The organism is Pseudomonas sp. GM18 (genome assembly GCF_000282195.1).
Lineage (GTDB): Bacteria > Pseudomonadota > Gammaproteobacteria > Pseudomonadales > Pseudomonadaceae > Aquipseudomonas.
The window spans coordinates 57672-106048 of record NZ_AKJT01000070.1 but is presented as its reverse complement, the minus strand read 5'-3'; the positions used below and the strand labels follow the sequence as shown (position 1 = coordinate 106048).

Below are 48377 nucleotides of genomic sequence, written 5' to 3'. Positions count from 1 at the left end.
TGCCGGACGGCAGCAAACTCGATTACCACCACGCCAAGGGCGGCGCGCTGACGGCCATCGACCTCAACGGCGCGCGACTGACCTCGCATACGTTCCTCGCCGGTCGCGAACAACAGCGCCAGCAGGGTTTGCTGCTCAGTGAATATGCCTACGACGACCAGGGCCGTCTGAAGGCCCACGCGGTCAGCCAACAGCAAAAAAGTCTGTATCGCCGCGACTATGCCTACAGCCCCAACGGCAATCTCGACCACATCGCCGATACCCGCCACGGTCAGCGCAATTACCAGTACGACGCGCTGAACCGTCTGATCCGCGTCCGCCACACCCGCGACGACCTACCGGAAACCTTCGCCCACGACCCGGCCGGCAACCTGCAGATGCAGGACCGGCCCGGCCCGGCCACCGTCAAAGGCAATCGCCTATTGATGCAGGGCGACCGCCATTACGACTACGACGCCTTCGGCAACCTGATCCGCGAACGCCGTGGCACCGGGCAGAAACTGGTCACCGAGTATCGCTATGACTGCCAGCACCGATTGGTCCGTGTCACGTTGCCGGATGGAAGTTGCGCGAGTTATCGCTACGACGCCTTCGGCCGCCGCATCGCCAAAACCGTCGACGGCAAAACCACCGAATTCTTCTGGCAGGGCGATCAGGTCGTCGCCGAAAGCAGCAAAGAGCATTACCGCAGTTACGTCTACGAGCCGGGCAGCTTCCGCCCGTTGGCGATGCTCGACGGCAAAGGCCCACGCAGGGCCTGTCCGTTCTATTACCAACTCGACCACCTAGGGACGCCGCAGGAACTGACCGATTTTGGTGGCGAGATTGTTTGGTCGGCGAAATACAACGCCCACGGTAAAGTCACCCATCTGGCATTCGGTGGGGGAGAGCAGCTCGATCAGCCGCTGCGTTTCCAGGGGCAGTATTTCGACGTCGAGAGCGGTCTGCACTACAACCGGCATCGGTACTATGATCCGAAGGTAGGTCGGTATCTGACGCCGGACCCGATCAAGTTGGCGGGTGGGCTGAACCAGTACCAGTACACGCCGAATCCGACGGGGTGGGTTGATCCGTTGGGGTTGAGCGGGAATTGCCCGCCGCCGAATAAGCCTGGGTGTCAGGCGCCGGATGATACGACTGGCGTTAGGGTTGATGAGGGTGAGCCTGAGTTACCGAAGCCTAAGTTAAGTGCTGCTGAGGTTGCCAAGGAAAAAATAAAAAAACTAAACGACGATCAGGGGATGCATATGGTTGGAAAGCATGACCCAGAAGTCCCTGATGGAAAATTTAAGCAGCGTGCAATCGATGGCACGGATCCGATTACCGGCAAAACACCTTGGCATAAGAACGGGAATCCAAGCTCAAGATTCTATAATTGGGAGTTAATGTTGCAGGCATATGAGTTGGCCACCTCCAGGGCTGCTAATGGGCTTCCCCCTTACACGGGGAGAGATCGAAGTAACGCCAATATTGTAAGGATGAAATTTCCTGGAGCAGGAGAGGGGTATATCCCTAATCCAGCATCCAAGGAAAATCCAAAGCTAATAAAAATGAATCGAATAGAAATGAAGTTTGATCGAAAAACAGGTATCCCATTTACGCTGTATCCGATCCAATAGGAGGGCTGAGCAATGATTGATCCAGGAAGTGGCCAGCGGTATGTTCCTACTCCATCGTATTTTTTAGGGTGTTTCGATATATATGATAGAGAAGAAACGCTAGGTGAGGAGTTGGAAAAGTTTGACCCTAACAATCCAAAAGATAGGGAGGTGCTGATTCGCGAATATTGCTTAGATCCTCAATGGAAACCGCCGTACCGACAAAAGTTTTTGATGGTGCAGTGTTTAGAAGAAGCGTTGCGGGATGAAAGCTATGATTTTCAATCGTTGCTGAAGTACGATCCTGAGGCATATTCATCGTTTCCTGCTGGATGGGATGAGATGAAAAATGTTCGTGGATTTTTCGAAGATATATTTAAATTGGCGCTCATTGAGTGGAGAGATGACCTTCAAAAAGCGAGCCTCGAGGATCAGAGTACTTGGGTGACTGTTGGTTGAATGATCGTTCCCACGCTCTGCGTGGGAATGCAGCCCGTGACGCTCTGCGTCACATCGGTGTCTGGCTCGGCGGCGCTGGTGGGGCTGGAACGCGGAGCGTCCCTTGAGGCATTCCCACGCGGAGCATGGGAACGATCACCGCGCGGGAGCGTGGGAACGATCAGCGCGCAGGCTGGCCACTCGGCTGCGAACCCCTGACGTTCTGCGCCGTACAAGGTAAACTTCCCGGCCTTCGCAGGAGCAGCCATGAATTATCGTCACGCCTTCCATGCCGGCAATCACGCCGATGTGTTCAAACACCTGACTTTGACCCGCCTCATCGCCTTGATGTCGCGCAAGGAGCAGCCGTTTGCCTATCTCGACACCCACGCGGGCATTGGTCTGTATGACCTTCAGGGCGATCAGGCCAGTCGTACCGGTGAGTACCTGGAAGGCATCGCGCGGTTGTGGGATCAGCCGGATTTGCCGGCGCTGACTGCTGATTACATGAAGGTGTTGCACGAGATGAACCCGGATGGCCAGTTGCGCTATTACCCGGGGTCGCCGGAGTTGGCGCGACGCCTCACGCGACCGCAGGATCGGGTGTTGCTCAACGAGAAGCACCCCGAAGATGGCTTGCTGCTCAAGGACAACATGCAGGGTGACCGTCGGGTGAAGGTTCACCTGGGCGAAGGCTGGCATGTGCCGCGTGCGCTGCTGCCGGTGCCGGAGAAGCGGGCGGTGATGTTGATCGATCCGCCGTTCGAGCAGCTCGATGAGATGCAACGTTGTGCGGCGTCGTTGAAAGAGGCGATTGGCCGGATGCGCCAGACGGTGGCGGCGATCTGGTATCCGGTGAAGGATCAGCGGGCGTTGCGGCGGTTCTATCAGGATCTGGCCGGCACGGGCGCGCCTAAGTTGTTGCGGGTGGAGTTGTTGGTGCATCCGTTGGATACGCCGAACAGCCTGAATGGTTCGGGGTTGGCGATTGCCAATCCGCCGTGGGGGCTGGAAGAGGAATTGCGTGAGTTGCTGCCGTGGTTGTCCAAGAAGTTGGGGCAGACCCAGGGCGGGTGGCAGATGGATTGGTTGATCGCCGAGAGCTGATCAGTTGTATGTGTGGCGTCTAGTCGGACGCCTTCGCGGGCAAGCCTCGCTCCTACAGGTCGGTGCGACCGTAGGAGCGAGGCTTGCCCGCGATGCTTTTCAGGGCCCGAAATTTAGATCGGGCACGTCACGCCAGTACCGCCAATCCCGCAATACCCTTCAGGATTCTTGGCCAGGTACTGCTGGTGATAGGCCTCGGCGTAGTAGAACGTCGGGGCTTCGTCGATTTCGGTGGTGATGATGCCTTTGCCAGCCTTGGTCAGTTCCGCTTGGAACACTTTCGCGCTGTTCTTCGCCGCTTCCAGCTGTTCCGGTTTGGTGGCGTAGATCACCGAGCGATACTGAGTGCCGATGTCATTGCCCTGGCGCATGCCTTGCGTCGGATTGTGCAGTTCCCAGAACATTTTCAGCAGCTGTTCGTAGCTGACCTTTTCCGGCTCATAGACCACGAGCACCACTTCGGTGTGCCCGGTCAGGCCCGAGCAGACTTCTTCGTAGGTCGGGTTCGGCGTGAAGCCGCCGGCGTAACCGACCGATGTGCTGAACACGCCTTCACGCTGCCAGAATTTGCGTTCCGCGCCCCAGAAGCAACCCAGGCCGAAGATTGCGAATTCTACGTTGCCCGGAAACGGACCCAGCAGCGGGTTGCCGCTGACGAAGTGTTTCTCCGGAACCTTGATCGGGGTTTCGCGGCCAGGCAGAGCTTGTTCTTTAGTCGGGAGCACGTTTTTATTCACCAGAATTTCCGAGCGCAGAACCATGATCAGTCCTCTCAGTCAGGTTGAGATGTAAATACAGACTGCCAGTTTGCCCGAGTGTTACGTCGCTGTCAGGCGATTGGGCCGCGTGGGTAGCGTTTGAGCTTTTCGATCAGCTCGGAACCCGGGATCGGTCGGTCGAACAGGTAGCCCTGGCCGACGTCGCAGCGGTGGCGGCGCAGAAAGGCCAGCTGCTCGGCCGTCTCGATGCCTTCAGCCACGACCTTGAGTTTCAGGTTGTGGGCCATGGCGATCACGGCGGAGGTGATTTCCATGTCGTCCTGGTTGTCCGGGATTTCGTGGATGAAGCTTCGATCGATCTTGATGATGTCGATCGGGAATTTTTTCAGGTAGCTGAGCGACGAGTAACCGGTGCCGAAGTCGTCCATCGCCAGGGTCAGGCCCAGACGCTTGAGCTGATCGAGCTGCAAGTGGGTGTCTTCGGTGGCTTCCAGTAGCAGGCCTTCGGTCAGCTCCAGCTCCAGCAGGTTCGCCGGCAGCGCTTCTTCCTTGAGGATGTTGGCGATGGACGCCACCAGGTCTGGGTCGGAGAACTGCTTGGGCGACAGGTTGATCGCCACTTGCAGGTTGCCCAGGCCGGCGGCGGTCAGGTCTTTGCTCATGCGGCAGGCTTGGCGGGCGATCCATTTGCCGATCGGGATGATCAGCCCGGTTTCTTCGGCCACGCTGATGAATTGGTCCGGGCGGATCATGCCCTTCTCCGGATGGTTCCAGCGCAGCAGCGCTTCCATGCCCAGCAAGCGACCGCTGCGCAGGCACAGCTTGGGCTGGTAGAACACGTCCAGCTCGTTCTGGGTCAGGGCGCGGCGCAGGTTGTTTTCGACGAACAGTTTGTAGCTGGCCTCGGCGTTCAGCGCTTCGGTGAACACTTGCACCTGATGTTTGCCGTTGGCCTTGGCCTTGTGCAGCGCCAGGCCTGCGTTGCGCATCAGCGTCTGTGGGTCGCGGCCGTGCAGCGGCGCGCAGGCCAGGCCCACGGAGCCGGTGACGCTGATCAACTGGTTGTCGACGAACATCGGCTTATCAAGCGTTGCCAGCAATTGGTTGGCCACTTGCTGGCCAACCAAGAGGTCGGTGTTGTCGAGCAACACAGCGAATTCGTTACTGGCGAAGCGCGCCAGGCTGCCGCTCGGGCTCAGGCTGTTGCGCAGGCGCCGGGCCAGGCTGATCAGCAGTTTGTCGCCGGTCTGGTGACCGAGGCTGTCGTTGATCCGCTTGAAGTTGTCGATGTCCACCAGCAACAGGCAGATCGGCGTATCGCTGTCCCGGGCGAAGCGTTCATCAAGGTTGCGGATGAACGCCGGGCGGTTGCCGAGGTTGGTCAGGTTGTCGGTGTAGGCCAGGCGCTCGATACGCTGCTGGGCGAGCTTGGTCTGGGTGATGTCTTCGTAGATGCCGATGTAGTGCGTCAGCTCGCGGTTGTCGCCGTAGACCTTGGAGATCGACAACTGGCCCCAGTAGGGTTCGAGGTTTTTACGCCGGCTCTTGAACTCGCCCTGCCAGCTGTTGCTCTTGGCCAGCGCCGACGGAGCGTCGAACAGCAGCTCGCTGAGGTTTTCCAGGGCTGGCAGTTCCGACAGCCGCTGGCCGTGGACTTCCTCGGTGGTGTACTGGGTGATCGCGGTGAAGCTTGGGTTGACGTACTCCACCACGCCGTCGCAATTGACCAGCAGAAAGGCGTTGGCGCTTTGCTCCACTGCACGCTGGAACAGGTGCAGGGCGCTGGTGGCGGTGCGACGGTTGTGGTTGTTGATGACTTGGGCGAATTGATCCGCCAGTTCGCCGGCAAAGGCGATTTCGTCCGACTGCCAGGCGCGGGTCGCCCCGATCTGTTCCAGGCAGAGCACGCCGACCACCTGGCCATCGACGCGGATGCTGGCGTCGAGCATGGCGTTGACGTCTCGCGGGCGCAGGTGCTCGGCGATTTCCCGGGTGCGCGGGTCACGCATGGCGTTGTGGGCGTCGATGGCACGGCCAGTGTGCAAGGCGTCGAGGTAGTCGGGAAAACCACTGGCGTCGATCGGCTCCGGCAGTTGGCGGCCCCGGGTGGCACGGTGATAGGCCGAGATCGGCGTCAGTAGCGAGCCATCGAGGTTCCACAGGCTGGCGCAGTCGATTTCATAGATATCGCAGGCGCTGCGGGTGATCAGTTCGGCGGCTTCTTGCAGGGAATTGTTGGTGCTGTAGCGCTGGCGGGTCAGCAGCAGGATCAGGTCTTGTTGGGCGCGCACCCGGTCCAGGTGCTGCAGTTGTTCCTGCTGGGCACGCTGATTGAGTTCCAGGGCGATTTGCAGGCGTGAGTTCTGGGTTTCCAGATCCAGCGCCGGCAGCAACGGTTCGCCGTCGAACAGCCCGTCCACCACCATCAGGTAGCCGCGCAGCAGGTGTCGATTGTGTTGTTTGTAAGCTTCGCCCAGTTCCAGCAGGCTCAGGACGCCTGCGGCGGTGTGCAAGGTGTAGCGGATCAGGTAATGCGGGCTTTCGGTGAGTTGCTGCTGGATCGTGTCGTGCAGTTGATAGCGCGCTTCGGGCTCCATCAGGCTGGCGTAGGGCGAGCCGACCAGAGCACAAAGCTCCACCGCCGGCAGGCCGAACTGTCGTTCGCAATTGGGATCGAGAAACAGCAGCGCCCAGCTTGGTTCATTCAGCCGTTCGAAACGCAGCATGCCGAGCCGCGAGGGCACAGGCAACTGCGTCACTACCTCGGCCACCATACGGCTGGCGGCATCGGGTTGGCTTTTCATTGAGGGAAACTCGCTTCGAATATGCTGATCGCGCCGGGCTCTCGCCCTCTTTACTGTTGCCTGCGGCAAGGTTGCATCATTGCGACACCGACTGACAAGAGACATGAAGGCCAAGTGCTATAAGAATATGTCGGCAGACGTGAACAATTCTTCAACGAGGTACCAAAAAGGGTTAAAAGAACGCAGCCTTCGGCAGCTCCTACGAGGCTGCGATCTTTTCCAAGGGTCAATGCAATTTAATGCTGATCGACTGCAATGGCTGGCCATCCCGATCGTGATAATTGACGCGAACCTGCTCGGCCTCGACGATCAGATGTGCGAAGTTGTCCTGGCTGATCACCTCGCTGGTCAGTTCATGCCGATAGTCGCCCGCGGCTGTTCGGGCCAGGGCTTGATCGAGGATGAAGGTCGATGCCTTGGCGTACGGCAGCAGTTTGCTGTTGCACAGCGGTGAAGACACGATGGTGTGGACTTCAAAGTCCGGGTTCTCGCTATGGGTCAGGCGACTGGTCAGGGAGCCATGGACATCGCCAGAAATGAACAAGACGTTCTTGATGCCGTGGGTACGAATCGTCTCCAGCAGCCTTAGCCGCTGCTCCGGGAAGGCTTTCCAGGCGTCATCACCGTGAAGTTTACGGTCGGGATAGAACATGACGCTGGTGACCACGAATTTGACCCGGGCCGGGCTGTTGATCAGCCATTTGAGCAGCGCCTGTTCCTGTTCTTCGTCAAGGATGCGCCGGTCGTTGGCCGACAGATTGCGTCGGGTTCGACTGTCGGTGATAAACCACTCGATATCGCCTTCGGTGAATTGATACCAATACTGCTCCAGTGTTCTGCTTACTTGCCCGTTGGTAAGTAGCTCATGTGCGGGACTGTGGCTGGCTTGATATAACTCATACGCTGCCATGGCATTTTTGTATAAGTAATCATCGTTCTTGCTTTTGTTGGCGGGCCAGTTGTCTTCAATTTCATGGTCGTCGAGGATCATATAAGTCGCAATGCCTGACATTAACTTGGAAATATGAGGCTGCGAAAAGGCTGTGCGGTACTTCTTGAGGATGTCCTGGTATTCCCGGTCGGGGGCCACGAGGTTCAGGTCATCGACGTAAATCTGGTCGCCAGTCATCAACATGGCGCTGATGGGCGGTTCGGCGCGTTCTGCCAAATGGGTGATCGAAGCAAAAATCCGGTCGCCCAAATGCGGCGCCGACGCAATGCCGGCGGTCATGCGCAGGTAACGGCATGAGCCGACCACATAGGCCCGTGGCTGGGTGGTTTTGCTGGACTTCGTACGAAAGCGGTAGATTTCCCGCGGCCATTGCAGCGGCAGTTCCTCAACCGTCTCCGCGGTATGCACCGGGTTCATGGGGCTGAACCAGCCGGCCTGGTATTCATAGTCGGTGTCGCTGGTCAGATCGTTGAGTGCAATCACATCGGACATGTCGCGCAAGACGGTCAGTTTTGCAAATACGCCTTTGGACCAGTATTGCTCACCGGTGCGTCGATAACGGATGCCTGCAAATACCAAGGCATCGTCCTGTAATTCACCACGCAGGAAAATACGCGCATGGTTAGTTGTGGTGTGGCCGATAATTGGGCCGACAGTTGGTTTGAACATGTTCGAATCCATTCGAAGTAATGCTAACTAAGCAGATTAGGTCGTCGAGGTTTCTATAAGAAATCTCCAAACTAAGCCTAGTTATTGGCTGGAGAAAAATATCGGGCGGAAGTGGACTGGGGTTGTAGGCTGCGTAAGCCTTAGATGTAGGAATAAGGCACGAATAGGGTCAATCCCGTAGCAGCTGTCGAGCTTGCGAGGCTGCGTTCGGCTGCGTAGCAGTCGTCAAACCAGAACTTGCAGTGCATCAGGCACACCGCGTCGGCCGGATTCACGACTGCTACGCAGCCGAACGCAGCCTCGCTGGGGCTCGACAGCTGCTACATAGGATGCTGAAACGCGGAGGGCTTTCTTCAGGGCAAAAAAAGCCCCGCCAAATTGGCGGGGTTGAGGTACGAGCGTGGCGCTCGGAAAACGTGGAACGCGACTGGCCCTCCTGGGGGAGGGCCGGCCGGTGTTACAGCAGGATGGTGCGGATGTCCGCCAGCAGGTCGCTCAGACGCTTGGTGAAGCGTGCAGCAGCGGCGCCGTTGATCACACGGTGATCATAGGACAGCGACAGCGGCAGCATCAGTTTCGGCTGGAAGGCTTTGCCGTCCCAGACTGGCTGGATGGTTGCCTTGGAAACACCGAGGATCGCCACTTCCGGCGCGTTGACGATCGGCGTGAAGCCGGTGCCGCCAATATGGCCAAGGCTGGAAATGGTGAAGCAGGCGCCTTGCATCTCGTCCGACGAAAGCTTCTTGGTCCGGGCTTTTTCAGCCAGGGAAGCAGCTTCAGCGGCCAGTTGCAGGAGGCTCTTCTGGTCGACGTTCTTGATGACCGGTACCAGCAGGCCATCCGGGGTGTCGACCGCGAAACCGATGTTCACGTACTTCTTGCGGATGATCGCTTTGCCGCTTGGTGCCAGCGAGCTGTTGAAGTCCGGCAGTTCCTTGAGCAGGTGTGCGCACGACTTGAGCAGCAGCGGCAGGATGGTCAGCTTGACGCCGGCCTTCTCTGCAACGGCTTTCTGCGCGTTACGGAACGCTTCCAGCTCGGTGATATCCGCCGAGTCGAATTGCGTCACGTGCGGCACGTTCAGCCAGCTGCGGTGCAGGTTGGCGGCGCCGACCTGCATCAGGCGGGTCATCGGCACTTCTTCGATTTCGCCGAAGCGGCTGAAGTCCACGACCGGAATCGGCGGGATGCCCGCGCCACCGGTTGCACCAGCCGCAGCGGCCGGAGCTTCCTTGGCCTTCTGCATCATGGCCTTGACGTAAACCTGCACGTCTTCCTTCAGGATGCGACCGTGTGGACCGCTGGCGCCAACGGCGCTCAGCTCGACGCCGAATTCACGGGCCAGTTGACGCACCGCAGGACCTGCGTGAACCTTGGCGCCAGGCTTGGCTGGAGCAGCGGCCGGGGCGGCAGCAGGTGCAGCCGGAGCCTGAGCGGCAGGTGCAGCAGCAGGAGCGCTCGGCGCAGCAGCGGCTGGAGCCGGGGCTGCAGCAGGTGCCGCGCCTTTGACTTTCAGCTTCAGGATCAGGTCGCCGGTACCGACTTCGTCATCCAGCTTGATGGAAATGCTTTCCACCACGCCAGCGGCAGGCGATGGGATTTCCATGCTCGCCTTGTCGGATTCCAGGGTGATCAGCGACTGGTCGGCGGCAACGGTGTCGCCAGCCTTGACCAGTACTTCGATGATCTTGGCCTTGCCAGCCGAACCGATGTCCGGGACGTGAATGTCCTGAACGCTGTCAGCAACCGGTGCAGCTGGAGCGGCTGCCGGAGCAGGCGCAGCGGCAGCGGCTGGAGCAGCAACCTGAGCAGGAGCGGCAGCTGCCGGGGCCGTAGCACCCGCTACTTCCAGATCCAGGATCAGGTCGCCGGTACCGACTTCGTCGTTGAGCTTGACGCTGATGGCCTTGACTACGCCAGCGGCAGGCGAAGGGATTTCCATGCTGGCCTTGTCGGATTCCAGGGTGATCAGCGACTGATCAGCCTCGACGGTGTCGCCGACCTTGACCTGGATCTCGATGATCTGGGCCTTGCCTGACGAACCGATGTCCGGCACGTGCACTTGCTGAATGCTGGCAGCAGCCGGCGCGGCAGCAGGGGCCGCCGGCGCAGGAGCAGCAGCCGGTTTGGCTTCAGCTTTGGCCGCCGGCGCAGCGGCAGCCGCAGGGGCTGGCGCAGCGGCACCTTCGACTTCCAGTTCCAGCAGTTCGTCGCCTTCTTTCAGGCGATCGCCCAGCTTCACTTTCAGGCTCTTGATGATGCCGGCCTTAGGCGCAGGCACTTCCATGCTCGCCTTGTCCGATTCCAGCGTCAGGATGCTCTGATCGGCTTCGATACGGTCGCCGACCTTCACAAACAGTTCAATTACTTCACCTTCACCGCTGCCGATGTCAGGTACGCGAATGAGTTCGCTCACAGAGTGTCTCCTCAGCAGTCCAGTGGGTTGCGTTTTTCCGGGTTGATGCCGAACTTGGCGATGGCTTCAGCCACCACTTTAGGTTCGATGTCACCACGGTCAGCCAAGGCTTCCAGGGCTGCCAACACCACGAAATGACGGTCTACTTCGAAGAAGTGACGCAGCTTCTTGCGGCTGTCACTGCGGCCGAAACCATCGGTGCCCAGGACTTTGAATTCCTTGGACGGGACCCACTGACGAATTTGTTCAGCGAACAGCTTCATGTAGTCGGTAGACGCAATGACCGGACCTTTACGGCCGTTCAGGCACTCTTCGACGTAGCTCAGCTTAGGCTTCTGGCCAGGGTGCAGACGGTTGGTACGCTCAACGGCCAGGCCATCGCGACGCAGTTCGTTGAAGCTGGTAACGCTCCACACGTCGGCGCCGACGTTGAACTCTTCACGCAGGATCTTCGCCGCTTCACGGACTTCACGCAGGATGGTGCCGGAGCCCATCAGCTGAACGTGGTGCGCCGCTTCGCGGGTGTCTTCCTCGAGCAGGTACATGCCTTTCTTGATGCCTTCTTCGGCACCGGCCGGCATGGCTGGCTGCTGGTAGGACTCGTTCATTACGGTGATGTAGTAGAAGACGTCCTGTTGCTCTTCGGTCATCTTCTTCATGCCGTCCTGAATGATCACCGCCAGCTCGTAGCCGTAGGTTGGATCGTAGGTGCGGCAGTTCGGGATGGTGGCAGCCAGCAGGTGGCTGTGACCGTCTTCGTGTTGCAGGCCTTCACCGTTCAGGGTGGTCCGGCCGGCGGTGCCGCCGATCAGGAAGCCACGGGTACGGCTGTCGCCGGCGGCCCAGGCCAGGTCGCCAATACGCTGGAAGCCGAACATCGAGTAGAAGATGTAGAACGGCAGCATCGGCTGGTTGTGGCTGGAGTACGAAGTACCGGCAGCGATGAAGGAACTCATGGCGCCCGCTTCGTTGATGCCTTCTTCGAGGATCTGGCCCTTCTGGTCTTCCTTGTAGAACATCACCTGGTCTTTATCGACTGGCTCGTAGAGCTGGCCGACGGAGGAGTAGATGCCCAGCTGACGGAACATGCCTTCCATACCAAAGGTACGGGCTTCGTCCGGGATGATCGGTACGATGCGCGGGCCGATCTCCTTGTCCTTGACCAGTTGTGCGAGGACCCGCACGAAGGCCATGGTAGTGGAAATTTCACGGTCGCCCGAGCCGTCCAGGATCGCCTTGAGGGTGTCCAGTGGAGGGGTCGGGATGTTGAAGCTCTTGGCGCGACGCTGAGGTACGAAACCGCCCAGTGCGGTACGGCGCTCGGCCAGGTAACGGGCTTCGGCGCTGCCTTCTTCCGGTTTGAAGAACGGCAGGTTCTCCAACTCTTCGTCCTTGACCGGGATGTCGAAACGATCACGGAACAACTTCAGGCTGTCGACATCGACTTTCTTGGTGTTGTGCGCAGTGTTTTTCGCTTCGCCGGCACCGGTGCCATAACCCTTGATGGTCTTGGCCAGGATGACGGTCGGTTGTTCTTTGTGGTTGACCGCTTCGTGGTACGCCGCGTAGACCTTGTACGGGTCGTGGCCGCCACGGTTGAGTTTCCAGATCTCGTCGTCGGACAGATCTTCGACCATCGCCTTGAGTTCTGGCGTGTTGAAGAAGTGTTCACGCACGAACGCACCGTCTTTGGCTTTGTAGTTCTGGTACTCGCCGTCGATGACTTCGTCCATGCGGCGTTGCAGGATACCGTGGGTGTCCTTGGCCAGCAGTGGGTCCCAGAAACGGCCCCAGATGACTTTGGTCACGTTCCACTGAGCACCGCGGAACACGCCTTCGAGTTCCTGGATGATCTTGCCGTTGCCGCGAACCGGGCCGTCGAGGCGCTGCAGGTTGCAGTTGATGACGAAGATCAGGTTGTCCAGCTTCTCGCGGCCGGCCAGGGAGATCGCGCCCAGGGATTCCGGCTCGTCGCACTCGCCGTCGCCCAGGAAGCACCAGACTTTCTGTTTGCCTGGCTGGATGAAACCACGGTGTTCCAGGTACTTCATGAAGCGTGCCTGGTAGATCGCCTGGATCGGGCCCAGACCCATGGATACGGTCGGGAACTGCCAGAAGTCAGGCATCAGCCATGGGTGCGGGTAGGACGACAGGCCCTGACCGTCGACTTCCTGGCGGAAGTTGTTCATCTGGTCTTCGGTGATGCGGCCTTCCATGAACGCACGGGCGTAAACGCCTGGCGAGGTGTGACCCTGGAAGTAGATCAGGTCGCCGCCGTGTTCGTCGGTCGGGGCCTGGAAGAAATAGTTGAAGCCGATGTCGTACAGGGTTGCGCTGGAAGCGAAGCTGGAGATGTGACCGCCCAGGTCAGAATCTTTCAGGTTCGTGCGCATCACCATGGCCATCGCGTTCCAGCGTACCAGCGAGCGAATGCGGCGTTCCATGAACAGGTCGCCAGGCATGCGTGCTTCGTGGGTAACAGGAATGGTATTGCGGTATGGCGTGGTGATGGCGTAAGGCAATTGCGAACCGCTACGGGTTGCGAGTTCGCCCATACGGGTCATCAGATAGTGAGCACGGTCTTCGCCTTCTTTGTCGAGAACCGATTCCAGGGCGTCCAGCCATTCCTGGGTTTCGACGGGATCGAGGTCTTGCATGGCTTGCTCCAGGGCGGAAAGGCTTCCAGAATCGGTTGCCTGAGTTTGCGACTGGCCTTGTGGGCAGACGATATAAATTCTTGGATTGCCGATAGGTTGTTCCGGCGGCGTGTAGTTTTACTACAAATCTTCGGGCATTTCAGCCTTTCGAATGTATAGACGAGTAGTAAAACTACAGATGATTGGCTTGTGGCCTCCGGCTGCGTTGTGAGAATAATCGTTAAGGTTGGTCTTTTGCCAATCGAAAAAGGTGGAAGCTTGATGATCGCTGCCAAAAATAAAGAAATTTCAGCTATTTCTAACCTTTGTTCGACAGTCAGTCACGTAGCGTGTTTTCACGAATCACTACATGCAGCCCTTCACACGCCGATCAAGGATAGACCATGAGCCTCCCTTCGCTTGCCGAACTGCCCGATGGGCTCCTGCCGTTTGTCACCCGCGCCGAGCAGTCGTTCCGTACGACTGTCGGGGTTCTTCCCGACGACCATGGGCTGTCTGCCTGGACGCCTGAACGCTGGGCGCAATTTGCCCGCGTCACCGCTGCCAGCGACTTTGTGATTGAACAGAGTCTGCGTGACCCTTTGATGTTGCTGGAACTGGTGCAGTCCGGCGAACTGGACCGCGCCTTGGCGCCGGGCGAGTTGTGCGCACAGATTGCAGCGGCGGTGAGCGCTGCCGAAACCGACGACCAGCTAGGCCGTGCCCTGCGCCGCCAGCGTAATCGTCATCAGGTACGGATCATCTGGCGCGACCTGACTCGCCAGGCCGATCTGGTGCAGACCTGTCGCGACCTCTCGGACATGGCCGATGCCAGCATCGATCAGGCCTATCAGTGGTTGTACTCGCGGCATTGCCAGCAGTTCGGCGTTCCCACCGGGCGGCGCAGCGGTGAGGCGCAGCAGATGGTCATCCTCGGCATGGGCAAACTCGGCGCGGTGGAGCTGAACCTGTCGTCGGACATCGACCTGATCTTTGCCTACCCCGAGGGCGGCGAAACCGTCGGCGTGAAACGCTCGCTGGATAACCAGGAATTTTTCATTCGCCTCGGCCAGCGTCTGATCAAGGCACTGGACCCGATGACCGTTGACGGCTTCGTGTTCCGCGTCGACATGCGCTTGCGGCCTTACGGTTCGTCCGGCGCTCTGGTGCTGAGCTTCAATGCGCTGGAGCAGTACTACCAGGATCAGGGGCGCGACTGGGAACGCTACGCGATGATCAAGGCGCGGGTGGTGGCCGGCGATCAGGTGGCCGGCGCCCAGTTGCTCGAGATGCTGCGGCCGTTCGTTTACCGGCGTTACCTGGACTTCTCGGCCATCGAAGCGCTGCGCACCATGAAGCAGTTGATCCAGCAGGAAGTCCGACGCAAGGGTATGGCCGACAATATCAAGCTCGGTTCTGGCGGTATCCGTGAAGTCGAGTTTATCGCCCAGGCCTTCCAGCTGATTCACGGTGGTCGCGACCTGAGCCTGCAGCAACGCCCTCTATTAAAAGTGCTGGGCACCCTGGAGGGGCAGGGCTACCTGCCGCCGGCGGTGGTCAGCGAACTGCGCGAAGGCTACGAATTCCTGCGTTACACCGAGCATGCGATTCAGGCGATTGCCGACCGCCAGACCCAGATGTTACCGGATGGCGCACAGGATCAAGCGCGCATTGCCTTCATGCTCGGCTTTGCCAACTGGACGGCATTCCACGAACAACTGATGTACTGGCGTGGACGGGTGGCCTGGCACTTTGGTCAGGTGATTGCCGATCCCGATGAAGAGCAAGGCACCGAGAGCGAAGTGGTGGTCGGCGGGGAATGGCTGCCGCTCTGGGAAGAAGCCCAGGACGAAGAAGCCGCGTGCCGCCAACTCGAAGAGGGCGGTTTCGCCGATGCCGGCAAGGCGCTGAAAGCATTGGCCAGTCTGCGCGGCAGTCCGCAATTGCGTGCCATGCAGCGTTTGGGGCGGGAACGCCTCGATGCTTTTATTCCGCGCTTGCTGGCCCAGGCCGTGGAGCACGCCAATCCTGATCTGGTGCTGGAACGCGTGCTGCCACTGGTTGAGGCCGTGGCGCGGCGTTCCGCCTATCTGGTGCTGCTGACCGAAAACCCCGGTGCGCTGCGCCGTCTGCTGACTCTGTGCGCGGCGAGCCCGTGGATTGCCGAACAGATCACGCGCTTCCCGTTGCTGCTCGACGAATTGCTCAACGAAGGCCGGTTGTTCAAGCCGCCGCTGGCACCGGAACTGGCGGCCGAGTTGCGCGAACGTCTGACGCGCATCCCCGAAGACGATCTCGAGCAACAAATGGAAGCCCTGCGGCATTTCAAACTGGCGCATCGCTTGCGCGTCGCCGCTTCGGAAATTGCCGGTAGCCTGCCATTGATGAAAGTCAGCGATTACCTGACCTGGCTTGCCGAAGCGATCCTCGAACAAGTGCTGGCCCTGGCCTGGCGCCAGACGGTGGCCAAGTACGGTACACCGCTGCGCACCGACGGCAGCGTGTGCGACCCTGGATTCATCATTGTCGGTTACGGGAAAGTCGGCGGTCTGGAATTGGGGCACAGTTCGGACCTGGACCTGGTGTTCATCCATGACGCGGATCCGCAAGCGGAAACCGACGGCCCGAAACCCATCGACGGTGCGCAGTTCTTTACCCGGCTCGGGCAGCGGATCATTCACTTGCTGACGGCGCAGACCAACTCCGGTCAGCTGTATGAAGTGGACATGCGCCTGCGACCGTCCGGTGCTTCCGGTTTGTTGGTGAGTTCATTGGGGGCGTTTGCCCGGTATCAGGAGAACGAGGCCTGGACCTGGGAGCACCAGGCGCTGGTGCGGGCGCGGGTGCTGGTGGGTAGTCAGGATGTCGGCCAGGCGTTCGAGAAGGTTCGCGCGACGGTATTGGCTAAATCGCGGGACCTGTCGACCTTGCGCCAGGAGGTCAGAGAGATGCGCGCCAAGATGCGCGATAATCTCGGCAGCAAGAGCACTGCGGCGGGCACGGCGGCAAATGCCTTCGAGGCCACGGCGCCGTTCGATCTCAAGCAGGACGCTGGAGGTATCGTCGATATTGAATTTATGGTGCAATACGCGGCTCTGGCGTGGTCTGAAACACATCCGTCATTGCTGCGCTATACCGACAATATCCGCATTCTGGAAGGGCTGGAGGAGGACGGGTTGATACCCGCCGAAGACGCCAGCCTGTTGCGTGAGGTCTATAAGGCCTACCGCTCCGCCGCTCACCGGGAGGCCTTGCAGAAGGACGCCGGCGTGATACCGGGCGACCAGTTCGTGGATGAGCGACGGCAGGTCATGCGGATCTGGCGTCAGCTGGGGTTAAGCTGAAGCGGGATGTTTGCAACACCTGATACCTGTGGGAACGAGCCTGCTCGCGATGAGGCCGTCACATCCAGTATGGATGGTGGCTGTCAGATCGCTATCGCGAGCAGGCTCGCTCCCACAGTGGATCTGCAGTGTTTGGAGATTGAGGCAGCTAAGCTGCATCGCACATGACGTGCAAAAATTGATCTGACGAGCCTGTACAGGCTCGTCCAAATGACCTGGCGGCTCACCCCGCAGGTGCTGGATTCTCGAGGCGGGGAGGCGTATGCCTCCCCGGTTCGTTTTTGGAAACCACATGAAAATTCTGATCGTTGGGCCCAGTTGGGTCGGTGACATGGTGATGGCGCAGACACTTTTTCAGTGTCTCAAACAACGCCACCCGCAGTGCGAAATCGACGTGCTGGCCCCCGAGTGGAGCCGGCCGATTCTCGAGCGCATGCCCGAAGTACGCCAGGCCTTGAGCTTCCCGCTCGGCCATGGCGTGCTGGAGCTGGCAACGCGTCGGCGCATCGGTAAATCCCTGGCCGGTCAGTATGACCAGGCCATTGCGCTGCCCAATTCCCTGAAGTCGGCACTGGTGCCGTTTTTTGCCGGTATCCCGAAGCGCACCGGCTGGCGTGGCGAGTTCCGCTACGGCCTGCTCAATGACGTGCGCACGCTCGACAAAGAGCGTTATCCGTTGATGATCGAGCGCTTCATGGCCCTGGCCTTTGAGCCTGGCATCGAGCTGCCGAAACCTTATCCACGACCGAGCCTGCAGATCGACCCGGTGACCCGCGATGGCGCGCTGGCCAAGTTCGGTCTGGCCCTTGACCGTCCGGTGTTGGCGCTGTGCCCCGGCGCCGAGTTTGGCGAGTCCAAGCGCTGGCCGTCCGAGCACTATGCGAAGGTCGCCGAGGCGAAGATTCGTGAAGGCTGGCAAGTCTGGCTGTTTGGTTCGAAAAACGATCACGCAGTGGGCGAAGACATTCGTGGGCGGCTGATTCCGGGGCTGCGTGAAGAGTCGGTGAACCTCAGTGGCGGCACTTCCCTGGCCGAGGCCATCGATCTGCTGTCCTGCGCCGACGCGGTGGTCTCCAACGACTCCGGCCTGATGCACGTGGCCGCCGCGCTGAACCGCCCGTTGGTGGCGGTGTACGGCTCGACGTCGCCGGGCTTCACGCCGCCGCTGGCCGAGCACGTCGAGATCGTGCGCCTGGGCATCGAATGCAGTCCGTGCTTCGATCGCACCTGCCGTTTCGGTCATTACAACTGCTTGCGCCAGCTCATGCCCAAAGCGGTGAACGAAGCCTTGCAGCGGTTGCTGGGCACTGTGGTCGAGGTCAAATAGTTTGCGGGTACTGTTGATCAAGACTTCTTCGCTGGGCGACGTGATTCACGCGTTGCCAGCGTTGACCGATGCGGCGCGGGCGATCCCCGGCATCAAGTTCGACTGGGTGGTGGAAGAGGGTTTCGCCGAGATTCCGACCTGGCACCCGGCTGTGGGCAAGGTGATTCCGGTGGCGATCCGTCGCTGGCGCAAAAACATCTGGCAGACCATCAAGAGTGGCGAGTGGAAGCGCTTCAAGCAAAGCGTTCGCGCAACCAAATATGACTTGGTGATCGATGCTCAGGGCTTGCTGAAAAGCGCGTTGCTGACTCGCTATGCCAAAGCGCCGGTGGCCGGGCTGGACAAAAATTCGGCCCGCGAACCGATCGCCGCGCGCTTCTATTCCCGACGTCTGGCCGTGGCCCGTGGGCAGCACGCGGTTGAACGAGTGCGTCAGCTGTTCGCGGTGGCCCTGGGTTACGACCTGCCTAAAGGCCTGGGCGACTACGGTCTGAACGTCGAGCGGTTGGTGGAATTGCCGCGCAAGAATCCGTACGTGGTGTTTCTCCACGGCACCACCTGGGACACCAAGCACTGGCCCGAAGCCTATTGGCGCGAGCTGGCCGAGCGGGTGGGGTATCTCGGCGTGGCGGTGAAGCTGCCGTGGGGCAACCCGGTCGAAAAGGCTCGCGCCGAGCGCATCGCCAAAGACATGAAACACGTCGAAGTGCTGCCCAGGCTCAACCTGGCGGGTGTCGGCAAAGTCCTGGCCGGGGCACAAGCCTGCGTGGCGGTGGACACTGGCCTCGGCCACCTGGCTGCGGCACTGGACGTGCCGACCCTGTCGCTGTTCGGCCCGACCAATCCGGGCCTGACCGGCGCGTACGGCAAATCGCAGATTCACATGGCCAGCGATTTCCCTTGCGCACCGTGTCTGCAAAAGAAATGCACCTATCAACCGACGGCCGACGATGCCCGTCGGTTCGACCTGAAACGCGAGTGGCCCCTGTGCTTCACGCGTCTGAATCCCGAGCGTGTCGCGAGCCGACTGAGCACGTTGTTACTGGCTGAGGAGCTGCGCTGATGCAATTGGCATTTGTCCTGTACAAGTACTTTCCCTTTGGCGGTTTGCAGCGCGACTTCATGCGCATCGCCCTTGAATGTCAGCAGCGTGGCCATCAAATTCGTGTCTACACGTTGATCTGGGAAGGCGACATCCCGCCGGGTTTCGAAGTATTGGTGGCGCCGGTCAAGGCGTTCTTCAATCATCGGCGCAACGAGAAGCTCACCGAATGGATGGAGGCCGATCTGGCCAAGCGTCCGGTGGACCGTCTGATCGGTTTCAACAAAATGCCGGGCCTGGACGTTTACTACGCCGCCGACGGCTGCTTCGAAGACAAGGCGCAAAACCTGCGCAACTCGCTGTACCGTCGCTGGGGCCGCTACCGGCACTTCGCCGAGTACGAACGCGCGGTGTTCGCCAAGGATGCCAAGACCGACGTGCTGATGATTTCCGAAGTCCAGCAGCCGCTGTTCATCAAGCATTACGACACGCCGCTGGCGCGCTTCCATTTGCTGCCACCGGGCATCGCCCAGGACCGACGTCGCCCCGCGAACGCGGATGAAATTCGCGCCGGGTTCCGCGCCGAATTCAACCTGAAGGACGATGAGCTGCTGCTGGTGCAGATCGGTTCCGGGTTCAAGACCAAAGGCGTGGACCGCAGCCTCAAGGCACTGGCCGCGCTGCCCGCCGAGCTGAAAAAACGCACCCGGCTGTTTGTAATTGGCCAGGACGACCCCAAAGTATTCCAACTGCAGAGTGCCACTCTGGGGCTCGGTGATAACGTGCAGTTCCTCAAGGGCCGCAGCGATATCCCGCGTTTTCTGCTCGGTGCCGATCTGCTGATCCACCCGGCGTACAACGAAAATACCGGGACGGTATTGCTTGAGGCCCTGGTGGCCGGATTGCCGGTGCTGGTGAGTGCAGTGTGCGGTTACGCCCATTACATCGCCGAGGCCGATGCGGGTCTGGTGCTGGACGAACCCTTCGATCAGGCGCAACTGACTCAGTACCTGACGGGCATGTTGAACGACACTGATGCACGGGCGGCCTGGAGCCGCAACGGTCTGGCCTTCGCCGAGACGGCCGACCTCTACAGCATGCCGCAGCACGCGGCCGATGTGATTCTGGCGGAGCACGCTTAATGAAGTTGATGCTGGCTGAACCGTTCAAGAGCCTCTGGGCCGGACGCGACCCGTTCGCCGAAGTCGAGGGCCTCAAGGGCGAGGTGTACCGCGAGCTCGAAGCGCGCCGTACACTGCGAACTGAAGTGGACGGCCACGGGTTCTTCGTGAAGATCCACCGGGGCATCGGCTGGGGCGAGATTTTCAAGAACCTGCTGACCGCCAAGCTGCCGGTGCTTGGCGCGGGCCAGGAGTGGCAGGCCATTCAGCGTCTGCAAGAAGTTGGTGTGCCAACCATGACTGCCGTCGCCTATGGCGAAAAGGGTAGCAACCCGGCGGACCAGCATTCGTTCATCGTCACCGAAGAGTTGGCGCCCACCGTCAGCCTTGAAGATTTCAGCATCGACTGGGTCAAGCACCCGCCGGAGCCAAAGCTCAAGCGCGCCCTGATCGCCGAAGTCGCGCGCATGACCGGCATGATGCACCGCGCCGGGGTCAACCATCGCGACTGCTACATCTGCCACTTCCTGCTGCACACCGATAAACCGGTGACCTGCGAGGATTTCAAGTTGTCGGTGATCGACCTTCACCGCGCCCAGACCCGTCCGACGATTACCCAGCGCTGGCGCAACAAGGACCTGGCGGCGCTGTATTTTTCGGCGCTGGACATCGGCCTGACCCGTCGCGACAAACTGCGTTTCCTCAAGGGGTACTTCCAACAGCCTCTGCGCCAGATTCTGGTTGAAGAAGCCGGGTTGCTGGCGTGGCTCGAAGGCAAGGCCAACAAGCTTTACGAGCGTAAACAGCGATACGGGGATGCGCTCTGATGTCGGGTTGGAAACTGGAACCGGCCTACAGCGATCTGGCAGAAGATTTCGGCAGTCTTGACGCGGTGTTTGCCCTCACGGGCGAACAACTGACCTGCGATCCGCTGTCCGAGGTCATTCGTGTCCAGCGCAACGGTGTCAACTATTACGTCAAACGTTACGTCAGTGCCGGCAAGGGCCTGCGCCGCTATCTGGGCACGCCCCGGGTGAAAGCCGAGTGGCAGAACCTCAAGCGTTTCGCCAAGTGGGGCATTCCCACCGCCGAAGTGGTGGCCTGGGGGCTGGAGCGGCACGGCGTGGCATACGCCCGTGGGGCGATGATCACCCGCGAACTGCCGCATACCGAAGACTTGTCGGCCCTGGCCAACCGGCATGATCCGAAACTGGCGGACCGCGCCTGGGTCGACACCGTCAGTCGCCAATTGGCCGGTTACACCCGAACCATGCACGACAACCGTTTTACCCATAACGATTTGAAGTGGCGCAATCTGTTGGTCGACGATGAGACCCGGCTGTTCCTGATCGATTGCCCCAACGGCGATTTCTGGCGCGGCTTCTGGCTCAAATACCGTATCACCAAAGACCTGGCCTGCCTCGACAAGGTCGCCAAGTATCACCTGTCGGCCACCCAGCGCCTGCGCTTTTACCTGCAATACCGCCAATGCGCCCGGCTCAATGCCGCGGACAAGAAACGTATTCGGCATGTGGTGAGATTTTTTGAGGGACGTGAATGACTGATTTTCTGGCTGCTGAAGACCGTGCGCTGTTCGAGCGTCATGATCTCGGCACCTTCGACGCACTTTGGGCCAAACAGCTCGATGCGGTGGACGAGCCCAACACCGGCCGGGGTGGCTGGAGCAGTGTGTTTCGGCTGGATCTGGACGGTCATGGCTACTACCTCAAGCGTCAGAGCAACTACCTGACGCGCTCCCGGCATTCGCCCTTTGGCGAGCCGAGTTTTGCCCGTGAATTTCGCAACATCAGTCGTTATCGGACACTGGGTATTCCGGCGCTGCAGGCGGCTTTTTTTGGTGAGCGCAAGGTCGACGGCGAAGTTCGGGCTATTCTGCTGACTCACGCGCTGGACGGTTGGGGTGATCTGGATTCGCTGTTGCAGCGCTGGTCGGAGCTGAGCGCGACACAGCACTCGGCCATTCTCAAGGCCTGTGGGCAACTGGCGCGACGCCTGCACGGCAGGCGCCAGGTCCACGGTTGCTTCTACCCCAAGCACATTTTTCTTCAGGCCACTGGCGACGGCTATAAGGCGCAATTGATCGACCTGGAAAAAACCCGGCCGCTGTTTTTCGGCCAGCGTGACCGGATCAAGGACCTGGAGCCGTTGCTGCGTCGGGCGCCAGAGTGGAGCGACAGCCAGCTGCGCGAATTGTTGGCGGTTTATCTGGATCGGCCGCTGAACAGTTCGCGGGTGGACCGTTGGGTATCGCGCCTGAGTGCGCGGCGCAGTGACAAGGAGACGCGTTGATGCGTTTGTCCGAACTGAAAAACGCCGGCCGCAGCCCGAGCCTGCCGCTGAGTATTCCACTGGCCGATGCCGCGGGACCTGCCGATTTGCAGCTGCTGAGTCTGCTGCGGGTGTTGCCGGGGCAGCGTTATGTGGGTGCTGGCGTCTGGCGCGGCCGGCCGGTGCTGGCCAAGTTGTTGGTCGGTGGCAAAGCGGCGCGACATTTTCAACGTGAACTGGACGGCGTGCGTTTGCTTGCCGCTCAGGGGTTGACCACGCCGTTGTTATTGGCCGATGGCCTCAAGGACGGCGAGGGCGGTTGGCTGTTGTTCGATTTCCTTGAGGGCGCCGAGAGCCTGGGGGATGCCTGGAAGCAGGTCGAACACTTGCCCGCATTGGCGGATAAACAATCCGCGGTGCTGGCCGAGGCGTTGGGCGCCATCGGCCAACTGCACGGCAAAGGCTTGTGGCAGGAAGACCTGCACCTGGACAACCTGCTGCGCCATGGCGGTCAGTTGTATTTGATCGATGGCGCCGGGATCTGCGTCGAAACGGCGGGCAAGCCGCTGTCGCAACAGAAAGTCCTGGAAAACCTCGGGGTGTTTTTCGCCCAATTGCCTAAAGTGCTGGAACCCTTCACCGAAGAGTTGTTGGTGTATTACCTGCTGAGTAACGGCGAACACGCGTTGCCGATGGAGGCGTTGCAAAAACAGATCGACAAAGTCCGTCGCTGGCGTTTGAAGGACTTTCTGATCAAGGTCGGCCGCGAATGCACGCTGTTCAGCGTCCAGAGCGGTGCGTTCGGCCTGCGGGCGATTCGCCGTGAGGAAGAGGCCGCGATGCTGCCGGTGCTGGCACAGGCCGATACCTTGCTCGATCAGGGGCATCTGTACAAGACCGGCGGCGCGGCGAGCGTCGGCAAGGTCGAGGTGGCCGGGCGTACGTTGGTAGTCAAGCGTTACAACATCAAAGGCTTTGCCCACTGGTTCAAGCGTTTCTGGCGCCCAAGCCGCGCCTGGCACTCATGGCGCGAAGGCAATCGCCTGGCGTTCCTCGGCATTGCCACGCCCAAACCCTTGGCGTTGCTGGAGAAGCGCTTTCTCTGGCTGCGCAGCCGGGCGTACCTGGTGACCGAGTATTTGCCGGGGCCGGACATCATCGAGCGCTTTGCGCCGTACGTTGAGAGCGGGGACGCGCCAGAGGCTGAGTTGCAGGCTCTGGATTGCCTGTTTGCCGAGCTGATTGGCGAGCGGATCAGTCATGGCGATTTCAAGGGCCATAACCTGTTCTGGCAACAGGATCGCTGGGCGCTGATCGACCTGGATTCAATGTGTCAGCATGGCTCGCTCAGCAGCTTTGCCCCAGCGTATGCGCGGGATCGGGCGCGGTTCATGCGCAACTGGCCCGAGAGCAGCGCGCTGTATCAAGTGATTGATCAGCGTCTGCCCAAAGATATCTCCGGCGCTGCCTGAATCGGACCTTCGGTCCTATTGCGAGCAGGCCGGAACTGTCAGGCGATTTCCCTGCTGGTAGAAGCGGACAAGTTCTTGTGAATCGTCCTACATGATCTGCAGAGTCCATGAACTGTGCCCTGAATAGCCACGATGCTAGTTTGCCTGACGTTCTCGGAGGGCAGATTTTGACGATAAAAATGGCTGTGATGTTGAGCTCTTTTACACTGGCGCTGTCTGGCTGCGGGATCGCTGTCACTGTGCTGCAGGATGACGAAGAGGCCGCCCGTGGCCTCAGAAAGCAAAAGACCTACTGTCAGTCCATTCCTCGCATCTACAGCGGCCTGGCTCACGACTTTTGCCTCCTCCACGCACCGCCCGATCCCACGGGTATTCTGGTGCCGTTCGTATTGCTGGATTTGACCCTTTCAGGTGTATTCGACACGGTTTTCTTGCCCTATACGATTTACCGGCAGGCTGCCGACGGAAATATCAGGATCTACTGGCGGCCGGGCCGAGGATGAGCAAAAGGCGCCAGTCAAGGGCTTGGACACCGCGGCCCCCGGTGTGTGGAGCCTGCTCGCGATAGCGACGGGTCAGCCAACATTGATGCTGAATATACCGCCGTCATCGCGAGCAGGCTCGCTTCCACAAGTTTGCGCACCCAAACTGACTGGCATTAGGGTCATTCCCGCCATGTTTACGCTATAATCCCGCCCTTTAGCTGTCTCTCGCCCCTTGCGAGGGCACATTAATTTTTGAGGCGCGTTGCGCCTGCATGCAGACTAAAGAGGCTAGACCCCTGTGGCATTGACGATTCTTGGCCTGTCCGGCGCCCTTAGCCATGATCCTTCCGCAGCCTTGTACATCGACGGCAAGCTGGTCGCGGCGGCTGAAGAAGAGCGTTTCGTGCGCGATAAACATGCAAAGAACCGCATGCCTTACGAATCGGCGAAATTCTGCCTCGAGCAGGCTGGCATCAAGCCATCCGACGTTGATGTGGTGGCGATTCCGTTCGCACCGATCAGCCTGTTCGGCAAGGCTCGCTGGCACTACGCCAAGCGCTACTGGTACGCCCCGGACCGCGCTCTCGACGCGATCCTGATGGGTAACCGTCGCTACAAGCGCTATCGCAACAAGATTGTCTGGTGCCTCGAGCAATTGGGCTTCGATCCGAAAAAGATCAAGATCGAGCCGGTCGAGCACCACCTGGCTCACGCCTCCAGTGCCTACCACTGCTCCGGTTTCAAAGAGAAAACCGCGATCCTGGGGATCGACGGCAAGGGTGAGTACGCCACGACTTTCTTCGGTTATGGCGAAAACGGCAAGATCCACAAGATCAAGGAATTCTTCGATCCGGACTCCCTCGGCGGCCTGTATGGCGCGATCACCGAGTTCCTCGGCTTCGAGATGCTCGACGGTGAGTTCAAGGTCATGGGCATGGCGCCGTACGGCGACGCCAGTAAATACGATTTCTCCCGTCTGGCCTCGTTCGAAAACGGTGAGCTGGTGATCAACACCGACTACGCCAACGTCATCGGCCTGCGTCGTTATAAAGAGAAGGGCAAGGGGTTCTACTTCTCGCCGAAGCTGATCGAGTGGCTGGGCCCCAAGCGCGAAGGCGACATCGCCGACGAGCCGTACATTCACTACGCCGCAAGCATGCAAGCGCTGTTCGAGAAACTGGCGTTGCAGATGATCGACCATTACCTGGGCGATGTGCTCAAGGAAACCGGCAAGCTGGCCTTCGCCGGTGGCTGTGCGTTGAACGTCAAGCTGAACCAGAAAATCATTGCCCGCAACGACATCAAAGAGCTGTTCGTTCAGCCTGCGTCCGGCGATGCCGGCACCGCGGTGGGCGCGGCGGCTTACGTGTCTCACGCCCGTGGTGTACCGGTCGAGAAGATGGAACACGTCTACCTTGGCCCGTCCTACAGCAACGAAGACGTGATCGCGGCCTGCGCCCGTCACGCCGACAAGCCAAACTGGCGCAAGCTCGACAATATGCCGGAGCAGATCGCCAAAATCATGGTCGATGGCAACCCGGTGGCCTGGTTCCAGGGCCGCATGGAGTTCGGTCCGCGTGCCTTGGGCGGTCGTTCGATCATTGGCTGCCCGAGCGTGGCCGGCGTGGCGGACCGTATCAACCATCAGATCAAGTTCCGCGAGCGCTGGAGGCCTTTCTGCCCGTCGATGCTCGACACCGTTGCGCCGCAAATGATCAAGATCGATCACCCGGCACCGTTCATGACCTTCACCTTCGAAGTGGCTGAAGAGTGGAAAACCCGCGTGCCGGAAGTCGTCCATGAAGACGGCACGTCCCGGGCCCAGGTGCTCAAGCGCGAATACAACCCGCGCTACTACGACATGATGAAGGCGCTGGAAGTGCTAACCGGTAACGGTGTGTCGCTGAACACCTCGCTCAACCGTCGTGGCGAGCCGATGATCTGCTCGCCGACCGACGCCTTGAACATGTTCTTCGGTTCCGACCTGCAGTATCTGATCATGGAAGACATTCTGGTGGTCAAAGATGGTGTGGAAGGGCGCGGTTTTGACTGAAACATTGATCAGCGTCGTTATTCCGGCCTACAACTATTCCCAGACCTTGCCGCGGGCAGTGGAGTCGGTGCTCGCGCAGTTGGTTGAGGGGCGGACGGAGCTGTTGGTCATTGATGACGGCTCCACCGACGCAACGCCTGATGTGCTCGCGGAGCTGTTGACGGTGCACGTCGGACGCTTTCGCGCTTTACGTAAAACCAATGGCGGGCAATCTTCTGCTCGCAATCTCGGGATCGAAGAAGCGACGGGACGCTATCTGGTCTTCCTGGACGCGGATGACGAGATGGCCCCGGGAGCGCTGGCTGCATTGATTCATCACATTACGCGCAACCCTGAAAGTCGCTTGATTATTGGTGGCCACTGGTCGGTTTTTGCTGATGGCAAGCGCAGTTTTCAGGGCGTCAGGCCGTTACCTGCCACGGCGCGGCAACGAGTGCGGGGCTACTTGTTCGACAAGACCGTGTCGATTTCCAACGGTGCCTGCGCGATGCATCGTGATGTCTTCGCACCAGGCAACTATCCCGAGCACTTGCGCAACGTTGAAGATATTCCAGTGTTCGCTCAGGTGCTGGCACGTTTCCCCTGCAGCGTTCTCGATCAGCCCCTGGCGCTCATCTACAAGCACGCCGACAGCATGCGACATGATTTGGTCCGAAGTCTCGCGGCCGGCACGGGAATGGTGGACGAGGTTTTCTCTCACGAGCGCTTACCCGAAGAATTGCATGATTTGCGTCAGGCGTTTTTGGTGCAGCGCTGCCTTTCGTTGTTCCGCGACTGTTACGTCGGTGGCGAGTATGTGCTGGCCAAGAAGTTCTATCTTCAGGCGTTGCGGGCAGACTGGCGCGTGCTCGCACGCTGGTCCTACACACGCAAGGCGGCGCGTTTGCTATTCAGGTAGGTCGAGCTTGAAGACTCGTTCTTTGTATTCGCTATGAGCGTTATGCAGTGTCATCGGCTGATAATGAGGCTTGAAATCGATCGGGCAGGCACTGTTTCAGGCTGTTGCAGTCATTCATTGGGTTGTGTTGCGCCAAAGCGTTGTTGAGGTGGGCGGATGTTAGATACAGGTAGCAAAGTCGGGGCTCTGATTTCGCGGGCTATCGGCGAGCATCCGGTTCGGTTGGCGTTCTGGGGTAGCGTTCTGCTTTCCCTGATTGCCGTGCTGGGAACGGCGACAGTTGCACGTGACGCTGCGCTTTATATCGATGTTGCGCAGCAAATCACGGAGCACGGGCCCAAAGTGGCCTGGCAGAACTTCGATTGGCCCTGGTTCTCCTTTCTTCTGGCGGGTACTCATATCGTCCTGCGTTTGCCGTTGGAGCTAAGCGCCTATCTATGGTGTAGCGTCTTTCTTGCCGGCACCTGTGCGCTGATGGTCGATTGCGTGCGCCAACGCTCCCCGGATAGCGCTCGCTGGGCGTGCCTGGTGGTGCTGGCAATGCCTGCGGTCAATATTTTTCGAAATGACATCATCCGCGAGTTTGGCTTCTGGTTTTTCTGCACCCTGGCACTCTGGTTAGCGTTGCGATGGCAGGCGCGTGGCGGTTGGCTTCGTGCGGCATTAATCCATATGGCCATTGCAGCGGCCGTGTTGTTTCGTCTTGAGGCGTTGCTGTTGTTGCTCGCGCTGGGGCTCTGGCAGTTGCCTAATCTCTTGTCGTCTACTCGGCGCAAGCAGTTCTGGCAGTTTATTCTGTTGCCAGTACTGGGGGGGGCGGTGGTCTTGGCGTCGGGCGCTTTTTCGGTCGCGCGTGTTTCGGTCTACCTGAATATGCTCAATCCGCACAAAGTGTTTGCGTCGTTTGAACTGCTGTCGGGACAGTTTTCCAGATCGCTGATCAGTAAGTACTCACAGGACGAGGCTGGGCGGATCGTTTTCTTCGGCATCCTGGCCACGATGTTGATCAGCTTTGTGAAGCTGATGGGGCCTTTCGCGGTTCCTTTCGTTCTGCGTAGCAACTGGAGTGTTCTGCGGACTTACTGGCGCGACTATCGTCCGTTTGCCTGGGCGGCGTTGCTGTACGTGGTGGTTCTGGTTTTGTTCTTCCTCAAAGAGCAGTTCATGAATACTCGCTACTTGAGTTTTCTGAACTTGCTGTTCGTCCCTGTTCTGGCATCGGTGTTGGCGGTCTTTGTCCGTCATTATCCGCGTTGGGGCAAAGCTTTAGTGGCGCTGGGCTTTTTGGTGATGCTTTCCAATGTGATTTCCACCAGTCCGGGAAAGACTCATTACATCGAGGCTGGCCACTGGGTGGCCGCCAATATTGAGCCGAGCGCACCGGCTTACTTCGAGGACGGCCGTATCAGCTATTACGCCGGTCGTGGTTATGTGCTCAATAATCTGACTCGGGAGGATGCAATGTCTGCGGGCCGCGCGGGCGAGTTTCGTTACTTCCTGATCGATGCGCGTGAGGATGAACCGTGGCTCGGCAGTTGGCTGGCGGAACACAAGCAACGTGTTCTCGCCCATTTTGCTAATCGCAAAGGCGCCACCGTATTGGTCATCGGCGAGTAGTACTCAGCCGATCAGCTGACGCAGGCGGCCGATCAGTGTCGCCTGTCGATGGTCTGGCAGGCCTTGGCGATAGCCTTCGAGGAAGGTTTCGCCAGCATCCTGGCCCAACAACCACTGCCAGTCCTCTTTGTAGCGCAACAGATGGGCAAAGTTGCGCAGTCGTTTGCGGTCGCTCAGGGCACTCTTCTGGCAGCGCAAGTCCGCGATGTCGATCAGCCCCAAGGTGTTTTCGGGAGTCAGCACCACGTTGCCAAAATGCAGTGACCGAAAGTACACACCTTTCTCGTGCAAGCGGGCAATGAAGCCTCCGAGTTGGAATCTTAAGGTGTTGGCCTCTTCGGTACTGGTTTGCAGCTCACGTACCGTCGTGCCTTCAAGGGGGTTGTAGTACACGCCATCGCGTTGAATGCTGGAGATGCGATACACCGCGATAATTTTCGGACAGGAAATGTTGCGCATCTCCAGAGCCCGGGTGTTGTTGGCGAAGCGTTGAGCGTAGGGGTAAAGCAGCGCGGAACTGAGCAATCGCTTGCGGCGGAACAGTTTGAGCATGCGTCCGTCGGCCAGCCTGAGCACCTTGTCGCCGGAGCCGTCGGCCTCCAGTACGTGCGCGCCTTTGCGCAGAGCCTCATAGGTGCTGTGATCAATCGCTTGCATTCCTGACTCCCCCATCATAAGCCGACTATCTTAACCGACTTGGCCAGAAGCTGGCCTGCCGTCATGTTCATTTGGGAAAAAGGGGCGTGTGATATCATCCGTTCTTCACTGATATGCGCGGATTCTTATGAGTAGTCCTGAACCGAAACCCCAGTCTACGCTGGCGATATATTTCCGCCTTTTGACTTACGTAAGGCCTTACGTGGGCCTGTTCATACTGAGCATCGTGGGGTTTTTGATCTTCGCATCGACCCAGCCAATGCTCGCGTATATTCTCAAATATTTCGTCGACGGTCTGGCCAACCCGGAAGCCAGTCTGTTTCCTGGAAACCCGTATCTGGGCAAGTTGCAGTTGCTTGAAACCGTGCCATTGATGATCGTTGCAATCGCGCTCTGGCAGGGTGTGGGGTCTTATTTGGGTAACTTCTTCCTGGCGCGGGTGTCCCTGGGCCTGGTCCACGACTTGCGAGTGGTTCTGTTCAACAAGCTGCTGGAGTTGCCGAACCGTTACTTCGACAAGAACAATTCCGGTCACCTGATTTCTCGTATCACCTTTAACGTGACCATGGTCACCGGTGCGGCTACGGATGCCATCAAGGTGGTGATTCGTGAAGGTATGACGGTGATTTTTCTGTTTTGCACGCTGCTGTGGATGAACTGGAAGCTCACACTGGTGATGCTGGCCATTCTTCCGCTGATCGGCATGATGGTGAATAGCACTAGCCGTAAGTTTCGCAAGCAAAGCAAAAAAATCCAGGTCTCGATGGGTAACGTCACCCACGTCGCATCCGAGACGATTCATGGCTATCGCGTGGTGCGCAGCTTTGGCGGCGAAATCTATGAAAAGATCCGCTTCAAGGACGCCAGCCAGAGCAATACTGACAAGCAGCTGGCGATGACCAAGACTGGCGCTGTCTACACACCGATGCTGCAACTGGTGACCTATAGCGCCATGGCCATAGTCATGTTCCTGGTGTTGTACCTGCGTGGCAATGCATCGCCCGGCGATCTGGTGGCCTACATCACAATGGCAGGCCTGCTGCCCAAGCCGATTCGTCAGCTCTCTGAAGTCAGCTCCACCATCCAGAAGGGGGTGGCGGGGGCCGAGAGTATTTTCGACCAGTTGGATGAGCCGGCGGAAGTTGATCGGGGTACGGTTGAATATGATCGCCTCGAGGGGCGTCTGGAAGTGCGCAACCTCAGCTTTCAGTACCCGGAAGGCGACAAACAGGTGCTCAACGAGATCAGCTTTATCGTGGAGCCCGGGCAGATGGTTGCACTGGTCGGACGCTCGGGCAGTGGTAAGTCCACACTGGCCGGCCTGATTCCGCGCTTCTATCAGCACGAGCAGGGGCAGATTCTGCTCGACGGTGTGGAGGTCCAGGATTTCACCTTGCGCAACCTTCGTCGGCAAATTGCCTTGGTGACCCAGCAGGTCACTTTATTCAATGACACGGTGTTCAACAACATCGCCTACGGAGACCTCGCTGGTGCGCCAGCTGAAGAGGTGCGCAGGGCGGCTCAGGAGGCTTATGCCGACGAATTCATCGTCAAAATGCCCCAGGGTTATGAAACCATGGTGGGTGAAAATGGTGTGCTGCTGTCCGGCGGGCAGCGTCAGCGTATCGCCATCGCCCGGGCCTTGCTCAAGGATGCACCGCTGCTGATTCTCGACGAAGCGACTTCTGCCCTCGACACCGAGTCGGAGCGTCATATCCAGGCAGCTCTTGATCAAGTCGTGAAGAATCGTACGACCCTGGTGATCGCCCACCGTTTGACCACCATCGAGAAGGCCGACCTGATTTTGGTCATGGATGAAGGTCGGATCGTCGAGCGCGGTACTCATGTAGAGCTTCTGGCGCTAAACGGCTACTACTCCCGTCTGCACGCCAAAGAGTTCCAAGAGGGTGACGAGTTGCAACCGACACACGTGATGGGCGCATGTTGAGGCTGCTTAGAGCCTGGCGTGAGCGTGGTTGGACCGAGATCGACCGTGACGCCTACGAGCAGGCCTGGCAGCGTTTTGGCGGCAGCTTTGCCACCCACCCTCAGGTGGTCGAGCGCTTGTCGACATTTGTCGGCATCGATCTGCATTACTTGGGCTGGATCGTGGACGGTGCCGTCGTGGCAGCCATTCCTTGTTGGGGGCGCCACGTCGCCTTGTCCAAGGAAGTGCTCAAGCGCCAGGGTAAGCGTGGGCTGCTCGACATGGGTAATGCGGAGATTATTCTGCCCATATCCGCAGACATCAAGGTGCCGGTGCGTCAGCGCATGGCGTACGTCTCGGAGCTCAATGTCCGGCAAATCAGCACCTTGCGCGAGCTCCCCCAAGGGCTGGCGCTGGCGCGAGCACCTGAAGACTATTCGAAAAAGTTCCGCTACAACCAGCGTCGTGAGCAACGACTACTGGAAGAGGCCGGCGGCGTGCTTATTCCGATGTCCGAGTTATCAGCGCAGGAGCAAGCTGATGCCTACGGCGACCTGTTTCAGCGCCGTTGGGGGAGGGAAGTCCCCGGCAAGGCAGGGTTGGTTGAGGTGTTTACCTTACTGCGCGAGTTCATGACCGGCTCAGTTGTGATGCTGAACTCGGAGCCCATCGCCGCCCAGATTCTGTACCGCGTCGAAGCCCCCCAATGGGTTTCTCTGGAGTACATCAACGGCGGTGTCGATCCTCAGAGCCGCGAGTTCAGTCCGGGGAGCGTACTCAGTTTCGTCAACACTCAGCATGCCTGGGAAGAGGCGCGGTCGCTTGGTAAGGTACTGCGTTACTCATTCGGGCGTGCCGACCGCGAATACAAGGATCGCTGGTGCCATAAGGTGTCGGTCTATGAGGTCTGATTCATGAGTGCTCGCAAGCAACGGCTTCTTAAGGCTCATCGCCGTAACAAGCGAGTATTTATCCTCTTCTTCCTGCTGACGCTGGCAGTACTCGGTTTTTGGTTGGGGTGGTGGATGGTGCCGCTCCTGTTGGTACTGGCCTGGGTCGCGCACGAGGCGTGGTTTGCCGATCACCTGTTTTACCGGGCTTGCGATGACTATCAATACGACTTTCCCGGGGGGACTCCGCATCAGGCGGTGAGTCTCGGGGCTGGCTTGGTGCGTTTGAGTGAGCCGATGGCTGAAGGCGAGACACTCATACTTGAACTTGAATTGAAAACCACTTGGCTGGGTCGCTGGCTCGATCCGTTTGTCGAGGTGGGAGATGACCACCAGGCGTTCGAGCGCGGCGTAAAAGGTCGGCGTTTCCTTAATCTCTCGGGTCAGCGCGCAATACTTGCCCAAGGTTCGCTAGCGGTATGTGGGCGCTATTGCACCCTGTCTGCCACGGGTACGCTGTGGGTCATGGCCAATCCCGATTATACGCAGCAGCGCGTGATGATTTTGGCGCCTCACGCGGATGATGCTGAACTGGCCGCGTTCGGCCTTTACAGCCGCAGTGAACAGGTCAGCATCGTCACCCTGACTCAGGGCGAAATCGAGGCTGAGAACTTTCAACGCCTGGGGTTGAGCGAGTCTCAGGCGGCGCGTCTGAAAGGGCGCCTGCGCAGTTGGGACAGCCTGGCCATTCCGCAGTGGGGTGGTGTGCCCGTTAATCGCTGCGTGCAATTGGGTTATTACTGCCTTCAACTGTCGTTGATGGCTGGGGAGCCAGGCAAGCTGTTCGGCTCGCGCGAGTCTGGGGACAGCGATGTTCGCCCTGTGCGCCGGCAAAATCCTATGAATTTGCCCGCCGATATTGACGGGGCGCCGACCTGGCAAAACCTGATCGCCGATCTGGTGGCGCTATTGGAACATTTCCGTCCCGAAGTGGTGGTGACTCCCCATCCTGAGCTGGACCCTCACAGCGATCATGTCGCTTCGACCCGCGCGATTCTGGAAGCCATTGCCGCCAGCGCATGGAAGCCTGCGACCTTGCTGATGTACGCCAATCATCTGCATGACAACGACCGCTGGCCGATGGGGCCGGCCGGCGCCGGTATCGCTTTGCCGCCGGTCATCGAACAGTTGCCTTGCGACAAACTGTGGAGTCCGCAGCTGTCCTCGGATGTGCAATTGGACAAGGCCATGGCGCTGGCCATGGAGCACGACCTGCAAGAGGTGCCGGTTTTCAAGCGTCAGCTGCGACGTCTGATTCAGCGGGCGCTGGCCGGTCGGCGCTGGCCAGCCACAGGCAGCAACGAATTTTTCCGCAAGGCGGTACGGCGTCACGAATTGTTCTGGGTGCGTGATCTTTCAGATTGAGGCGGACGGCGCTTTCCCCTGTGCTAATATCGCGCCCCTGTTCATTTTGTATGTGGGTTGCCCCATGAAGTTGTCCATGCCGCGATTCAATCAAGCCCCTGTCTTGGTGGTCGGCGATGTCATGCTCGACCGCTACTGGCATGGCGGTACCTCACGGATTTCCCCTGAGGCGCCGGTTCCGGTCGTCAAGGTTGAGCAAATCGAGGACCGCCCGGGCGGTGCCGCCAACGTTGCCTTGAACATTGCCGCGCTCGGTGCACCGGCCTCGCTGGTCGGTGTGACCGGCGACGATGAAGCCGCCGACAGCCTGGTCAATAGCCTCAAGGGCGCCGGCGTGCGGGCGTTGTTCCAGCGCATTGCGCACCAGCCGACCATCGTCAAGCTGCGAGTCATGAGCCGTCACCAGCAATTGCTGCGTATCGACTTCGAAGAGCCTTTCGCAACCGACGCCCTGGCGCTGGGCGAGCAAGTCGACGAATTGCTCGAAGGCATCAAGGTGCTGGTGCTGTCCGACTACGGCAAAGGCGCGCTGAAAAACCATCAGGTGCTGATCCAGGCCGCCCGTGCCCGTGGCATTCCGGTGCTGGCTGATCCCAAGGGCAAGGATTTCTCGATCTACCGTGGCGCGAGCCTTATCACCCCGAACCTCAGCGAATTCGAAACCATTGTCGGCGGTTGCGCCGATGAGCACGAACTGGTGAGCAAGGGTGCGCAGCTGATGCACGACCTCGACCTCGGTGCGTTGCTGGTAACCCGCGGCGAGCACGGCATGACCTTGCTACGTCCGGATCATCCGGCGCTGCACCTGCCGGCCCGTGCCCGTGAAGTATTCGACGTGACCGGTGCCGGTGACACGGTGATTTCTACCCTGGCGGCGGCGATCGCTGCGGGCGAAGAACTGCCCCACGCGGTGGCCCTGGCCAACCTGGCGGCGGGCATCGTGGTCGGCAAGCTCGGTACCGCGGCCATCAGCGCGCCGGAACTGCGTCGGGCGATCCAGCGCGAGGAAGGCTCCGAGCGCGGTGTGCTGGGCCTCGAGCAGTTGCTGCTGGCGGTCGACGACGCGCGTGCACACAACGAGAAGATCGTTTTCACCAATGGCTGCTTCGACATCCTGCATGCCGGCCATGTGACCTACCTCGAACAGGCGCGCGCTCAGGGTGATCGTCTGATCGTGGCGGTCAATGACGATGCGTCGGTGAGCCGCTTGAAAGGGCCGGGTCGTCCGATCAACAGTGTCGACCGTCGCATGGCGGTACTGGCCGGTCTGGGTGCGGTGGACTGGGTGATCAGTTTTGCTGACAGCACGCCAGAAAACCTGCTGCGCGAGGTCAAGCCGGACGTACTGGTCAAGGGCGGTGATTATGGGATCGACCAAGTGGTCGGTGCGGACATCGTCAAAGGTTACGGTGGGACGGTGAAAGTGCTGGGGTTGGTGGAAAACAGCTCGACCACGGCGATCGTCGAGAAAATTCTCAACCGTTGAGGTGAACATCCCCCCGTTTTGTACTGTGTGTGAACGGATTTTATCGTGAGGGAAAACCGTTCCCGTTGATGTTGGCCGGTACGAACCCGATGCGCTTACCTGCTTTTGTCTCGTGGTAATTAATGTATGAAAGTCATGCTTCTGGTGATGGACGAACAACGAGTCATTCTGGATCGCCTGTATGAGATCGTGCAACAGAACTGCGATGAATGTGTCGTCTATCGCATAAGCAAAAAACAGCAGATGAACCTCGGTCCGTTTCTCGCTTCGGTCAACTACCAGAACTTCGACCGGGTTGTGATTTTCTCTAGAGTCAAGCGCCTCGCCCCGCAGATCAGTGTTCTAAAGTGTATTCCCGGGCTGATTTTTCTCGAACATGACGCCTATCAGAACTATATGTCTGAGAGTAAGTACCTCAGGGTTTATTCGCGTTTGTATCGCCGTCTCCCAAGCTCTCGCGTGCTGGTGTCTGGCGCTGTTGTTGCGCGCCGGATGCAAGCTGAAAATATCGATGCAGTGTTCGTTTCAAAAGGATATGACGAACAGATGCTGCATAACATGGACGGTGTGCGAGACATTCCGATCGGTTTTCTGGGCAGTCTGAAAAGTACCGAATATGCGCAGCGCAAGGCGGTCCTTGAATCGCTGGCTCTGCGTACCGGTATGTTGGTAACCCGGACCCAGTCTGGCGCCGAATATCTGGAAACACTCAATCGCATCAAGATATTTGTCAGTGCCGACATCGGCATGGGCGAATTCATGATCAAGAACTTTGAAGCCATGGCTTGTGGCTGTGTACTGCTGGCCTGGAGTCAGGGTGAAGAAGACGGATTGTTGGGTTTTCAGGATATGCACAACACCGTGTTCTATCACTCCGAAGATGAGGCGGTGGAAAAGCTCAAGCTGTTGGAGAGTGACCCTGCGTTAGCGTCTCGTATCGCCAGTAACGGGCAGGCGTTCGCTGAGAGCCAGTATTCCTTCGCACGTGTGGGGCGTGCCCTCGCTGTTGAAATCCAGCGTGAAATGCGTCCTTGGCGACCGCCATCAGCATTCACTCGCCTGTGGGTCAAGTTACGTCATGGGATGGAGGTTCCGGAGTAGCTTATGGAATGTCAAACACCTCAAACCCGCGAGCAAGTAGCGCGGGATGCGATGCCTGGCGGTCACCAGTCCGTTATGGATGGACTGCCGGAGGAGCTGAAAGAGTGCTTGCGCATGGCTTCTCGTGTTGTGCTTATAGCCAATAATCCAGCCATTACGCCGGCCGATTTCCAGGCGCTGAATATTGGTGTTGATGACGTCGTGGTCAGCTTCAACACCTGTGTTAAATCGGTATTGCTTTGCCCGCAGAGCGTCAATGTATTCGTGCATGGCTTCAACGCGCCGGACGCTTACTTTTTCGGCCTTCCCTATGGACCTGAAGTGCAGCGACTGTTCGAACAGGCTGGCGAGCGTTGTTTCACGATGCTGGTGGGAAGTACGCAGGCGATGTGCCCTTTGCCGCGAGTGGCTCTTTTTTGGGAGCGTATTCCGTTACCGGCACTGTGGAACTACCCGGTCGATCGACCAGAAGGCAAACGTTATGTTGGACCTTCCACCGGCTTCAATGCGCTGGTGTTATTCGATTGGTTGCGCAGCCACACCGGTTATACCTACCAACTGATGACATTGGGTTTTTCCAACGAAGCAGGAAAGCTCTGGGGCGGGCATGCCTGGGACTATGAGCGGGACTGGTTGCAAAAGTCGGACGTCATCGTCGTGCCTCTGCAGCGTCGTAGTTGGTGGCAAGTATTGCTTCGCCGCAAATGAATGATTGATTGTGAACGATCACCAGCAGAGCGCTGAAAAGTGGGCTCGTTTTCTTTCAGGGGTGTTGTCGAGTGTTAAATATTGCGGTGGCTTTTTTTGGTATTCCAAGAAACTCGGAAATCTGCTTTCCCTCCATTCAAGAAAACGTGCTTGCGCAGTTGCCTCCGAACAGCAACGTAAAATGCTTTTATCATCTCTATGAAATCGACGAAATCCAGAACGCGCGTTCAGGTGAAAAGGGTGAGCTGAAGGCGGACAACTACAAGGCTTTCGAGTGTATGACGGGCCTGCTCACTTCAACGGAAGGAGTTCTGGAGCGTTGGAACTTTGAACAAGTCAAGGCACTCGGCGATACCTGGGCTGATGAGTTCGCATCACTTCGGAACCTGATCTATCAGCTGAATTCGCTGCACACAGTCACCGCCATGATGGAGTCGTTCAATCCTGATTTCGTTGTATTCGTCCGGCCGGATAATTTCTATCACACACCGCTTCCCGCTTATGTGTTCAAGCACCCAGAGGCCAGGCGACTGAATAGCTATATCCCTGATTGGCAGTGGTGGGGGGGGCTGAACGATCGTTTTGCCATTTGTGGGCGTGATACCTACATGGCATATGGGAAAAGGATTGAGCACATCTTCGACTTCTGCAAGGCGACAGGAAGGACGTTACATTCCGAACGACTGCTCAAATACGTACTGCAACAGGCAGGAGCCCGGATCTGCACCATGGATACCAAGGCTTCCCGTGTTCGTATCACCGGTGCCTTTGCTGATGAGTCGTTCTCCCCCAAGCGAGGCATGGGCAAGCGCGAGAATCGCTACTTCCATCTGCTTGCGCAGTTTCGCACGTTCATGGACAAGCAACGATCAGGCTAGGCGCAAGCAATTATTTACTCAGTGTTCCCCGCACCAGCCTCACTAGTCGGAGAGCCTTTACGCTCAGTTGCTTCAACCCTTGTCGCTGAGCTTTCGGTACTCCCAGCCCTTGTTGTGCTATCCAGTCTTTCCAGCGAATACGTTCTTCACGGACCACCCAACCTTGTTGGATAGCAAAACTCTCCGCCAGATACAGTCCACGGGTACTGGCCGGTAAAAGCTTATCGCGCTTGAGCGTATACAACTCGGGGAGGGGCACCCCATCTTCAAGTGGCATCAAGTACAAATCGGGACGTTTGCGATCGAGCCGGGCCACCAGTTGATCGCCCTCCAGCCGCTCGTCGACATGGAACAGGCTCAGGGATTTGGCTTCCTTGGGCACGTCCAGGCGCAAATCGTAGATCAATTGCAGCGAGGCTGTCGGCAAGTGCACGTAGGCCCGGGGACGTTCGATCAGCGGCATGTTCGCGCAGCGCACCGGCCGCGCCGAGCCGGATAGTGGTGTCAGGCGAAACGGCAGGGCTTCGCGGTAATGCAGGGCAGCTGAGTAAGGCGCTGGCAGCCAGGTTTCGTTGAAGCGCCCGCTGAGCCAGCCTTCCGGGGTTTCCAGCAGGCATTCTTCGGCAATTTCCTGGGTTGCCGTGTGCAGCGGCAGGTTCAGCTCATGGGCCGGCACATAACCGGAGATCAGCTTGAGCACCACATCGCCACGGTCTTGCCGACGCTGACGCACCAACACCCAGTAATCGCGATTCTGCCAATGCAGGGTCAGGCGCACCGAGACCCCGAGGTTCGCCAGCTCCAGGGCAAACCGCTCGCTGTTGGCCACCGTCACCGGGCGACGACGTTGCAGGGTCTGGGAGAAGTTCAGCGGCATCCCGACGCTCTGATAACTCAAGCCTTCGGGCGTCGCTTCGACGAATAACGGCAGGGTCTTGAAGTTGCTCGGGTTCTTTCTGATCAGCGTACGCGGCATGTCGGCTCCTGCTTAAGGCCGCGTGGGCGGCATCAATGGCTACGAAGGACCTGGGCAACGGTCGCGACGTTGTGGGCGAGGTGCAGCGGATTGATGGTCCCGACAATAGCACTGGCCACGCCCGGGTGTTCAAACAACAATTCGAAGCTGGCACGCACCGGATCAACGCCCGGGCTCAGGCAGACGTGACCGCTGGCCAGGGCTTTCTTGACCAGGATCGCTTTGCCGTGAGCAGCAGCATAGTCAATGACTGCCTTCTCGTTCTGTTCGTTCAGATTGTAGGTGACCATCGCGCAATCACCTTGTTCCAGAGCCTTCAAACCGCCTTCGACGGTTTTTCCGGAGAAGCCGAAGCCGCGAATCTTGCCTTCGGTCTTGAGCTTCGCGAGGGTGGCATAGACTTCGCTGTTGTTAAGAATCGCCAGGTCGTTGCCGTCGGAGTGCACCAGCACCAGGTCGATAAAATCCGTTTCCAGGCGTTGCAGGCTGCGTTCCACCGAGTACCGGGTATGCGCGGCGCTGAAATCATGGCGGGACTGACCGTCGGCAAACTCTTCGCCGACCTTGCTGACGATGACCCAGTCCTGACGCTGACCACGCAGCAACGGGCCGAGACGCTCTTCGCTGCGGCCATAGGCCGGCGCGGTATCGATCAGGTTGATGCCCAGGTCGCGAGCAAGTTTGAGCAGCCGGCGCGCTTCGTCATCGTCGGGAATCTGGAAACCGTTGGGGTATTTCACCCCTTGATCGCGGCCAAGTTTCACGGTGCCCAGGCCCAGGGGCGATACCCGCAGGCCGGTGCTGCCCAGCGGGCGATGCAGATCATGCAGGGTCGGTTGGCTCATGGCAGCAGTTGCTCCCAGGCAGGGACACCCATCGGCGGTTTCGGCAGTTCCGGCAGCGGCGCGGCATGGCTTGGCTGAATGCCGTCGCGTTGCAACGAGGCGATGACGCGGTCAGAGAAGTCCGGTGCCAGGGCCAGTTTGGTCGGCCAGCCCACCAGCAGACGATTCTGCTCGGCGAGGAAGGCGTTGTCCGGGCGGGTCAGGCCCGATTGCAGAGGCTCGGCACGGTTAACCCGCAAGGTCGCCCACTGCGCGGTGCTCAGGTCGATCCACGGCAGCAACTGGCCAAGTTCTTTCTGGGCGGCGGTGATTTGCGCGGCAGGCTCGCGGGCCACGCCTTCGGCTTCGGCAATGTCGCCACCTACGTACCAGATCCATTGGCCATCGGCAGCCGGATGAGTGGTCACGGTGATGCGTGGCTTTGGCCCACCGCCCAGGCAATGGGCGTACAGCGGTTTGAGGCCCGGGCCTTTGACGATGATCATGTGCAGGGGGCGGCTTTGCATGGCCGGCTGGCTCAGGCCCAGCGCCGTGAGCAGGTCGGCGGTGCCGGCACCGGCGCTGAGGACGATGCGTTGGGCACGGATTTCGCGCTCATCTACTTTCAAGCCGACCAATTCGCCGTTTTCCAGCAGCGGTTCGATGTGCTGACCAGCCAGCAGGCCGTCACCCGACAGATCGGCCAAACGCTGGATCAGGCTCGGCACGTCGACCACCAGTTCCGACAGGCGATAGACCTTGCCCTTGAAGCGCTTGTCTTGCAGGGCTGGTGGCAGTTGCTCGCCCTTGACCTGATCGACCCGCCCGCGCACGGCTTTACTGGCGAAGAAACTGGTGAGGTTGCCGGCGAGGGTGCCGGGGGACCAGAGATAGTGAGCGTCAGACAACATGCGCACGCCGGACAGGTCCAGCTCGCCGTTGCCAGCCAGCGCTTCGCGCCAGCGACGGGGCATGTCGGCGATGGCCTCCGAGGCACCGGTCAGGGCACCGTGCAGCGCGTACTTGGCACCGCCGTGGATGATGCCCTGAGACTTCAGGCTCTGCCCGCCACCGAGGCTGGCGCTTTCCACCAGCACGGTCGAAAAACCCAGGCGGCGCAGGCGTGCATTCAGCCAGAGGCCGGCGACACCAGCGCCGACAATGAGAACGTCGGTGGAAATAACGGATGGCATGCAGCGACCTCAGTGTTCAAGACGAGGGCGCAGTATACAGATTCATGGCGGACACAATCTTTGTAGCAGCTGCCGAAGGCTGCGTTCGAGGACGAAGTCCTCGCCCTTCGATCTGTCTCAGGAACGGTGTCGTCAGGTTTCACGACTGCTTCGCAGCCGAACGCAGCCTTCGGCAGCTGCTACAGAAAACCGTGCATCAGGGCCCGATAGGTGAGCACGATTTGCTTGTGTAGGAGCTGCCGAAGGCTGCGATCTTTTCTTTCAGTGCCCCGCGGTTTTCGAGAACAGCTGAATAACCACGACGCCCAGCACAATCAGCGCCATGCCCAGCATTGCCGGCACATCCAGTTTCTGCCCGTAGATAAACAGTGCCGCGACGCTGACCATCACAATGCCCATGCCGGCCCATACCGCGTAGGCCACGCCCACCGGAACGCTGCGCACCACCAGGGTCAGCATCCCGAAAGCAATTCCGTAACCGACGATGACCAGCAGCAGCGGCAGTGGCGTGCTGATACCTTTGACCGCTTTCATCGAAACAGTAGCGATCACTTCGGCGCAGATGGCGATGGCCAGGTAGTAGTAAGCGGTCATGGGTCAATCCTCGTGTGAAGTGTTGCTCTCTGAGGTCGGCATTTTAGAGATCCGCCAGATGGGGTAAAGTCATTACCTATCTGTTCTGAAGATGGGTTGAGCCATGAACATGCAATGGAGTCTGGAACAGCTGCACTTGTTTGTCAGTGTCGCGGAACAGCGTTCTTTTTCCGCGGTAGCGCGGGATCAGCGCAAGGCGCAGTCGGCAGTCAGCAGTTCGATTGCGCTGCTGGAAGAAGACCTGGGCGTCAGCCTGTTCGATCGCAGCAGTGGTCGCCAGCCGAAACTCACCGAAGCCGGCACCGCGCTGCTTGAAGAGGCGCGGGAAGTGCTGCGCCAATGTGAGCGCCTCAATGGCCGGGCACTAGCGATGATGCGCGGCCAGGAAGCGAGTTTGCGGGTGGCTCAGGACGAGGCAATGCCTTATCAGGCAGTGGTTGAAAGCTTCGAGGCCCTGGCCGAACGATTCCCCAGTCTCGAAGTGCAACTGACCAGTGCCGCCCAGGGCGATGTCGCGCGCAAACTGGTGGAGCGCCGGGCCGACCTGGGCTTGCTGTTTTATCACGAGCAGATTCCCGAAGCCCTCGAACGCCGAGTGCTGGGCAGCGTTGAAATGGTCACGGTGTGCGGCGTGGGGCATCCATTGGCGCAGCAGACGCAGGTCAATTGCCAGCAACTGGCGCAGCACCGACAGTTGCTGATGTCCACGCAATCCAGCGTCTATCCCGGCAGTGAGCCGGCCAGCCCACAGGTCTGGCGGGCCGACAGTTTCTATGTGATGGCCGAATGGGTGATGCGCGGCCTTGGCTGGGCCTGGTTGCCGCGCCATGTGGTGCAGTACCCGGCGTATCAGAATCTGATGGTCGAACTGACCAGCGAATGGACGCCGCCGGCCTTGATTGTTGAACTGGTCTGGCGCCGCGACGAGCCTCTCGGTCCGGCAGCTCGTTGGCTGGCGGAACGTTTTGCCGTGCACTTGCAGGCGATCGGCTAAAAAACCGATAAACTCCGCCGCCATGAATAGAACTCTCTACACCGCGCTGTTTTACCTGGGGCTGCCATTGGTAGCGATTCGGCTCTGGCTGCGGGCGCGCAAGGCGCCGGCGTATGCCAAACGTATTGGCGAGCGTTTCTCCCTCGCGCTGCCGGCGATGAAGCCGGACGGCCTCTGGGTGCACGCGGTGTCGGTGGGCGAAAGCATCGCCGCAGCCCCGATGATTCGTGCCTTGCTGCAACGTTATCCGACGCTGCCGATTACCGTTACCTGCATGACCCCGACCGGGTCCGAGCGCATCCAGGCGCTGTTTGCCAACGAGCCGCGCATTCAGCACTGCTATTTGCCTTACGATTTGCCTTGCGCTGCGGCGCGATTCCTTGATCGGGCCCGGCCGAAACTGGCGGTGATCATGGAAACCGAGCTCTGGCCCAACCATATCCATCAGTGCGCCAAACGCGGAATTCCCGTGGCCCTGGCCAATGCGCGACTGTCTGAGCGCTCGGCCAAAGGCTATGGTCGCTTCCATAAACTGACCCGGCCGATGCTCGCCGAGATGAGCCTGTTCGCGGTGCAGACCGAAGCCGAAGCGCAGCGTTTCCGCGATTTGGGTGCACGCCCGGAAACCGTCGAAGTGACCGGTTCGATCAAGTTCGACCTGACCATCGACCCGCAACTGCTGCTGCGTGCTGCCGAGTTGCGCGGACAATGGCAGGCGCAGGAACGCCCGGTGTGGATCGCTGCGAGTACCCATGAAGGTGAAGACGAGGTGGTGCTGGATGCCCATCGTCGGCTGCTGGCCAATCATCCCGATGCCTTGCTGATTCTGGTGCCGCGTCATCCGGAGCGCTTCAACCCGGTGTTTGAGTTGTGCCGGCAAAAAGGTTTCGCCACGGTGCGGCGTTCGACGGGCGAGCCGGTGAACGCAGACACTTCGGTGCTGCTGGGCGACACCATGGGCGAGTTGCTGTTTCTCTACGCCTTGGCCGACAGCGCTTTCGTCGGTGGCAGCCTGGTGCCCAACGGCGGCCATAACCTGCTGGAACCGGCGGCCTTGGCCAAGCCGGTGCTCAGTGGGCCGCACCTGTTCAACTTCCTCGAAATCGCCGCGCAGTTGCGCAGCGCCGGAGCGTTGGCCGAAGTCGATGATGCCGAAAGTCTGGCGCTGGCGGTGCAGCGGCTGTTCGAACTGCCGCGCGACGCACAGCGGATGGCGGAGGCGGGGCTGAAGGTGATGCGAACCAATCAGGGCGCGTTGCAGCGGTTGCTGGATGGGTTGGGCAGGTTGATCGATCGGTAGACCGAGTCGCGCGAACAAAAAAGATCGTCCGAACGCGGCCCGAGCCTTCGGACGATCTTTTGCTTTTGTTTTTTAAGGCCTGGCTTTGAGCTGGTCGGCCGCAGCCTTCGCCAGATCCGGCGGCAAGAAGTCCTTGTCCGGGTTGTAGTCGGCCTTGAGATAACGCGTCAGGTCCTGCAAATCCCCCGGGTTCAAAGTGCCGGCGGCCTGTTTCAGGCGCAGGTTGTCGAGGATGTAGTCGTAGCGCGTGTTGTTGTAGTTGCGCACCGAGGTGTACAGCTGACGCTGGGCATCGAGTACGTCGACGATGTTGCGCGTCCCCACCTGATAACCGATTTCGGTCGCTTCCACCGCGCTTTGGTTGGAGATGATCGACTGCCGGCGTGCCTGCACCTGCTCGACGTCGGTGTTGACGGCGCGGTGCAGGTTGCGGGTGTTTTCCACGACCTGGCGACGCAGGGCTTCGCGTTGTTGCTCGGTCTGGTCCAGTCGAGAGTAAGACTCGCGTACCTGAGAACTGGTCAACCCGCCGCTGTAGATCGGAATGCTCAATTGCAGGCCGACGGTGCGCTGCTCGACATCGCCGCCGTAACGCACGCCGGTAGCGCTCGGGTTGGTAAAGCCGAGGGCGTCGTTGTCACCTTTCTTGTATTGCGCGACCGCATCCAGAGTGGGCGCGTGTCCGGCCTTGCGCTGCTTGAGGGTTTCCTCGGCGGCGCTTACCGCGTAGTTGCTGGCCAGCAGGTTGAGGTTCTGCTTGGCGGCGGTGTCGACCCAGGCCTTGGCGTCGTTCGGCGCCGGCGGCAGGATCGGCAAGGTGTGGACGATGCCCTGGATCGAGTTGTATTGACGGTTGGTCAGGGTGATCAGCGCTTCGAACGCGTCATCCACCTGACGCTGAGCGAGAATCCGGTTGGCCCGTGCCGTATCGTAACTGGCCTGGGATTGCAGCACGTCGGTCTTGTCCGACAGGCCGACGTCGAAGCGCTCGTTGGACTGGTCGAGCTGGCGCTTGAAGGCGGCTTCTTCGGCCTTGGTCGAGGCCAGGTTGTCCTGGCTGCGCAGCACGTTGAAGTAGCTTTCGGCGCTTTGCAGGATCAGGTTCTGTTCGGTGGCCGAGAGTTGCAAGGCGGCCTGTTCGTTGACGTCCTTGGCGGCCTGGAACTGGAACCAGCGGTCGGCGCGGAAAATCGGTTGCGACAGGGTCGCCTGATACACCGTGCCGCTGCGGTTCGAGGTCACCGATGGCTGATCGAGCGCGGTACGGGTGTCGTTCATGTTGGCACCGGCCGACAGGTTGGGCAGCAGCCCGGCGCGGGCCTGGGGCACGACTTCCTTCTGGGCGCCGTATTGGGCACGGGCGGCGGCGATATCGGCGTTGTTATCCACCGCTTCCTGATAGACGCTGACCAGGTCGGTCTTGGTCGATAAGGGCGCTTCTGCTGCCCAGGCCATTCCATTGGACGCACAAGACACGGCAAGGGCCAGTGAGAGTTTGCGCAGCATGAGGCCATCCCTAAAAATTACGCTGATAATTTGAACGCCAAGGCTACGGCGCGGCGCACTGCAGCGTCAAGGCGCAGCACGGCGTAGCGAGTGTAGTTGCACGTACGTACGACAACAATCCGCCAATTGCGCCATTCATCATGGTGTTTGCCGCGGTGTTGGCGTTCTTTGCCGGTTATGTCTAGACTGGCCGGGTTCTTGTCGGGGTGCCTTGCTATGAGGCTGAGATCGAATAATTTCGGATCCCGTTGAACCTGATCAGGTTAGCGCCTGCGTAGGGAACAAGATTTCTCGTCACCCGGCGAGTCCTCTTGTGCTTCGTCCGGGATGTTGTTCGACAATCGAACACCCCTCGAGCATCGAGCACAGCACCTGCTGGAATTTCCAGCGCCCGTGCGTCCATTCGTTTACAGGTTCGCTCCGACAAAAATCCACTGCCTGGATGTGTGTCTGGAGAGCCCGTGATGACTACAAAATCAAAAATCGCAACCAACCTGAGTGACTCGGCCAAGGTCGATCAGCAATCGGTTCAGCCGTTTACCCGCTCGCAAAAAATCTATGTTCAGGGCACACGCCCGGACATCCTCGTGCCAATGCGCGAAATCAGCCTGGACGTTACCCCAACCGACTTCGGTGGCGAAGTCAACGCGCCGGTGGTGGTGTATGACACCTCGGGCCCGTACACCGACCCCAACGTCATCATCGACGTGCGCAAAGGCCTCGCCGATGTGCGGTCGCCGTGGATCGAGTCCCGTGGCGACACCGAGCGCCTGTCCGGCCTGAGCTCCAACTTCGGCCAGGAACGTCTCGCCGATCCGGAGCTGACCAAGCTGCGTTTCGCCCACGTCAACAACCCGCGTCGCGCCAAGCCGGGTGCCAACGTCAGCCAGATGCACTACGCCCGCAAAGGCATCATCACCGCCGAGATGGAATACGTCGCCATCCGCGAAAACATGAAGCTCGAAGTGGCCCGCGCCGCCGGCCTGCTGGACCAGCAACACGCCGGCCACAGCTTCGGCGCCAGCGTACCGAAAATCATCACCCCGGAATTCGTCCGTGAAGAGATCGCCCGCGGTCGCGCGATCATTCCGGCCAACATCAACCACACCGAACTGGAACCGATGATCATCGGCCGTAACTTCCTGGTGAAGATCAACGGCAACATCGGCAACAGTGCCTTGGGTTCGTCCATCGAAGAAGAAGTGGCGAAACTGACCTGGGGCATTCGCTGGGGTTCGGACACGGTCATGGACTTGTCCACCGGCAAGCACATTCACGAAACCCGCGAATGGATCATCCGTAACTCGCCGGTGCCGATCGGTACCGTGCCGATCTATCAGGCACTGGAGAAGGTCAATGGCGTCGCCGAAGACCTGACCTGGGAGCTGTTCCGCGACACACTGATCGAACAGGCCGAGCAGGGCGTCGACTACTTCACCATCCACGCCGGCGTGTTGCTGCGCTACGTGCCGCTGACTGCCAAGCGCGTGACCGGCATCGTCTCCCGTGGCGGTTCGATCATGGCCAAGTGGTGCCTGGCGCACCACAAGGAAAACTTCCTCTACACCCATTTCGAAGACATCTGCGAAATCATGAAGGCCTACGACGTCAGCTTCTCGCTGGGCGATGGCCTGCGTCCGGGTTCGATTGCCGACGCCAACGACGAAGCGCAGTTCGGTGAGCTGGAAACCCTCGGCGAGCTGACCAAAATCGCCTGGAAGCACGATGTGCAGTGCATGATCGAAGGCCCGGGCCACGTGCCGATGCAGTTGATCAAAGAGAACATGGACAAGCAGCTGGAGTGCTGCGACGAGGCGCCGTTCTACACCCTCGGCCCACTGACCACCGACATCGCCCCAGGCTACGACCACATCACCTCCGGTATCGGCGCGGCGATGATCGGCTGGTTCGGTTGCGCCATGCTCTGCTACGTGACGCCGAAGGAGCACTTGGGCCTGCCGAACAAGGATGACGTGAAGACCGGGATCATCACCTACAAGATCGCCGCTCACGCCGCCGACCTGGCCAAAGGGCATCCGGGTGCACAGATTCGTGACAACGCCTTGAGCAAGGCGCGTTTCGAATTCCGTTGGGAAGACCAGTTCAACTTGGGCCTCGATCCGGATACCGCACGTTCGTACCACGATGAAACCCTGCCGAAGGATTCGGCCAAGGTCGCGCACTTCTGCTCCATGTGCGGGCCGAAATTCTGCTCGATGAAGATCACCCAGGAAGTCCGTGAGTACGCGGCCAACCAGCGGATCGAAACCGTCGATGCCGAAGTCGCCAAGGGTCTGGCGGAACAGGCTGAGCGGTTCAAGCAGGAAGGCAGTCAGCTGTACAAGAAGGTTTGATCCCGCACTGATCGTTCCCACGCTCTGCGTGGGAATGCCTCTTGTGACGCTCTGCGTCACGCTTTGGGACGCTCTGCGTCCAGGGCTGCATTCCCACGCGGAGCGTGGGAACGATCACAAAGAACAACAAATGTTCCTCTGAGATAACACCCTTGAGCATTCAACCCAGCACTTACTCCCCGGATCTCGCAGTGCCGACCGACAAACGCGTCTTCGGCGGTCGTGATCTGTTTTCCCTGTGGTTCTCCCTCGGCATCGGCCTGATGGTGTTGCAGACCGGCGCGCTGCTCGCACCGGGTCTGGGCCTGTCCGGCTCGTTGCTGGCGATTTTTCTTGGCACGCTGGTCGGCGTGCTGTTGCTCGCCGCTGTCGGCGTGATCGGCAGTGACACCGGCCTGTCGTCGATGGCGGCGCTCAAACTCAGCCTCGGTGCAAAAGGCGCGAGCCTTCCGGCGGTGCTGAACCTGCTGCAACTGATCGGTTGGGGTTCGTTCGAAATCATCGTGATGCGCGACGCCGCCAGTCTGCTCGGCGCCCGTGCATTCAGTGAGGGCAGCCTGTGGTCGAATCCACTGCT

The 48377-nt window shown here is 59.4% G+C and carries 37 protein-coding genes and 1 riboswitch (1 of these 38 only partly in view); of the genes, 26 read left to right on the top strand and 11 right to left on the bottom strand.

Features of this window, described 5'->3' with window-relative positions:
- From PMI21_RS10130 to PMI21_RS10140, 3 genes are all read left to right on the top strand, one after another.
- Nucleotides 1-1619: RHS repeat domain-containing protein (locus tag PMI21_RS10130; RefSeq protein WP_007939678.1), on the top strand; the 1619-nt coding region annotated here is incomplete at its 5' end.
- Between the two features lie 12 nt (nucleotides 1620-1631).
- A complete protein-coding gene (locus PMI21_RS10135; RefSeq protein ID WP_007939677.1) occupies nucleotides 1632-2057 on the top strand; it encodes a hypothetical protein in 426 nt (141 codons plus the stop codon).
- A gap of 246 nt (nucleotides 2058-2303) precedes the next feature.
- On the top strand, nucleotides 2304-3143 hold the full coding sequence (locus PMI21_RS10140; RefSeq protein ID WP_007939676.1) for a 23S rRNA (adenine(2030)-N(6))-methyltransferase RlmJ: 840 nt from the start codon (nucleotides 2304-2306) through the stop codon (nucleotides 3141-3143).
- A gap of 113 nt (nucleotides 3144-3256) precedes the next feature.
- Here the strand turns inward: PMI21_RS10140 and msrA are convergent, their stop codons facing one another.
- The 5 genes from msrA to aceE form a co-directional block, all read right to left on the bottom strand.
- The gene (gene msrA / locus PMI21_RS10145) at nucleotides 3257-3904 is read right to left on the bottom strand and encodes a peptide-methionine (S)-S-oxide reductase MsrA (RefSeq protein WP_007939674.1); all 648 of its coding nucleotides are present in this window, start codon (nucleotides 3902-3904) and stop codon (nucleotides 3257-3259) included.
- A gap of 68 nt (nucleotides 3905-3972) precedes the next feature.
- Nucleotides 3973-6666, bottom strand: a complete 2694-nt coding sequence (locus PMI21_RS10150; RefSeq protein ID WP_007939673.1) for a sensor domain-containing phosphodiesterase — start codon at nucleotides 6664-6666, stop codon at nucleotides 3973-3975.
- 226 nt (nucleotides 6667-6892) lie between these two features.
- Complete coding sequence (locus PMI21_RS10155; RefSeq protein WP_007939671.1) at nucleotides 6893-8287, bottom strand: alkaline phosphatase D family protein; 1395 nt, start codon at nucleotides 8285-8287, stop codon at nucleotides 6893-6895.
- Between the two features lie 457 nt (nucleotides 8288-8744).
- On the bottom strand, nucleotides 8745-10703 hold the full coding sequence (gene aceF, locus PMI21_RS10160; protein ID WP_007939670.1) for a dihydrolipoyllysine-residue acetyltransferase: 1959 nt from the start codon (nucleotides 10701-10703) through the stop codon (nucleotides 8745-8747).
- A gap of 11 nt (nucleotides 10704-10714) precedes the next feature.
- Complete coding sequence (gene aceE / locus PMI21_RS10165) at nucleotides 10715-13360, bottom strand: pyruvate dehydrogenase (acetyl-transferring), homodimeric type (protein WP_007939669.1); 2646 nt, start codon at nucleotides 13358-13360, stop codon at nucleotides 10715-10717.
- Between the two features lie 383 nt (nucleotides 13361-13743).
- Here aceE and glnE point away from each other — a divergent pair, with 383 nt between their 5' ends.
- The 12 genes from glnE to PMI21_RS10225 all read left to right on the top strand — a co-directional run bounded on the left by glnE (nucleotide 13744) and on the right by PMI21_RS10225 (nucleotide 28987).
- Nucleotides 13744-16683, top strand: a complete 2940-nt coding sequence (gene glnE, locus PMI21_RS10170; protein WP_007939668.1) for a bifunctional [glutamate--ammonia ligase]-adenylyl-L-tyrosine phosphorylase/[glutamate--ammonia-ligase] adenylyltransferase — start codon at nucleotides 13744-13746, stop codon at nucleotides 16681-16683.
- Between the two features lie 292 nt (nucleotides 16684-16975).
- Nucleotides 16976-18010, top strand: coding sequence for a lipopolysaccharide heptosyltransferase II (gene waaF / locus PMI21_RS10175; RefSeq protein ID WP_007939664.1), 1035 nt, complete (start codon nucleotides 16976-16978; stop codon nucleotides 18008-18010).
- A gap of 1 nt (nucleotide 18011) precedes the next feature.
- On the top strand, nucleotides 18012-19073 hold the full coding sequence (gene waaC, locus PMI21_RS10180) for a lipopolysaccharide heptosyltransferase I (protein WP_007939663.1): 1062 nt from the start codon (nucleotides 18012-18014) through the stop codon (nucleotides 19071-19073).
- Nucleotides 19073-20194 (top strand): glycosyltransferase family 4 protein, encoded by a 1122-nt coding sequence (locus PMI21_RS10185; RefSeq protein ID WP_007939662.1) that lies wholly within the window; start codon nucleotides 19073-19075, stop codon nucleotides 20192-20194. Before waaC ends, PMI21_RS10185 begins: the two co-directional genes overlap by 1 nt.
- Complete coding sequence (gene rfaP / locus PMI21_RS10190; protein ID WP_007939661.1) at nucleotides 20194-21000, top strand: lipopolysaccharide core heptose(I) kinase RfaP; 807 nt, start codon at nucleotides 20194-20196, stop codon at nucleotides 20998-21000. Before PMI21_RS10185 ends, rfaP begins: the two co-directional genes overlap by 1 nt.
- Nucleotides 21000-21734 carry a lipopolysaccharide kinase InaA family protein gene (locus PMI21_RS10195; protein ID WP_007939660.1) on the top strand — a complete coding sequence of 245 codons (735 nt, stop codon included), beginning with the start codon at nucleotides 21000-21002 and terminating at the stop codon, nucleotides 21732-21734. Before rfaP ends, PMI21_RS10195 begins: the two co-directional genes overlap by 1 nt.
- Nucleotides 21731-22483, top strand: coding sequence for a lipopolysaccharide kinase InaA family protein (locus PMI21_RS10200; protein ID WP_007939659.1), 753 nt, complete (start codon nucleotides 21731-21733; stop codon nucleotides 22481-22483). Before PMI21_RS10195 ends, PMI21_RS10200 begins: the two co-directional genes overlap by 4 nt.
- The gene (locus PMI21_RS10205) at nucleotides 22483-23934 is read left to right on the top strand and encodes a lipopolysaccharide kinase InaA family protein (RefSeq protein WP_007939657.1); all 1452 of its coding nucleotides are present in this window, start codon (nucleotides 22483-22485) and stop codon (nucleotides 23932-23934) included. Before PMI21_RS10200 ends, PMI21_RS10205 begins: the two co-directional genes overlap by 1 nt.
- 167 nt (nucleotides 23935-24101) lie before the next feature.
- Nucleotides 24102-24437, top strand: coding sequence for a YceK/YidQ family lipoprotein (locus PMI21_RS10210; protein ID WP_081499504.1), 336 nt, complete (start codon nucleotides 24102-24104; stop codon nucleotides 24435-24437).
- A gap of 280 nt (nucleotides 24438-24717) precedes the next feature.
- Complete coding sequence (locus PMI21_RS10215; protein WP_007939655.1) at nucleotides 24718-26472, top strand: carbamoyltransferase family protein; 1755 nt, start codon at nucleotides 24718-24720, stop codon at nucleotides 26470-26472.
- The gene (locus tag PMI21_RS10220; protein WP_033064092.1) at nucleotides 26465-27370 is read left to right on the top strand and encodes a glycosyltransferase family 2 protein; all 906 of its coding nucleotides are present in this window, start codon (nucleotides 26465-26467) and stop codon (nucleotides 27368-27370) included. Before PMI21_RS10215 ends, PMI21_RS10220 begins: the two co-directional genes overlap by 8 nt.
- A gap of 156 nt (nucleotides 27371-27526) precedes the next feature.
- The gene (locus PMI21_RS10225; protein ID WP_007939653.1) at nucleotides 27527-28987 is read left to right on the top strand and encodes a hypothetical protein; all 1461 of its coding nucleotides are present in this window, start codon (nucleotides 27527-27529) and stop codon (nucleotides 28985-28987) included.
- 3 nt (nucleotides 28988-28990) lie between these two features.
- Here PMI21_RS10225 and PMI21_RS10230 read toward each other — a convergent pair whose 3' ends face one another.
- Nucleotides 28991-29644: a lipopolysaccharide kinase InaA family protein gene (locus tag PMI21_RS10230; RefSeq protein WP_007939651.1), complete on the bottom strand. Its 654-nt coding sequence runs from the start codon at nucleotides 29642-29644 to the stop codon at nucleotides 28991-28993.
- A gap of 127 nt (nucleotides 29645-29771) precedes the next feature.
- Here PMI21_RS10230 and msbA point away from each other — a divergent pair, with 127 nt between their 5' ends.
- The 7 genes from msbA (at nucleotide 29772) to PMI21_RS10265 (ending at nucleotide 38059) form a co-directional block, all read left to right on the top strand.
- Complete coding sequence (msbA, locus tag PMI21_RS10235) at nucleotides 29772-31592, top strand: lipid A export permease/ATP-binding protein MsbA (RefSeq protein ID WP_007939650.1); 1821 nt, start codon at nucleotides 29772-29774, stop codon at nucleotides 31590-31592.
- The gene (locus PMI21_RS10240) at nucleotides 31586-32482 is read left to right on the top strand and encodes a GNAT family N-acetyltransferase (RefSeq protein WP_007939649.1); all 897 of its coding nucleotides are present in this window, start codon (nucleotides 31586-31588) and stop codon (nucleotides 32480-32482) included. The genes msbA and PMI21_RS10240 overlap by 7 nt, the downstream gene beginning before the upstream one ends.
- Nucleotides 32483-32485: 3 nt before the next feature.
- Nucleotides 32486-33886: a PIG-L deacetylase family protein gene (locus PMI21_RS10245; protein WP_007939647.1), complete on the top strand. Its 1401-nt coding sequence runs from the start codon at nucleotides 32486-32488 to the stop codon at nucleotides 33884-33886.
- A 64-nt stretch (nucleotides 33887-33950) separates the two neighbouring features.
- A complete protein-coding gene (gene hldE / locus PMI21_RS10250; protein ID WP_033064090.1) occupies nucleotides 33951-35372 on the top strand; it encodes a bifunctional D-glycero-beta-D-manno-heptose-7-phosphate kinase/D-glycero-beta-D-manno-heptose 1-phosphate adenylyltransferase HldE in 1422 nt (473 codons plus the stop codon).
- Nucleotides 35373-35498: 126 nt separating this feature from the next.
- On the top strand, nucleotides 35499-36473 hold the full coding sequence (locus PMI21_RS10255; protein ID WP_007939645.1) for a glycosyltransferase family protein: 975 nt from the start codon (nucleotides 35499-35501) through the stop codon (nucleotides 36471-36473).
- Nucleotides 36474-36476: 3 nt separating this feature from the next.
- Nucleotides 36477-37181, top strand: a complete 705-nt coding sequence (locus tag PMI21_RS10260; RefSeq protein WP_007939644.1) for a hypothetical protein — start codon at nucleotides 36477-36479, stop codon at nucleotides 37179-37181.
- Between the two features lie 71 nt (nucleotides 37182-37252).
- Nucleotides 37253-38059, top strand: coding sequence for a hypothetical protein (locus PMI21_RS10265; protein WP_007939643.1), 807 nt, complete (start codon nucleotides 37253-37255; stop codon nucleotides 38057-38059).
- A gap of 10 nt (nucleotides 38060-38069) precedes the next feature.
- Here PMI21_RS10265 and PMI21_RS10270 read toward each other — a convergent pair whose 3' ends face one another.
- From PMI21_RS10270 to PMI21_RS10285, 4 genes are all read right to left on the bottom strand, one after another.
- The gene (locus PMI21_RS10270) at nucleotides 38070-39035 is read right to left on the bottom strand and encodes a hypothetical protein (RefSeq protein ID WP_007939642.1); all 966 of its coding nucleotides are present in this window, start codon (nucleotides 39033-39035) and stop codon (nucleotides 38070-38072) included.
- Nucleotides 39036-39067: 32 nt separating this feature from the next.
- Nucleotides 39068-39880, bottom strand: coding sequence for an aldo/keto reductase (locus PMI21_RS10275; protein WP_007939641.1), 813 nt, complete (start codon nucleotides 39878-39880; stop codon nucleotides 39068-39070).
- On the bottom strand, nucleotides 39877-41052 hold the full coding sequence (locus PMI21_RS10280; protein WP_007939640.1) for an NAD(P)/FAD-dependent oxidoreductase: 1176 nt from the start codon (nucleotides 41050-41052) through the stop codon (nucleotides 39877-39879). The genes PMI21_RS10275 and PMI21_RS10280 overlap by 4 nt, the downstream gene beginning before the upstream one ends.
- Before the next feature lie 261 nt (nucleotides 41053-41313).
- Nucleotides 41314-41646 (bottom strand): DMT family transporter, encoded by a 333-nt coding sequence (locus PMI21_RS10285; protein WP_007939639.1) that lies wholly within the window; start codon nucleotides 41644-41646, stop codon nucleotides 41314-41316.
- A 103-nt stretch (nucleotides 41647-41749) separates the two neighbouring features.
- Here PMI21_RS10285 and PMI21_RS10290 point away from each other — a divergent pair, with 103 nt between their 5' ends.
- Both PMI21_RS10290 and waaA read left to right on the top strand, forming a co-directional pair.
- Nucleotides 41750-42640 (top strand): LysR family transcriptional regulator, encoded by an 891-nt coding sequence (locus PMI21_RS10290; RefSeq protein WP_033064089.1) that lies wholly within the window; start codon nucleotides 41750-41752, stop codon nucleotides 42638-42640.
- A gap of 22 nt (nucleotides 42641-42662) precedes the next feature.
- Nucleotides 42663-43940, top strand: a complete 1278-nt coding sequence (waaA, locus tag PMI21_RS10295; RefSeq protein ID WP_007939637.1) for a lipid IV(A) 3-deoxy-D-manno-octulosonic acid transferase — start codon at nucleotides 42663-42665, stop codon at nucleotides 43938-43940.
- A 72-nt stretch (nucleotides 43941-44012) separates the two neighbouring features.
- Here the strand turns inward: waaA and PMI21_RS10300 are convergent, their stop codons facing one another.
- Nucleotides 44013-45446 carry a TolC family outer membrane protein gene (locus PMI21_RS10300; protein WP_007939636.1) on the bottom strand — a complete coding sequence of 478 codons (1434 nt, stop codon included), beginning with the start codon at nucleotides 45444-45446 and terminating at the stop codon, nucleotides 44013-44015.
- A 192-nt stretch (nucleotides 45447-45638) separates the two neighbouring features.
- Nucleotides 45639-45744, top strand: a riboswitch (TPP riboswitch).
- Between the two features lie 166 nt (nucleotides 45745-45910).
- Here PMI21_RS10300 and thiC point away from each other — a divergent pair.
- The gene (gene thiC / locus PMI21_RS10305) at nucleotides 45911-47800 is read left to right on the top strand and encodes a phosphomethylpyrimidine synthase ThiC (protein ID WP_007939635.1); all 1890 of its coding nucleotides are present in this window, start codon (nucleotides 45911-45913) and stop codon (nucleotides 47798-47800) included.
- Between the two features lie 152 nt (nucleotides 47801-47952).
- Nucleotides 47953-48377, top strand: the beginning of a protein-coding gene (gene cytX / locus PMI21_RS10310) for a putative hydroxymethylpyrimidine transporter CytX (RefSeq protein WP_007939633.1). 868 nt of this gene lie beyond the right edge of the window; 425 of the gene's 1293 nt are visible here — the first part of the coding sequence; it begins with the start codon at nucleotides 47953-47955; the stop codon falls past the right edge of the window.

Bases quoted from the DNA above. Each gene is read 5' to 3' on its own strand.
- rfaP (WP_007939661.1), top strand. From the start codon at position 20,194: ATGAAGTTGATGCTGGCTGAACCGTTCAAGAGCCTCTGGGCCGGACGC.
- thiC (WP_007939635.1), top strand. From the start codon at position 45,911: ATGACTACAAAATCAAAAATCGCAACCAACCTGAGTGACTCGGCCAAG.
- PMI21_RS10150 (WP_007939673.1), bottom strand. From the start codon at position 6,666: ATGAAAAGCCAACCCGATGCCGCCAGCCGTATGGTGGCCGAGGTAGTG.
- msbA (WP_007939650.1), top strand. From the start codon at position 29,772: ATGAGTAGTCCTGAACCGAAACCCCAGTCTACGCTGGCGATATATTTC.
- PMI21_RS10245 (WP_007939647.1), top strand. From the start codon at position 32,486: ATGAGTGCTCGCAAGCAACGGCTTCTTAAGGCTCATCGCCGTAACAAG.
- PMI21_RS10280 (WP_007939640.1), bottom strand. From the start codon at position 41,052: ATGCCATCCGTTATTTCCACCGACGTTCTCATTGTCGGCGCTGGTGTC.
- PMI21_RS10205 (WP_007939657.1), top strand. From the start codon at position 22,483: ATGCGTTTGTCCGAACTGAAAAACGCCGGCCGCAGCCCGAGCCTGCCG.
- waaF (WP_007939664.1), top strand. From the start codon at position 16,976: ATGAAAATTCTGATCGTTGGGCCCAGTTGGGTCGGTGACATGGTGATG.
- PMI21_RS10230 (WP_007939651.1), bottom strand. From the start codon at position 29,644: ATGCAAGCGATTGATCACAGCACCTATGAGGCTCTGCGCAAAGGCGCG.
- PMI21_RS10185 (WP_007939662.1), top strand. From the start codon at position 19,073: ATGCAATTGGCATTTGTCCTGTACAAGTACTTTCCCTTTGGCGGTTTG.
- PMI21_RS10200 (WP_007939659.1), top strand. From the start codon at position 21,731: ATGACTGATTTTCTGGCTGCTGAAGACCGTGCGCTGTTCGAGCGTCAT.
- glnE (WP_007939668.1), top strand. From the start codon at position 13,744: ATGAGCCTCCCTTCGCTTGCCGAACTGCCCGATGGGCTCCTGCCGTTT.
- waaA (WP_007939637.1), top strand. From the start codon at position 42,663: ATGAATAGAACTCTCTACACCGCGCTGTTTTACCTGGGGCTGCCATTG.
- PMI21_RS10255 (WP_007939645.1), top strand. From the start codon at position 35,499: ATGAAAGTCATGCTTCTGGTGATGGACGAACAACGAGTCATTCTGGAT.
- PMI21_RS10270 (WP_007939642.1), bottom strand. From the start codon at position 39,035: ATGCCGCGTACGCTGATCAGAAAGAACCCGAGCAACTTCAAGACCCTG.
- PMI21_RS10285 (WP_007939639.1), bottom strand. From the start codon at position 41,646: ATGACCGCTTACTACTACCTGGCCATCGCCATCTGCGCCGAAGTGATC.
- PMI21_RS10195 (WP_007939660.1), top strand. From the start codon at position 21,000: ATGTCGGGTTGGAAACTGGAACCGGCCTACAGCGATCTGGCAGAAGAT.
- PMI21_RS10225 (WP_007939653.1), top strand. From the start codon at position 27,527: ATGTTAGATACAGGTAGCAAAGTCGGGGCTCTGATTTCGCGGGCTATC.
- PMI21_RS10135 (WP_007939677.1), top strand. From the start codon at position 1,632: ATGATTGATCCAGGAAGTGGCCAGCGGTATGTTCCTACTCCATCGTAT.
- PMI21_RS10275 (WP_007939641.1), bottom strand. From the start codon at position 39,880: ATGAGCCAACCGACCCTGCATGATCTGCATCGCCCGCTGGGCAGCACC.
- msrA (WP_007939674.1), bottom strand. From the start codon at position 3,904: ATGGTTCTGCGCTCGGAAATTCTGGTGAATAAAAACGTGCTCCCGACT.
- PMI21_RS10290 (WP_033064089.1), top strand. From the start codon at position 41,750: ATGAACATGCAATGGAGTCTGGAACAGCTGCACTTGTTTGTCAGTGTC.
- PMI21_RS10240 (WP_007939649.1), top strand. From the start codon at position 31,586: ATGTTGAGGCTGCTTAGAGCCTGGCGTGAGCGTGGTTGGACCGAGATC.
- PMI21_RS10155 (WP_007939671.1), bottom strand. From the start codon at position 8,287: ATGTTCAAACCAACTGTCGGCCCAATTATCGGCCACACCACAACTAAC.
- aceE (WP_007939669.1), bottom strand. From the start codon at position 13,360: ATGCAAGACCTCGATCCCGTCGAAACCCAGGAATGGCTGGACGCCCTG.
- PMI21_RS10300 (WP_007939636.1), bottom strand. From the start codon at position 45,446: ATGCTGCGCAAACTCTCACTGGCCCTTGCCGTGTCTTGTGCGTCCAAT.
- PMI21_RS10140 (WP_007939676.1), top strand. From the start codon at position 2,304: ATGAATTATCGTCACGCCTTCCATGCCGGCAATCACGCCGATGTGTTC.
- PMI21_RS10260 (WP_007939644.1), top strand. From the start codon at position 36,477: ATGGAATGTCAAACACCTCAAACCCGCGAGCAAGTAGCGCGGGATGCG.
- hldE (WP_033064090.1), top strand. From the start codon at position 33,951: ATGAAGTTGTCCATGCCGCGATTCAATCAAGCCCCTGTCTTGGTGGTC.